The following is a 57,671-nucleotide window of genomic DNA, read 5'->3' as shown; positions in this document are numbered from 1 at the left end:
AGTTTTTGAATTGAGAGACGACAAAGCTTGGGTTATTGGTCCTGATAAGTGTTCTACCTGTGATTGTCAGCAGGCAGCTGATCTCTGTCCATCTCAGGCAATCAAACTGGAGTAGTTTTTTGAGGGTAGAGGATAGCCTCTACCCTCAATTAATTTATAAATTTTTTGGCAAGCTCTAAAAAACCAAAAATTTTTAAATCTAAATAGTTTCCCTGAGCTCTTAATTCATTAAGTTTTTCCAATGCTTGATTAAATGAAATTTTTAAAACTTCAATATTTTCACTTTCATCTGGAGGATAAATTTTTTTAAGTTCTTCAGGAGCTTCTTTTACATTTTTTGCAATAAATACTGTTAAAACCTCTGTAGAGAGTCCTGATGAAACAGGTCCTTCTGCAAGAAAGACAATTTCATCTGAAAACAAACCTGTCTCTTCAATCAATTCTCTCTTTGCAACTTCTATTAGTGACTCTTTTCTATCATTTAATCCTGCTGGAAACTCCACGACAAAGCCACCGAGAACAGGTCTGAACTGCCTGATAAAAACAATTTCATTGTTTTGTGTTACCGGTATAACAACGACAATTCCTTTACAGTTTACTCTTTCAACAGCTTCCCACTGTCTTATCTTTCCCTGATTGTCTTCATAGGAAAGCAAAACAACTCTAAGATATTTTCCCTGCCAGACTATTTCTTTTTTAAGTATTTTCATGATATTATCCAGGAGGCCAGTGCATCTGCCTTCCTGCTAAAAGATGAAAATGAATATGATAAACTGTCTGTCCTGCCTGAGAATTGCAGTTAAGAACCACTCTAAAGCCTCTTTCATCAACACCTTTTTCTTTAGCAATTTTATTTATAACCATAAAAATATGTCCGAGGAGCTCCTTTTCTTCTTCATTCATTTCAAGCAGAGTAGAGTAATGCTTCTTAGGGATTACAAGAATATGAATTGGTGCCTGTGGAGCAATGTCTTCAAAGGCTAAAACCAACTCATCTTCATAAACAATTTTTGATGGAATTTCCTTTTTTATAATTTTACAAAATACACAATTCATTTTATGTCCTTAAAATCAATTTTTCTATAAAAACAGGTTCTGTTTCCTGTATGGCAGGCGCCCTGTCCATGTTGTTTAACCATAACAAGCAATGTATCAGCATCACAATCGTAATAAATCTCTTTTACTTCCTGAACACATCCAGAGGTTTCACCTTTTTTCCAGTAAGTCTGTCTTGAACGAGACCAGAAGTGAGTAAATCCTGTTTCAATAGTTCTTCTTAAAGCTTCTTTATCCATATAAGCAACCATTAAAACTTCTTTTGTATCTACCTCCTGAATTACTGCTGGAATGAGACCGGATGCATCAAATTTTAGCTCAGGCAGTTTCATATTTCTCCTTTCTTTATTTTTTCCCTGCAAAGCTTATATTCAATGCTGTCAACTATTGCCTGCCATGAGGCTTCAATAATATTTTCAGATACGCCAACAGTACTCCAGACAGTTTCCTCATCTCCTGACTCCACAAGGACTCTAACCTTTGAAGCTGTACCTCTGCCTGAATTAACTACTCTTACTTTGTAATCTTTAAGTTTCACTTTTTTTAGTTCTGGATAAAATCTTTCAAGAGCTTTTCTTAAAGCATTATCAAGGGCATTTACAGGTCCATTTCCGGTGGCAGCAGTATGTTCAATGCTTTTTCCTACTTTTACCATTATTGTTGCTTCACTGAGTGTGGGTTCATCTCCCTTTCTTTTTTCATCTATAACCCTGAATCCGATTAAATCAAAAAATTTTCTCTTTAATCCCAGTGTTTTTCGGAATAAAAGTTCAAGTGATGCTTCAGCTCCTTCAAATTGAAATCCTGCATTTTCCAGAGTTTTTACAGCATCCACTATTGCCTGAACCTCAGGAGAATCAGGATTAAGAGCAATGCCGAATTCTTCTGCTTTTTTAAGGATATTGCTTTTTCCAGCAAGGTCTGAAACAAGTATTCTCTGACGATTTCCCACAAGCTCTGGCCTGATATGCTCATAGGTTTCAGGTCGTTTTCTTACAGCACTTACGTGAACTCCTCCTTTGTGGGCAAAGGCACTTTCTCCAACAAAGGGTTGTCGTTTAAAGGGAATGAGATTAGCTATCTCGTAAACAAATCTTGAAATTTCAGTAAGTTTTTTTAATCTATCTTCATCAAGACATCTATATCCAAGTTTTAGTTGCAGATTGGGAATAACAGAGCAGAGATTGGCATTTCCACATCTTTCACCAAATCCATTTATGGTTCCCTGAACCTGGGTAGCTCCATTTAAAACTGCTATGATGCTATTAGCAACAGCGCAGTCTGAATCATTATGTGCGTGAATTCCTATAGGAGTATCTATTGATCTTTTAACTTCTTTTACAATTTTTTCCAGATCAGATGGAAGAGTTCCACCATTAGTATCGCAGAGTATAATACAGTCTGCCTGAGCCTCCTGAGCAGTTTTTAAACACTTTATGGCATACTCAGGATTGTCCTTATATCCGTCAAAAAAGTGTTCTGCATCAAAAAACACTTTCTCGGCGTATCTTTTTAAATAGCTGATGGTATTAAAAATAAGTTCAAGGTTTTCTTCAAGATTAATTTTAAGAGCCTCTGTTACATGAAAATCCCAGGTTTTACCGAAAATTGTTAATATCCTTGCTTCAGAAGCAATAAGGGATTTCACATTTGTATCATTTTCTACTTTTATTTTTGGTCTATGAGTACTTCCAAAGGCAACTACCCGAGCGTTTTTAAGTGAAAGCTTTTTAACTTTTTTAAAATACTCTGCATCCTTTGGATTTGAGCCTGGCCATCCACCCTCTATGTAATGAATTCCAAGTTCATCAAGTTTTTCCGTGATTCTTAATTTGTCATCCACAGAGAAAGATATGTCTTCTGCTTGAGAGCCGTCTCTTAAAGTTGTATCGTAAATTTCTACAGTTTGCATAAAAGTAATATATTACATTTTTGCAGCATTAAGCAAGATATGTTATATTAAACTTTATTAATTGTGAGAGGGGAGTATATGGAAAGGATTTTAATGTTAGGATGTGATGCAATTGCCAGAGGAGCTATTGAAGCAGGAATTTCCTATGCTTCTTCATATCCGGGGACACCTGCAACACAGATTCTTGAGTACATTGCTAAAAATTCTAATGTAAAAGCTGAATGGTCTGTTAATGAAAAAGTAGCCTATGAGGTTGCCTACGGAGTCTCTTTAACCGGAAGAAGAGCATTATGTTCAATGAAGCATGTGGGCTTAAATGTGGCATCTGATCCATTTATGACATCCGCATATCTTGGAGTAAGGGGAGGTCTTGTTTTGGCAGTAGGTGATGATCCGGGAGCATACTCATCACAGAATGAGCAGGATAGTCGTTTTTACGCTTCCTTTGCAAAAATTCCATGCCTTGAGCCATCAGATGCTCAGGAAGCCAAGGAGATGACCTATTTAGCCTTTGATATATCTGAAGAGTTAGCCCTTCCAGTAATGGTAAGAAGTATTACAAGACTACTTCATTGCTATGCGCCTGTTAGTTTAGGTAATATTAAACCTGAAAAAGAAATTAAACTTGAAAAAAATCCTGATTATTTAATTGCTATACCAAAAAATGTTGTAAGACTTCATAGAGAATTAAATAAAAAGCAGGAAAAAATAAAAAAACTCATAGAAAAATACGAATTCAATAAGATCTTTCCGGGTAAAGGGGAAAAAGGTATAATTGCCTGTGGAATTACCTATCTTTATGCAAGGGAATTGGAAGAATCCCTGCCAACTCTTAAAATTTCAGCCTATCCAGTTGATGAAAACTTAATTAAAGATTTTGTTACAGGACTTGATGAAGTTATTGTAATGGAAGAAGGTTATCCCTTTGTGGAAAATATCGCAAGAAAATATAGTTCAAACATCATAGGAAAGCTTTCAGGGGATCTACCTCTTGAAGGAGAGCTTGGTCCAGAGCCTTTATTAAAAATTTTTGGCAGAATAAAGTCTTCTGATTCAGTAAACAGTCTCATTCCAAGACCACCAATGCTGTGTCCTGGATGTCCTCATAGAGAGTTTTACAAAGCTTTGAATGAGGCAAGACCATCTTTTGTTACAGGAGATATTGGCTGTTACACTCTTGGAGCAAATCCTCCTCTCTGGGCAATTGATACATGTCTTTGTATGGGAGCAAGTATAAGTAAAGCAGCAGGAATTGCTTCACAGGGCGTTAAGAGAGTGGTTGCTGTAATTGGTGACTCCACATTTATTCATTCAGGAATTCCTGCATTAATAAATGCCGTTTATAATAAATTAAATATTCTTGTTTGCATTCTTGATAACTCTTCAGTTGCCATGACAGGGCATCAACCAACTCCTGTTATTGGAATTACAGCAAAAGGAGAAGATACAAAAAAATTAGATCTTGCTGAACTATGTAGAGCCTGCGGTGCAGACTCAGTGGAAGTTGTTGATCCCTACGATAAAAAAACAACCTATGAAGCAATTAAAAGAGGACTTGACAATCCGGGCGTCAATGTCATAATAGCTCAGAGAGCATGTGTTTTACTGGCTAAAAAATTAAGGAGCTAACTCTAATAAAATACCTTACTGAATGTCCCTAATCAAGCTCCTCTTTTTCAACAACAATCTCTGATTGTCTAAAGGCTTCTTTGATTTTGTCTTCATACTCTGCCTTTGAGATCTCACCTTCCATTGCTTCAAGAGTTATTTTCACTGAGACATGTTTGAATTTGCTTTTAATATAATTTAAAGTTCTTACGAAATTGGAAAAATTCCCTGCTGGCACTCTTATTTCAAATCTCATCTGAGAGAATAAATCAAGCTGCATAGGCTTATCAGTTGGCACAGTCCCAGCAGCAGAGATTCCAATACCTTCAATAGGTTCTGTTTTCTGCACCGACAAAGTTTCATACTTCTCTTCACACTCTTCCTTTTTAATCAGAATTTCTCCATCATTAAGCTCAACTTCGCAGTCTTCTTTAAAATACAGACATACAGGTTTATCGTTTTCAAGCCTTCCAAGTCCAAAAATGCCTTCTCTTACTCCCTTTTTAACTGCGGTTTTAAATGCCTCCTGATCACATATTCTCAGCTCTCCGGGAACCTTTACAAATGCTTCATAAATCTTCTTTGTCTCAGAAAACTGAGCCTCTTTCAGATATTTCTCCAGTAAAACCATTGGTGCAATGCTCATTACAAGCTCTCCATCCTGTCTGAGTCTTTCATATACTTCCTTGTCAATTCCTCTGTCAGAGCCATATATGCCAATACCCATATCAATTTCCTTAAGACCATCCCTTGAAGGAAGATATACTTTTCTGTATAAATCTCTCAATGCAGCTTTAACCGATGCTTCTGCTTTTTTAATTCTCTCCTTTATCTCCCTTTTCTGCTGGTCAGTGAGTCTCAGTGTTTTATCATTTTCAATCATCTCCCATGCAATCCTTTTCTTTATCTCATTTTCAAATCTTGTTTTCTGAGTCGGGTCCTGCGTTAAAAATATGAGACTATTTTTATAAATTCTGGGTCTATCTCCATGGTTATGGAGTATTTCTTCCAGACCGTTTCTGTTGTTAAGAATAATAAGTTTCAATGATGGAGTATCTGAAATGTCTTTTGATTCTCGTGGAAAGATGTAGGTTTCAAAACATTTTTCAAGTCTTGACTTGAGAAGTTCCTCCTCAAAGCTTTCAATCTTATCCGGACCTATGCTATCCATTTTATCAATAAGGACCCTGTTTAGATTTGGCTGATTTGTGAAGAAAAGTCCTTCATCGGAGAGATAAAAAAGCTGTTCTTTAAGCTTTTCAATGGTCTCCACTATTATACTACTGCTTACAGCAGTTTCAGCTGATGAGAGTTTTACTTCTGCTGTGGTGGCTCCTTTCTCAGGTCCTCCAGAAAAGGAATACATAAAGATTGTAGTTGCAACAGAAGTGCCGAAATAATAGGGTCTGTAACTGTCTCCTATTAATTTGTCCACTCTCTTTGCTCCTGAATTAGGTGATGTTATATCCTGAGCAATTATGCTGTCATATTCTGAACCAATGTGTTTAATGAGTTCTCTTCTAATTTCTTCGTTTGACAGATTGAAGTCCGCCAGTCTTATGTATGGTCTCTTTAAATTGACGAGGGAGTAAACAACCATCGCAAGAAGCCTTAGCACACCTCTTGTTCTCTGAAAAGTAGGAAAACTGCCCCATCTCTTATAAAGAACATCTATAACATCTGGCTGAAAAGGATAGCTTCTGAGGAATCTATCTCTGTAAAATGACTTTTCCATTCCCTCAGGTAAAAGGGTTTCCCTTTCAGCATAATCAAGAAATTCCTTCACTATCTTCTTAACTTTATCCTCATCAATTCTTGAAAAAAGCCTTCTACGAATAACATCTGCCACCTCTTCATCACTTACAGGAGTATAGACCCTTTCAACCCTTCCAACAATCTGCTTTAGATTATTTAAAAGCCTTTCTGATGATTCATCGCCATAGGGACTGCTTGCTGGAAGACTCATAAATACTGCGGTTTTTTCCATTGTTTTTACCACATTTGTTAAGCTCTGGATAAAAACAAGGCTCTGGGCTGAAAGTGTGCTATCTCCAATCATTTCAGTTAATGCTGATACAAGATAGTGATGCACCTCGTCCATTAAAATCAAAAGAGGTTCATGTTTCTTTAAGAAAGCCTTTAAGGCTTCACCACCCGGTGGAACTTTTCCTTTGAATCTCTCAATTTTTCCACTTAACTGTTTTTCCATCTCTTCCCATATGGTGTTATCCTTTGCTCCAACTTTGTCCCCGCAGAAAACCACCACATTTGCTCCCCATTGCTTTGCTTTGTGATAAAGATAAATAAGTGTATGAGTTTTGCCACCACCAAAGGGTGTCTGTAGCTGAATTACAGAATCTGCATTCTCTCCTCTAAGTCTCTTTTCTGCTTCAGTTATAATCTGTTTTAACCCTTGTGTCTCATAGGTTCTTTCAAGGAATATTTCACGGTCTCTGTATTCCTCAGGAGCAGTTCCCTTTGCCACCTCCCATAGGTCAGCAGCATAGGTCTCCATCCTGAGTCTACCTTCCAGTATGTCTCTGTGTGGTATAGCAATTTCAGTAAAAGCCTTCATAAGTTTTTCTCCTTTAAATTAATCTCTGCTGTTGGGGTTTTTTCTTTTTAAGCTCATCTATCAATCTTTCCTTACCTGTTAAAAATCCGTCAAGAAGCTTTTTTTCCTTGCTTTCGTTTTTCAGACACTCTGAAACCGCCTGTGCCACCCTGAAAAAAACTTCTCTGTCTCCGTATCCGGTTGCATTAAGGAGATTTATAATATCATCCCGTTTACCCTTTTCCCATAAAATCAGACACTGGTGAAGCACATCAATAAGTTCAGCGTCAAAATTTTTAACTTTCACTGAGAGATTTTTAGTTCTGAATGCATCTACAGAGATATCATCTCTTTCATGGGGTCCTAAAACTCTTATAAACTCCTTTTCTTTCTTTATAAAACCTCTATTCCAGACCTTTTCAAGGTCAACTCCTGAGGACTGAGCGAGCTTTCTTGCCTCGTCAAAATGCACCTTTACATCTCCATATGTCCAACGATAGAGGATATAAAACCTCGTAAGAGATGATAGCTCGTCTGCTATACCATTATGGAGGATTTGGTGAACAGTATAATCAGTAACAATCTTACGGACATACTCAAGAAGCTTATCAGCCCTTACGATATTTCCTTCATAATCCATGACTTTTTCATATTTACCAAATATTTCAATGGCAGAGCCTATGCCTGCAATAAAGAAGTCAGCACCTGATACCCCTTCATTCCACAAACGCTCAAGTTTTTGATAAATGTATTTTTTTATCTCCTCCTTCGCTTCATTTAGCCACCCAACTTCCTTTCTCTCCGATTTCCTGCATACAAAGTAGATGGAAGAGGCAAGAGCAGCGGATTCTTTGGCCCTTAGTCTTGCCTTCATTTCCGTATCAATAGGCCAGGAGGCAGTTGGAACAAGTCCCGAGTCAAGAAGTGAATTAATTAGAGTTTCCCAGCCAGAAGTGGATTTGTGGGTATAGACAATGGTTGCTATGCCGTTTGGCTTTAAAACCCTTGCAATCTCTTGAAAAGCTTTTTTGAGCATTTCTTCAAAGTATTTTTTGCCTGCTTCAAATCCGCCATCCTGATGGGAATAAGCTACGATTTCTTTTGATTTTGGTGTAAGCGGGGTCATGAAAAGTTCAGGATATAAGTCGCCAATGCTCCTTTTCAACCAGACATAGAAAAAATCAGAAAGGTAAGAATAGGGCACATTGTCATAATAAGGTGGGTCAGTAAAAACAGCATCAAAGTAGTTATCTGGGTAGGGAAGCTCTGTAGCAGAGGCTTGAAGGACAATGGGAATTTTGACTGTCTTCATAGTCCCTCCTCCATCAAACTATTATAAATTTTCTGGAGCAAAGGCTTTAACGGTGGAAGTTCTTCTTTTACTATCTTCCAGACTATCTCGTAATCAACTCCATGATAAAAGTGTATTATTTTGTCCCTTGTTTTTGCCATAGCGGACCAAGGTATCTGCGTAAATCTATCTTTAACCTCTTTGGGCATTTGCTTGACCGCTTCTCCTATTATTTCAAGCTTTCTTACAACTGCACTTGCAGTTTTATCATCTTGGACAAACTCGTCAAAGTCCATACCTTTGATGAACTCCTGAGTTTTTTCAATAGCATCAATTATATCCTTTACATAAAGGGATGCCTTTCTTTTCATATTTCCACCACCTCCTTAAGCACATCTTCTTTTATCTCTTCTCTTAATAAACTTCGCCTTACTAAATCAACCTTACAACCAAGCAACTCTTCCAATTCATCCCACAGCTCAAAAAATGCAAGACCTATGGGTCTTTCAATTTCAACCAGTATATCTACATCGCTTGTTTCCTTTTGCTCATCCCTTGCCCAGGAACCAAATATTCCAATTATAATTACTCCGTATTTTTTTCTTATCTCGTCTTTATGCTTTTCAAGTATTGCTTTTACTTCATCTTTCGTTTTCATCGCCATCACCTCCATCTTCTACCTCCACTGGCGGAATTTGGGAAAGGTGGGAGAGGACATTGAGGATCCAGTCATGATGTGCTTGCCAATCCCCATTACCACCACTAAACACATTAAGCTCTATGTAATCCCAAGTCATAGGTAAAGCTTGTCTTCCAAATACATGCTCAATTTTTTCTCCAACCACATTATAAACAACTAAATTAGCATTTTTATCTGCAAGACGATTTAAGACAAGCCCCAAATAACTCACCACCGCCTTTGCATAATCCTTATCATAACCTTCCTCAATCATCTTTTGATATGCCATTCTTACCTTTTCCGTAAAGGTTATAAGGGCTAACTTCTGGCGGGAGTTGAAAAGGTCACCCCATGTATTCATACCGTAAACCCATACATTGATAACTCCAAAAGTTACAGGCACTCTTTTTAAAGGCTCATCAGGCACAGGGTCAATTCCCCACTCTTCCATAAGTTTTGCCCTTTTTTCCTCAAGGTATTTCTCTGCCTCTTTGAAAACTTCCATATCTTTTTCCGTTGCAATGCGATATCTTTTCCCTGTTGTCTTTGGATTGTGTAAAACAACTGCTATCAAGCGCTCTCCTGCCTTTTCTTGCTGGAAAAGTTTTCTTGTAGTATCATCATCTACCACCCCTCCGCAAACAGGACACACTGCCACAGCCCTTGAAACTGTGCCTTTTTCTGGATTAAAGTTAGCAGGTATTTTCTCATAGCCCGTTCCTACAATTTTAAACTTGACCTTTTTTCCTTCCACATAAGGATAAAGGGAAACTTTTTTATTATCTTTCTTTGCAAGCCACCAGTTTGCGGTTAAAGGAATATCTGCACCACAAACAGGATTTTGGCATGGGATTGTTCTCATCCAATAATACCCAACAGGAATTGAGCCATCTTCATCTGCAGGGTAAAACTTACCGATCTCTTTTTTTGCGGATTCTAAAACCCATTCCCCCCACCTCTTTACATCTTCAAGGAGGTGATTTATCTCAACTTCCTTTTCAAGGAAGTCATCCTTTATCTCTTTCTTTATCGTTCTTCCATACTTTTGGGGATACTCAAGAGTGCATTTTAAAATAAGCACTGCCACAGGATTATACTCAACCGCATGAACTTCGCAACCAAGCCGTAAAGCCTCAAGTGGAATGGAGCCACCGCCTGAAAATGGGTCAAGCACTCTTAAGGGTTTTCCGCTGTTTGCATTTAGAATATATTTTCTTGCTTTTTCAATAGTGTTATGATCTAAGGAGTTTTCCCACTTTGAGAGCTCTATAATGAACTGCCTTATTTTATCCCATTCTACTACATCTTTTGGTGCAGGTATTAAGGCTGCATAGCTTGTTGCCCTTGAACTTCCAAGAGGTTTTCTTGTCCACCATATATGAATGGTGCTTATATGTCCGTGCCTTATATTCTTTTCCTTTGCAGAAATCTCACTAACTTCCCTTACAGGAAAACTTTCCTCAATAAAGCTTTTATCTTTCATCTCCTCCACTCCTCAATTTTCTTTCTCTTCCATTCTTCATCAGGCACCAAAAACCTTACAATCTCTACTTTTTCCTGAATCTTAAGGGTTTCTGCAGGGTTTCTTATGATGTAAAGGGTCGGATTAGTAAGGGCGTTTGCCACAACATAGAGATAATACTGATCTTTAAATCTCTTTGCCTTAAACCACTCATTAGGTGTAAGGGCTATTTCTCCTTCTTCTGCCCTTGCCTTCACCTCAATGTATCTTACTTCATCTTTTCCCTTGGAGCGAATATCAAAACCAAGATTTTCCTTTGAGACATCCTCAGGCTTTCTTCCCTGAGATATTTCGTACTGCATCGCTATCTGCATTCCAACTTTTTCAATCTCTTCATCAGATACCATCTCTGAGGTTACAGGTTTTACATATATTGCACCTATCAACTTTGGCATGGATATTACGAGACTGACTTCCTGCTCAATTGTTCTACGAAGCTCTTTCAATACATTCTCATAATGCTTTTTGCTCTCCTCTTTGTTTCTTATAACAACCTCAACTTTTTCCCCTCTATCCTGCCTTTCTAAGAGCTGAATGAGTTCAAAATCAAGCTCATTTATAAGATGTTGAAGGGATGAAACTCCGTATTTTTTCTTTATCTCCGCCTGTCTCTGCCTTTCTTTGAGAATTTCTTCCATGTACAGTCTTAGCTTTTCAAATGCAACATCCTCAAGTTTTTCTCTTGCGATACTAATCAGTTCTATTGGAGTTTTTGATTTTGCAGGAACAAGATCCCATATAATTGAAGGATTAAGCTCCCTTATCTGATCTCCATCCTCATACAGGGCTATAAGCTTTTTGGCTGCTATATCACCCTTACCATCTTTTATCTCTCCTTCATAGAAATATAAGAACCCTTTGAGCCTTCCTTCAGGGTCTTCAAAGACAGCTCCTTTACGAAGAATACTTAAATACTCTTTTTTGACCCACTCAAGTAATGCCTCAAAAAGAGGATGTCCAAATGAGACAAACTCTAATTCAGGATTTTTAAAAGCCATGTCTTTATCAAAGGTTATCTTTGGATAGGAAGAAAGCATTAAACCAAATCTGTTTTTAAAATTAACATCACTGGCAATCTGTTTTAGCTCATAGGGAATTGATTCTATGCTTAAAAATCCATCTCTTCTTACTTTATATCTACCGCCAGCTTTTTCAAAAGCTTTTTTGAAGTATTCTTCAACATACTCAGGAATGAGCCTCAGTTCTTTTGCCTTTTCTGCCATTTCTTTGATTCTTGTATAGTCAATATTTCTGGTTGCGAGGCTTTCACCAAGCACTGTTTTTATTTTTTTTATGTAGTCTTCATCGATCTTTATGTCAATCTCACTTATTATCTCATCTATTGTCTTTGCCTGAGTTATTGCATCAATTATTAGCTGGTAAAGGTTTTTACCGTAAAATACATCACCAACTATATCAAATACTTTATCCGTGCCGAGAGCATTTCTTATCTCTTCAAGTTTATCAAAGAGTTTTGAAAAAACCTCTCCCTCACGGGTATCCTCAGCTACAAGATTGAACATGAAGACATCCTTTTGCTGACCGTATCTGTGAATTCTTCCCATTCTCTGCTCAAGTCTGTTCGGATTCCAGGGGATGTCATAGTTAATCATAATGTGGCAGAACTGAAGGTTAATTCCCTCACCAGCAGCCTCGGTGGCTACCATTACTTCTGTTTGATTTTTAAATATCTTTTCAGCTTCAATTCTCTGGTCAAGACTCATTCCACCATGAATGAAGTTCACTGAATAACCCCACGATTTTATCTTTCCGTAAAGATAATCCATTGTATCTCTGGATTCTGTAAAGATGAGAATTTTTTTGTTCCCTTTTAGTTCCTCTATTTTTCTAAATCCTTCCTCTATTGCCTTTTTTAACTCTTTAAGTTTCACTTCCTCCTCATCCTTTATAAGTTCCGCTGAGAGATTTATTAGTTCCTCCAATGTTTTAATCTCCCTTTTTAGTTCTTCCCTGTTTGCGGCAATGCTTAGTGTTTCCCATTTATTTTCCTCCTGCCATCTTTCCGATTCTTCATAGTCTTCGTAATCCTCGTATTTTTCCATATTTATAAAGGCTAATTCTGGTTTGGCTTCTGGTTCTCTTAGTAGCTCCTCAAGCTTTTGTTTTCTTCTCAGCAAAGAACAATGAAGAGCATAGATACTTGAAGCAAGCCTTCGCTGTAAAATAAGAAGAGCAAAGGCAACATTTCTTTTCTGATTTTTTTGTGCCACTTTGTTATACTGGGATATGACATATTCAGAGAGTTTATTATACAGGAGCTTTTCTCTGTCAGAAAGCCTGAATTTAACTGTTTTTGCATAGCGATTGGTAAATATGGGTTTGCCTTCAAAGTCTTTGAGGTCTTCTTTTAGTCTTCTTATGAAAAGAGGATTTTCACTCTTTTCTATTGATTCTTGAACCATCTGTGTAGTGGCAAAAAAACCAGGGAGCAAGAGGTCAAGCAAGAGTCTGTAGTTTTCAGGGTCTCCTTTATGAGGTGTGGCAGTAAGGAATAAAAAGTGCTTGGTGTTTTTTGAGAGCACTTTGCCAAGCCTGTATCTGTCCGTTTTTGAAACGGTTCCTGCATACCTATATGCAGCCATTTTATGAGCTTCATCAACAACTACCAAGTCCCAGTGAACACTGGTTAAAGTTTGTAAAATTTCATCTCTCTTTGCAAAATCAATAGATGTGATTATCTGATTATCCCTTTCCCATACATTTTCACCATAGTGGGCATCCATTATCTGCCTTGTTACAACTGTAAATGGCTCTTGAAATCTCTCTTTAAGCTCTCGTCTCCACTGGTCTTTAAGATGTCCTGGAACTACAATAAGTATGCGATTGACTATTCCTCTGAGTTTAAGCTCTTTGATAATCAAACCAGCCATTATGGTTTTGCCTGCTCCTGGATCATCAGCAATCATAAATCTTATCTTTGGTAGCTTAAGCACATATCCATAGACAGCATCTATCTGAAAGGGAAGGGGATCAATTTTTGAGATATTCATCGCTAAAAAAGGATCAAAAAGTGAGGCATAGTAGAATCGCAAACATTCTACAGCAAGAAACACTTCTTCAGCATTAGCTGTAAAGGTAAAGGAAGAATCTTGATGTCTTATCTTACTTAGTTCATCATGGGGAATTATGTCATCCACATGAGAATGAGAGTAAACCGTTGAACCTATTATGCGTATGCCGATACTTCTTTCTTCAACCTTTTTTACTTCAACAGGCTCATGCCAAAAGGGCGCTTCAATTATTGAACCTTCCTTTAACACTATGAAAATATTATCAAATCATATGGATTTTTTCAATCTCTTTCCCACTATGTAAGCCTGTCCAAGGGAGATGCAGGCATCATTGCTTGGAACATTTATGTGATAAATGGGCTCTATGCCTGTTTTTTTCAGAGCTTTTATGGTTTCCCTTATTAAATAGGCATTCTGAAAGACCCCTCCACTTAAGCCAGCTCTGTCAAAGCCTATCTCTTTTCTGAAATATTGTGTAAGTTCAATGATTATTTTGATTATTGTGTTGTGAAACTTCCACGAGATTTCTGAAACTGGTCTTCCTACAAAAAAGTCATCAATGAGCTGTTTTATCATGTAAGTGTAATCAATAACTAAAGCCTCAGTTTCTTTTTCAGATATATCAAAGCTGTAGCAGGCTTTTTGAGAATACTCCATACCTTGCTCAATTAAGCTTTCAAGGGCTATTGCTGCCTCTGCTTCAAATGTGTTGTAATGGCAAACTCCAATCAGGGAGGAAACTCCGTCAAAAAGCCTTCCCATTCCAGAGGAAGAAGGGCTAAACTGAGGTAGTTTCTTAAGTTTCAGTATCTGCCTGATTTTGTTTTCTTCCATGGCAGTTGCCAAAGGAAGCTTTTTAATTAAATCCATATCTTCTCCAAAGGCATCATCAATCAGACAAAGAGCTATTCTTGAACACTCCTTTATAGCATTCTCCCCTCCGGGCAAAATGATTGGCTTTAGATGGGCAAGTCTTTTGAAGTCATTCACAGTGCAGTATAAGAACTCACTTCCCCAGATGCTGCCATCTGTGCCATAGCCTGTTCCATCAAAGGCGATTCCAAAAAGTTCATTCAATCCGTATTCTGCCATGAGGGATGCTATATGACAGTAATGATGCTGAAGAGCAAAGGCTGGAACTCCCTTTTTTTCTGCATATTCCTTCGCCCATTGAGTTGAAAAATACATGGGATGAAGGTCATGCCCTACAGCTAAAGGCTCTATGCGATATACTGATTTTAGATTGTTTAAAACCTCTTCATAAAACTCAAGAGTTTCAAGATTTTCCATGTCTCCTATGTGCTGGCTCATTATCGCATAGTTTGACTTTATAAGCGTAAAAGTATTCTTCAGGTCAGCACCTGCACCAAGCACCTCTGGCAGTTCTTCCTTCAGTGATACTGCCTTAGGAACAAATCCCCTTGCTCTTCTTATAAAGTAGATGTTGCCTTCAAGCTCTCTTACGACTGAGTCATCAACGCGCATAAAGATTTCTCTGTTGTGCAGTAAAAAAGCATCTGCCACACTGTCAAGCTTTTCCAATGCCTCTTCGTTTTTTGTTATGATTGGTTCTTCAGAGATGTTTCCGCTTGTCATTACAAGGGCTTCAAAGTGAGGCTGAGGGCTTAAGGCTAAAGGCTGAAGGAGAGAGGGTGACGAGGAATCTTTCTCTGGATAGTAAAACAACAGATAATGAAGTGGAGTATAGGGAAGCATAAATCCAAGGCATGAATTTTTTGGAGCAAGGGCTTCGGGAAGCTCACACTCAGGTTTTTTCCTTAAGACAACAATGGGTCGCATGGGTGATGTCAAAATTCTTTTTTCAGCTTCTGAAAGAAAGCAAAACTTTTCCACTGACTCAACATGAGGACTCATTAAAGCAAAGGGCTTGTTGCTTCTTTTTTTTCTCCTTCGTAATTCCTCTATAGCTTTTTCATTCTTAGCATCACAGCACAGATGAAAGCCTCCAAGCCCTCTTATTGCAAGGATTTTACCCTGTTTTATAAGCTTTATAGCCTCTAAAACAGGATTTTCAAGCTCCTTTAGTCCTGTATCAGTCTTTAAAAAAAGCCTGATCTCAGGACCACACACTGGACATGCATTAGGCTGAGCGTGAAATCTTCTATTGGATGGATCTTTGTATTCTTTAAGACAATCAGGGCACATCTTAAAAACAGACATTGTTGTATTTGGTCTGTCATAGGGAACTTTTAGTGTAATCGTATAACGGGGACCACAGTTTGTGCAGTTAATGAAGGGATAAAGATATCTTCTGTCAGAAGGGCTAAAGAGCTCTCTCAGACAGTCATCACATATGGATACATCCTCTGATATATGAGTAAATCCTGCATCATCTATGCTTTCAATTATCTCAAAGCTTTGATAGTTATTAGGCGGAAGCTCTTCAGTATCAATTGAGTAAATCTTTGCAAGAGGAGGAGGCTCGTTCTGTAACCTGTTGAGGAACTCATTAACCTTTTCACCTTCTATCTCAATTGTTACTCCCTTTGATGTATTTGTAACATATCCGTTTAAATTAAGGCTTTTTGCAAGATTATAGACAAAGGGTCTGAATCCTACTCCCTGAACAACTCCTTTGACTCTTATGTGGAGGCGCTTCATGTATTAGAATAACATTAATTCTCTTACTGGAGAAAAGCTTTTTCTGTGAATGGGACAGGGTCCGAATTTTTTTAAAGCTTTGAGATGTTCCTTTGTGGCATATCCTTTGTGTCTGTCAAAACCATACTGACAGTATTTTTTATGATATTCTTTCATTATTCTGTCTCTTGTTACTTTGGCTACAATGCTTGCAGAGGCAATTGAGGCACTCTTCTTGTCTCCCTTTATGATTGCTTTCTGCGGGATTTTTAAATCTGGCAGAGAAACAGCATCTATCAGTAAGAGTTCTACTTTTCTGCCGAGATTTTTATAAGCAAGGGTCATTGCAAGACGGGTGGCTTCAACTATATTTAATCTATCAATAAGCTCTACATCAATAACTCCCACTCCCACAAAGGCATTGCTGATTATTTTCTCAAAAAGACTTTCTCTTTGCTCAGGGGTTAATTCTTTTGAATCCTTTATTCCTTCAATAAAAACATTATCTCTGAAACTCACACAGGCTGCAACCACAGGACCTGCGAGGCATCCTCTTCCAGCTTCGTCTATACCTGCAATGCTGCTATATCCCTGAGCAAGAACTGCCTCATCAAAGGCAAAGAGGTTCATGCCTTTTGATAGTCTGTCTTTTCTTTAACCTTTGCCTCTTTACCTTTCTTTGTTCTCAGGTAATAAAGTTTAGCCCTTCTAACGTCACCTTTTCTTACAATCTCAATTTTGTCAATTATTGGGCTATGAAGTGGAAACACACGCTCAACGCCAACTCCAAAGGAGATTTTTCTTACTGTAAAGCTCTCTCTTAATCCTCCGCCTCTACGGGCAATAACAACGCCTTCAAAAACCTGAATTCTTTCTTTGTCTCCCTCTTTTACCTTTACATGAACCTTCACAGTATCTCCTGGTTTAAAATCAGGGATATCGGTCTTCTTAAATCTCTCCTCTATGGCTCTAATTATTAACTGATTCATGGACTCCCTCCAGAATTTTTTTATTTATTTCAGAGCAAAGCTCTTTGAGAATTCTCATGTCCTCTGGGGATAAGTTTTTCAATAAATCAGGTCTGTTTTTAAGTGTGTTTTTCAAAGCTTGCCTTTTTCTCCACAGGGCTATTTTTTTATGGTCACCACTTAATAAAACCTCAGGAACTTTCATTCCTTTAAAATCCTCTGGTCTTGTGTAATGGGGATAGTCTAAAAATCCTTTCATAAAAGAATCCTCCACTGCTGAAAGCTCATCGCCCAGTGCACCTGGTATAAGTCTTACAACACTATCTATTATAACCAATGCTGCCAGTTCTCCACCACTTAAAACATAATCTCCAATAGAGACTTCCTCATCCACAAAAGCTTTAACCCTTTCATCAATACCTTCATATCTGCCGCATATTAAGACCATTGCCTTACTTTCCTCCATAAACTTCTGTGCAAGCTTCTGCGTAAATTTTCTTCCCTGAGGAGAAAGCAGTACCAGCTTTCTTGGCTTTTCATCAGCCTTTAAATGCATTATTGCATTGTAAAATGGCTCAATCTGCATAACCATTCCTGCCCCACCACCATAGGGATAGTCATCCACTTTTTTATGCTTATCAGATGTAAAGTCTCGTAAATTATATACCTTTACCTCTACAATCCCTTTATTCAGTGCCTTTCCTAAAACTCCATGCTTTATGTAACATTCAATTATTTCAGGAAATATGGTTAAAACTTCAAATTTCATAAACTTTAATTCAAACTCAAAAGAAAAGGGCGTGAAGTTCACGCCCTTTATTTAACTCTTTTTAATGGACTATTCTAAAATTTCAAGGACGCATCTTTTGCCAACTTTTGTTCCAGCAGCACCAAGGATGGTCCTCATAGCCCTTGCGGTTTTACCCTGCTTTCCGATAACCTTTCCAAGATCACTTGGAGCAACTCTGAGCTCATAAACAGTGGTTTTCTCACCCTCAATCTCAGTAACCTTAACCTCCTCTGGTTTGTCCACCAATGACTTTGCCATTGTCTCAATGAGTGTCTTCATGCTCATGTTCTAACCTCCGTCAAAAGAGTAGTAAAATACCCCACTGGGTATGTTAAGCAGAAACCCTTTCAATTAACTTTTTAACAGTATCCGAAGGCTGTGCGCCCTTCTGTAGCCAGTATTTGACCCTGTCCATATTAAGATTGATTTCTGCAGGGTCTGTCTTAGGATTATAGGTACCTAAAATTTCAATAAAAGGTCCATTCCTTCTTGCTCTTGCATCAGCTACAACCACTCTGTAAAATGGTTTTTTCTTTGCTCCCAACCTCATAAGTCTTATTCTAACCAATTGCATACCTCCGAGTAATTAATTTATAACTATAAATATATTACATTATCGCCATTAAATTCAACTATGTTTTAAAATTCAAAATTTCCAATAGGATTTAAGCTATATTGAGCGACTTCGGAGAATTTGATATGTTTCCAAAGTCTCGTAGGTATTAAAGAGCTAAAACATCATCCCAGCTTAAAAGAGTCACTCCTTTTTCCTGAAGAATTGATATTGTTTTATCAAGATTTTCAGTCCTCAGAACAACAACAGCCTTCTGTCCTGATTTTTCCACAAAGGCGTAAATATATTCAATATTTATGTTTGAATCGTAAAGATGTTTCAGAGCCTCTGCCAGTCCTCCTGGTTTGTCCTTAACTGCCATAGCTATTACATTGGTAAGTTTTACTGTAAATTCATTTTTTTCAAGAATTTCTTTAGCCTTTTCAGGATCTGTAACAATCATTCTTAAAATACCAAACTCAGAAGTATCAGCAATTGAAAGTGCTCTGATGTTTATTTCTTGCTCTGCCAGTGCTTTCAGAGCTTCATAAAGTCTTCCTCTTTTATTTTCCAGAAAAACCGAGATCTGCTTTATTTTCATTTTTTCCTCCTAATCTATTAATGTTCTTTTATCAACAACTCTTTTTGCTTTTCCTTCGCTTCTTGGCAGACTCTTTGGCTCTACGAGCGTAACTTTTACTCTTATTCCTATTGTTTCTTCAATTCTTTTTTCAAGCTTTTTCCTGAGATTCTCAATGTGTTTTACTTCATCAGAAAAAGTTTCCTTTGACATTTCAACCATTACTTCTATCTCGTCAAGATGCTGAGGTCTTGTAACAACAATCTGATAATGAGGTTCAATTCCCTGAACTTCCAGAATAGCTCTCTCAATCTGATATGGGAATATCATAACTCCTCTTACTTTTATCATGTCATCAGTTCTTCCACGAATTCTTTCAATTTTTGCAAAGGTTCTTCCACAGGCGCATTTTTCTCTGATGATTGAAGTTATATCCCTTGTTCTAAATCTTAACATGGGCATTCCTTCCCGTGTAAGGGTTGTAAGAACAAGTTCTCCTCTTTTTCCATCGGGCAAATTATCACCTGTGTCAGGATCAATTATTTCCACATAAAAATGGTCTTCAAAAACATGCAATCCTTTTTTCTCAATACATTCATGGGCAACGCCTGGTCCGATTATTTCAGTTAATCCATAGATATTAAGCGCGTTTATGTTAAATCTCTTCTCAATCTCTTTTCTCATCTGCTCGGTCCACATTTCAGCACCAAAACATCCTGCCTTAAGCTTAAGAGTTTTTGGTTCAACTCCCATCTCCTGTGCTACTTCAGCCATATAAAGAGCATAAGATGGAGTACATGTAAGGATTGTTGAACCAAAATCTCTCATTATTTCAATCTGCCTTCTTGTATTTCCAGCACTTGCTGGCACAACCATTGCTCCAATTTTTTGAGCTCCATAGTGAACTCCAAATCCACCAGTAAAAAGTCCATATCCATAACAGTTTTGAACAATATCTTCTTTTGTGGCTCCAGCCATTGTAAGGCATCTTGCCATTACTTCAGCCCATACTTCAATGTCATTGCGCGTATATCCTGCCACAACAGGTTTCCCGGTTGTCCCACTTGACATGTGAATCTCAACGATTTCACTCAATGAAGCAGCAAACATTCCAAAGGGATAAACCTCTCTTAAGTCTGCCTTGGATGTAAATGGAATGTTTTTAATGTCATCAAGGGTTTTTATGTCTTCTGGTTTAAGTCCCACTTCATCAAACTTTTTTCTGTAGTAAGGAACTTTTTCATATGCTCTTTTAACTGTTTGTTTTAACCGCTCAAGCTGTAATGCTCTGAGTTGTTCTTCTGCCATGCATTCCACTTCTTTATTCCACATCATAATATCACCTCATTCAATTGGTTTTAAAAAAATAAGATTTTCACCTTTAAGAGCTTCCATAGCCTTTTGAGTGTCTTCAACTTCAACAATTAAGTAGGCTTTTTTTCTTGTTTCAGCAACATAAACAGCAGCACTTTCAATATTTATGCCCTTTGAAGATAAAATTTTAACAACTTCGTAAAGTCCACCAGGTTGATCCTTCATCTCAATTCCAATCGTTTCATTGAGTGATACCGTAAATCCTTTTTCTTTCAACAGTTGGAATGCTTCCTTACATCTGTCAACCATAAACTTTATTATTCCAAATCCATTGGTGCTTGTAATGGAAAAAGCAAGAATATTTATGTTTGCTTCTGCAAGGACTTTTGTAATTCTTTCAAGTCTTCCAGGTTTGTTCTCAGCAAATACTGAGATTATATAAACTTTATCCATATAAGCCTCCTAAATTGTTCTTTTATCAATAACTCTTTTTGCTTTTCCTTCACTTACAGGTAGTGTTCCTGGCTCAAGAAGTTCTACTTTTGGCTTTACCAGTGTGGCAGACCTGATTTTCTCTATGATTTCCTCTTTTAATTTAATTAGTTTTTCAATTTTTCCGTCAAAAAGCTCTCTGTCAATCTCAACCCTTACAACCATTTCATCATAAGACTCAAGTACGATTTGATAATTCTGGGCAACACCCTTTATTCCCATAAGCACCTGCTCAATCTGCTGAGGAAAGATATTTACTCCTTTAACTATGAACATGTCATCGGATCTGCCAAGAATTCTTGAAATTCTTCTGTGAGTTCTCCCACATCTGCATGGTTCTGAAATAATTCTTGTTAAATCCCTTGTTCTGTATCTTATAAGAGGCATTGCTTCCCTGTTAAGGGTTGTTAAAACGAGCTCACCAATCTCACCATCAGGTAAAGGTTCACCTGTTTCAGGATTGATGATCTCCATAAGAAAATTGTCTTCCCATATGTGAAGTCCGTCTTTGTATGGACATTCAAACCCAACTCCAGGTCCATTCATCTCTGTAAGTCCATAACAGTTATAAATATCTATGCCAAGCATATTTTCAATTTTTCTTCTTGTTTCTTCAGAGTAAGGTTCTGCACCAAGATAGGCTCTTTTGAGTTTCAGTTCCTTTTTTGGATCAATTCCCTTATCATAAAGCACAGAGGCAACATAAAGAGCATAACTGGGAGTTATGTGAAGCATGGTTGTTCCAAAGTCTTTCATTAAATTAATCTGCCTTTCTGTATTTCCAGGTCCAGCAGGAATTACAAGAATTCCCACTTTTTCAGCTCCATAATGCATTACAAAAGCTCCAGTAAAAAGTCCATAGGTCATGCTGTTTTGTAAAATGTCTCCCTTTGTAGCACCTGTCATTACAAGACAGCGAGCAATAAGCTCTGCTGAGTTGTTTATGTCTTTTTTTGAAAAAAATATTGCCTTAGGTTTTCCGGTTGTTCCACTTGATGTATGAAGTCTTATCACCTTTTCAGGTGATACAGTGAGAAGTCCATAAGGATAGTCAACAAAAAGATCCTCTTTCGTTGTAAATGGAAAATATTTGATATCATCAAGAGATTTAAGTTTTGTTGGGGTGATTCCTGTATCCTGAAATTTTTTTCTGTAGTGAGGAACTTTTTGATAAACTCTTGTGAGAACCTTTTTTAATCTTGAAAACTGTAACTCCTCAAGTTTTTGCCTCGGTAATGTTTCTAATTCTTTGTTCCAGAATGGCATTTTCTTTTATTAACCTCCTGCCTTCATTGAATGCTTTTATGTTAAGCTCAACTGTTTTTGGTGGAACCGCTTTTGAAATCACGTCATACCATGTTTCTTCATTAAAAGACAAAAGGGCTGAAAGAATTCCCAAGATTACAGAGTTTTCTATTCTCGGGTTTTCCATTTGTTTTGCAATTTTTTCTGCTTCTACTGCGATAACGAGAAATCCTCTTTGCTGAAGCAGATTTTCTACATCCTGGGGATATTCTTTTTCTTCAGCCATTGCTGGAAGAATTTTTTTCTTATTTAAGATTACGATACCATCTTTTTTAAGAAATCTTAAATATCTTAGTGCTTCAAGTTCTTCTAATGCTATCATTATATGAGCATCACCTGAGGGAATCTGTGGACAGAAAACTTTATCTCCAAATCTTATATGACTTACGACACTTCCACCTCTTTGAGCCATTCCATGAATCTCACTTTCTTTCACATCATATCCACTCTGAAAAGCAACTTGGGCAATAATTCTGCTTGCAAGAACAATTCCCTGCCCGCCGGTTCCAGATAAAATTATGTTGGTTACAGACATGGAAAAAATTCTAACATATGATAAAAATAGTTTGCAACAGTATGCCTGAATTTTTTAAATCATACCGCAAGGTCAGCAAAGAATAACTGAGTTATGGTATCATAAATTACATGAAGATTAAAGAAAAACGAAAGATTTTAACCATTTTTATTTACCTATTAATTTTTAGCCTCTTTTTACAGAGCTGTGGATACAGTATTTACACAAAAGCTGATTTACCTTTTCAGGAAATTTACTTTAGAAATGTTGAAAATTCTACTCTTGAACCAGGACTTCAGGATAAAATGAGAAAAATTGCCTATCAAACACTTATTAACAATGGCTTTACCCTTACTTCATCTGCCAGTAGAGTGCTTGACATTCATATAAAAAATTATCGCCTTGTTACTCTTTCAGAAATTGGACTTAATACTGTGGAGTATCAGATCGTTATGGAAGTTAAAGCAGTTCTTTATGATGAAAAAGGTAATAAAATAAAAGAATTCACACCATCTTCCCCTTTTACAACATTTTTCAGAACCACAAGAGACTTACCAAGTGTTCTTGCCGACAGAGACCTTGCTATTGATTCACTAATGAGGGACATATGCGATGACATGGTAAGAAAACTTATTTTTGACAAAGAAGAAAAACAGCAAGAATGAGAGATTCCTTACTTGAAATACAGAAATTTGAACAGGAAATTAAAAAAGGACTTCTGAAATACCTTTATTTTTGCTATGCTCAGGAACAGTTTTTTCTTTTTGAAGCAGGAAGACTTATTCGTAGAAGCTTTGATCCGATTTCCATTGAAATATATGATTCACCAGAAGAAGTTGATACAAACTCATTTGAGTCTGTTTCTTTATTCACTCCAAAAAGAATACTGCTTGTATATAATTTTGAAAAATTAAAAAAAACTGAAAAAAAAATAGAATGGTTGAAAAAGATTAAAGCCAGGAGTAATACATATGTTAATCTCATCATTCTGTGCAATGCTTCATACAAGGATATTTCTGAGGAGATCAACTTTATAAAAAAAGCTGCTGATGGTAGTAGTGACAAAGAGAGATTTAGTGCTACTGTTTATAATTTTGATATTCATGAAAGACAGCTTCATGCATGGATAACTTATAAGGCATCACAGTTTGGTATATCTCTCAAACCAGATGCTGTTTGTTATTTAATTGATATTACCGGTGGGCAGCCTGGTTTGATTTCTTCTGAGATTGAAAAAATATCACTTCTTACAGAGAAGTCTCATATAGGAGTTTTTGACATCAAGGACATTCTCACAGAGCTTGGTGAGTTTACAGCCTTTGACCTCGTTGATGCTATAAAGAAAAAGGATAGACAAAGGGCATTCAAACTTCTCGATAAGCTTCAAAACATTGAACCAGACATGATTCTTGGAGCATTGAACTGGTATTATAACAATAAAACCGATACAGATGAAAAAGTCTACTACCTGCTTTATAGAGCAAATCTTTCATTAAGACAGGCTCGTAGCTTAAGCCTTGATATGCTTGTCTATGAGTTGATGAAAGAGTGAAGTTTGAGCTTTCTATGTATGTTTTTTTAACAAGGCAGCTCAAAAATGACAGAAATTTCTGATTCTTTCAGCCCACCACAATGCTTTATCAATTATCTCATCTTCGTCAACAAATTGATGCCTGCCATTGAGTATCACAGGAATGCCATTGACAAAGACATCTTCAATGTCAGACGCTTTTGCAGAATAGATTATTGTGGAGTATATATCGTAAACAGGCTGTAAATGTGGCTTTCTTAGATTCATTAAAATCATGTCAGCTTTTTTACCTATTTCTATACTTCCTGTTTCACTATCAATTCCAAGGGCTTCTGCTGCCCATACTGTAAGCATTTTCATGCAGGTTTTTACATCAAGCACTGTTGGGTCTGCTGTAACTCCTTTCTGAACCTTTGCTGCAATTGAAATCTCTTCAAGAAGGTCAAGGTTGTTGTTGCTTGCTGCACCATCTGTTCCCATGCTTACTTTTACACCTTTTTTGATCATTCTTGCCACAGGTGCAACTCCGCTTGAAAGCTTAAGATTGCTTTCAATGCAGTGGGATACTCCAATGCCTCTTTCAGCCATAATCTCAATTTCTTCATCATCAAGCCATACTGAATGAGCAGCAGTTATTTTACCCTCAAGAAATCCTATATCATCAAGATATTTAACAGGTCTTTTACCATGCTTTTTAATGCATTCCTCAACTTCATTAAAGGTTTCACTGAGATGGATATGAATGGGAACACTGTTTTTCAATGCAAGCTCTTTTGATTTAAGAAGTGTTTCCTTGCTACATGTATAAATGGCATGAGGTGCTACAGCAGGAATAATGAGTTCGTCACTTCTATATTTTTCAATGAATTCTTCAGCTTTTTTAAGATAGTCATCAGCTCCATTTCCTGATGCAGTGGGAAAATCAAGAACTCCCTGACCGATAACTGCCCTTATTCCGAGCTTTTTTACTGCTTCTGCAATTGATTCAGTGAAAAAATACATGTCATTAAATGTTGTTGTTCCGCTTTTAAGCATCTCCAATGAGGCAAGCAGTGTTCCATCATAAACAAACTCAGGGCTAAGAAACTTTGTCTCTCTGGGCCATATATGCTCAGTAAGCCACTTTTTGAGAGGTAGATCATCGGCAATGCCTCTGAATAGAACCATTGCAGCGTGTGTATGGGTGTTTATAAATCCTGGCATCAGGGCTGAATGAGAGTTGCCATATACAGGAATTGAAGGGTCCTTGTATTTTTTTAAGATTTCTGTAAACTCTGCAATATCCTTAATTCTTCCGTCTTCAACAACAACTGCACCATTTTCAACTACTTCATCTTTTTTATTCATTGTGATCAGATACTGTGCACGAACTATAAAAATCTGCTTCATGACTCCTCCTAAATCCTTATCAATACAGCCATTGCTGTAAATACGAATACTGTTACACTTATATAGCCATTCATATTAAAGAAAGCAATGTCAAGCTTTGAAAGGTCATGGGGTTTTACAAGCCTGTGTTCATGTATGAATAAATAGGCAACTACTGCCATTCCAAGCCAGTAAAATATATTTAGCTTGAATACTAAACCTGTTAAAACAAGAAAGCTCCATGCAATAAAATGAAAAAGCCTTGCAAGCTGTATTGCCTTTTTTACTCCAAAGGCTTTGGGAATGGAATAGATGCCGTATTTTTTATCAAAATCCACATCCCACAGAGCATAAAGGGTATCAAAGCCAGCAAGCCAGAATACAACTGTCAAAACCATAGGGATTATCTCCCAGTTAAAACTTCCCCGCACAGCAATCCATGCGCCAAGTGGTGCAAGGGCAAGTGCTAATCCAAGCACAAAATGGCATGCCCATGTGAATCTCTTTGTGTATGAATATATGAACAGTATAAAAATAGCCAAAGGAGAAAGTTTAAAACAAAGGGGATTTAGCATCCATGCTGAATAAACAAATATTATGAGGCAGAGCACAGTGAATAAAACTGCCTCCCATAGCTTTATCTTTCCTGTGGGAATCTCTCTCTGAGCAGTTCTTGGATTAAGGGCGTCTATTTTTCTGTCAATTATTCTGTTAAATCCAAAAGCACCGGCTCTTGCAGTAACCATTGCAACAGTAATCCAGAGTAACTTTTCAAGCTGTGGAATCCCTCCTGCTGAAAGCAATGCTCCTGCAAAAGCAAAGGGAAGGGCAAAAACACTGTGTTCAATTTTAATCATTCTGAGATAAAGAACAGCTTTGTTCAATATGGACATAGTAGAATATTATAACATTAATTTTACCAGCTCAGGTGAGAATTCATTTATGGAGAGGGATGGTGGGAATTGAACCCACTGGAGTAAATCGTCCTCCATCACTGGTTTTGCAGACCAGGAGGGACACCAGTCCCACATCCCTCCTGATAAATTTAAAATAAGTATTTCCGAAAAGTAAAATAGATTTTTCCTATTAAAGCCACATTAACCTATCAAAGTCTGGTGGGGGAACATGAATGTTTATAAAGCCAAAAACTGGAGCACGATCAATTAAATAGCAATTTTTAAAAATCTCCACAAAAAGTGAGATTTCTTCATCTTTTATTTCTATGACATTAAAGGGTATTTCTATTTCAAATATTTCATCAAAAGCAACAGTTTCTATCTCATCCTTTTTTAACCATCTTTCATTTTCCTGAATAAATACCTGAGCTAATTTATTTTTCGTGTTATCAAAAACTATCTTTACTCTTGAAGGCTCAATAATCTGTATTTGTATTTTTAAGTCTTCATAGTCTTTTACTGGCATCTGAGGATCAAGTCTGATAAAAAGACTCTGCCTGTTAAATCCATAATAAAGATAGGAAAACAGGCTTTCTGATTTATGCATGCTTCCACCCATTCTCTGAAGATTGAATCTTCCTGCCTCAAGCCATTCAAAATATCCTGTTACTTTTCCGTCAATTTTCGGATAAATAAAACCTTTTGGCTCAATTTCTGATTTAATCTCTCTCATCTTTTTACTGATAGGAACATAAAGAAATGCAGGAGGCTCTTTCCCGATCTTTAAATACACGCTCATTAAATGATGTCTATAAATCTCATCAAAAGCATCCTTTGTTTCTGTATAGTGTTCATCACCATACCACCAGTTCCAATCACTTCCTTCTGAAATAAATATCTCCTCCCAGCATTCTGATAAATCTTTATCTGGATTTTCTTTGCTGTATAAAAGCAACTCCTGTCTGACTTTATAAAGATAATCCCATGAGAGATTGTCTTCTTCATGCCCGATCCATATTGAAAAGTTTGCTCCAATCCATGATCCAGGGAAAATCTTTTTTAAAGGTATTGCCCGAGGATTTTCCTGTAGATACTCAGAAAAAGTTACAGTTTTTATATCCTTAATTTTTTGTAAAGTTTCATACAGCTTTTCAAGAAATTCTATGCCATCATTTTTATAATACTCCCATGCATTTTCTCCATCAAGGATTACAGAAACTATGCCAGAATCTGTTGAATCAATAATCCTTTTTAAAAAATCATCTACTGCTTTTTGAGGTTGCCAGTTTGAATAGACAAATCCTATCAAATCTGAAAGAATTCTATCTCTAAAAAAAATCTTTACCCCTTCAAACTCATAGGTCTGATATAAAATTGAAGGATTAATCAACTTCTCACCGTTTCTTAAATTTTCATTTATTGATTTACTTAAAATTTCTTCATCTGTTGCTATCCATTTAATTCCTGCCTTTGCAGTCAATCCTATGACTTCTTCACTTACAGAGCCTTCAGATGGCCACATTCCTTGAGGTTTAAAACCAAAGATTTCTTCAAAAAAGTTAACTGCTTTATTTATTTGAGCTTCTGCATCTTCTGGTGCTTTAAAGTTAAATTGAGGTAGTTGCACACCTGGCATGCATTCCTTTGCTTTATAATTGTCGCAAATAAGAGGAAGAATGGGATGGTAAAAGGGCGAAACAGTGAGTTCAATCTGTCCTGAGGAAGCCATTTCTTTATAGGCAGGAATGATTTGTCTTATAATTTCAAGGTGTTTTTCAAGAAGCAGTCTCTTTTCTTCTTCTGTGAAATTCTCTCCTTTGCGGTCCAGTTCCTTTAAAAAAGGGTCTCTTTGCCTGTGTAACGGATCTATCCATACAAGATTAAAGAGAACCTGAAGATCTCTTAGTTCCTGCGCGTTAAATTTTTTTGAGAGTTTTAAAGGATCTCCATATATTTTACCTCTTTTTTCAAGTAATTCTTTGTATCTTGGAAAAGCTTCAACCATGGTTTTCCAGTTTGCAAGGAAAAAGTTTTCAAGAATAAAAGCTCTCTGTTCTTCATTGAGCTCTTCTGCAGGAACAAGGGAGTATTCAAAAAAAATATCAGTTGTGCCTGCCTCATATTCCTTAAGTTGTTTTAAAAGAGAGGGGACGAGATTAAAGCTTACCCTGATCTCAGGAAATTTCTTCAAAATAAGAAGCATATCAAGATAGTCCTTTGTGGCATGAAGCCTTACCCATGGTAATATAAATTTATTTTTTAAGGGATCATAATAGTAAGGCTGATGCATATGCCAGAGAATTGCTAAATTAATGCTCATCTTTCTTCTTTTTGAAATTGAAAAATCATTTCTCCTGGTTTAACAACTCCAAATTTTTCTCTGGCGTATTTTTCCATGTAAGAAGGATCGTTTTTTAAGAGTTCTATCTCATTTTTTAGGGTGTTATTTTCCATTGAAATCTGGTCAATTTCTTTAATAAGCTTTTGTTCGTTTTTTTTCAACTCAAGGTACTTTAGATAGCCCATATCTCCAAATAAAAAACTATAAGCAAGAAACAGGATAATCAGAAACACCAGAAAGAAAAACACTCTTTCATTTCTTTTTTTTTCCTTTAATAGTTGCTCCTTGAGAGAATGCCTCTTCATTTAAAGACCCAGATTATAAAAAGCTGAAAGACCATTAAATTGAGCTACATCACCAAGTTCCTCCTCTATCTGTAAGAGTCTGTTGTATTTTACAATTCTTTCTCCCCTTGAAAGAGAGCCGGTTTTTATAAAACCTGTATTGCAGGCGACTGAAAGGTCTGCTATTGTCGTATCTTCTGTTTCACCAGAACGATGAGATATAACCGCAGTGTATTTACTGGTTTTTGTAAGTTCAATTGCTTCAAGAGTTTCAGAAACTGTGCCAATCTGATTAAGTTTAATCAGAATTGAGTTGGCAATTCCTCTTTTCATTGCTTCTCTAATAATTTTTGGGTTTGTAACAACAAGGTCATCTGCCACAAGTTGAATTCTATTTTTTAGTCTTTGACTTAGCATTTCCCATCCTTCCCAGTCAGCCTCACTCATTCCATCTTCTATTGAAATTACAGGATATTTATCAATCAAGGCTTCATAATAATCTATCATCTCTTTTGAACTCAGTTTTTTACCTTCCACTGTGTAAAAGCCTTCAGAGAAAAATTCTGATGCTGCTGCGTCCAGTGCAATGTATATATCTTTTCCAGGTTCATATCCTGCCTCTTTTATTGCTTCCATAATCAATCTAATTGCTTCTTCGTTACTGTTAAGCATTGGAGCAAATCCGCCTTCATCACCAACTGCTGTGCTCAATCCCTTATTTTTTAGTAACGACTTCAAAGTGTGGAAAACTTCAACACCAGCTCTCAGAGCTTGAGAAAACTTTGTAAAACCAGCAGGAACAATCATAAACTCCTGAATATCCAGATTGTTGTCTGCATGAACTCCTCCATTTATTATATTCATCATTGGAACTGGCAAAACCTTTGCGTTTGTTCCACCCAGATATCTGTAAAGGGATAATCCGAGTTCTTCTGCAGAAGCCTTACAAACAGCCATTGATACTGCTAAAATTGCATTAGCACCAAGTCTACTTTTATTTTCTGTTCCATCAAGCTCTATCAGAAACTTATCAATTCCTTCCTGATCAAGAGACTCCATACCAACAATGTTTGGTGCTATTTCATTTGTTATATTTTCAACGGCTTTTTGAACTCCCTTGCCATGATATCTTCTTTTATCACCATCTCTGAGCTCAAGAGCCTCTTTTGTTCCAGTAGATGCTCCGGAGGGAACTGTTGCTGTTGCTTTGACTCCACTGTCAAGGTAAACATCAACCTGAACTGTGGGATTACCTCTTGAATCAAGAACTTCTCTTGCAATTATGTCAATAATTTCTCCCATTATAAAGCCTCCTTTTCAGTAAAGTTTAACTATAATATCTCAAAATAACAAATTCAATCAATGCAGTAAAAAATATCATAATGCAACCAGGAATGATTTTCCTGTAAATTCCTGTCATATCTGCTTTAAAGTATTCCCTTGTAAGAATCAAACAAAGATGAAGAGGAGAAAGAAGTACTCCCACATATCCTGAGACAAAGGCAATGGAGATTTCGTAGGGTAAAGTTTCTTTTAAATGGATAAGCAGTGGGAAAGTACTTCCTACAAACCCTACACTCAGTCCTGTGATAAGTCCGATAAAAAGCGGTAGTGTTATGAAAACAACAAGATATGGAATCCCTGACTGTGTTATTGTAGTTGCAATTCCATCTACAGCACCTGATGCTTGAAGCATTTCCTTAAAAATAATTACTCCCGCTACGAGAATGAAAACATCTGCAGTAAAACCATACTTTATGATTGATAGAGTTTCTTTAATGGTTTTCTGGTGATAAATACACACTATTAAGAGGTTAGAAATGAGGGCTATGTAAAGCTCAATTTTAAAAAATATTACAGGTAAAAGAACCAAAACTATTGGAACAAAGCTCATTAAGCCTTTAAAAGAAGCGGGTTTATTTACTTTTTTCTCATTCTTTACACCGTGCATGCTTAATAAAAAACCAGCAATAAAGAGTATTACTGCAACTGGAAGATTTAAAATTATCAGTTTCCTTAATGAAACACCTGAAACCGCAGAAGCAAGAACTACTCCCGGATAAAGAGGTAAAATGAGTTCCCAAGGGTGTCTGTACCAGTAATTTATAAATGCCTTTTCTTCTTTTGGCATATTAATATTTTTCGTGGCTGAATCAACCATTGGTGCTGAAAGATAAGCTCCTCCAAGAGATGGTAACATTCCAATTATAAGAGGCATTGACAGAATTGAGAGTTTTTTGCTATTAAGCAGGGTCTGTGAGGTTTCTGTCATTTTTTGCATTAATCCTGTCTGTCTTAAAGCATACTCAAATGATTTAATTAAGGTGAGTGACAGAAAAAGATTTATAGAACTTGAGGAAGTAAGACCTTTGAAAATTATATATAGTAAACTTTTAAAATCAAAAGAATAAAAAACTAAAAATATCAAAGAACCAACTAAGAGAGCATATCCAACGCTTAGTTTTTTCCTGAGCAAGAAGAGAATAAAGAGAAAAATAAAAGAAACTTTGATGATATCAATCATCTTATTTTGTGAATTGCCTCACCAAAAAGGTCCTTAATTGCTTCACCAACGCACTCAGAAAGGGTAGGATGAGAATGAATTAAATCCTTTAAATCTCTTGCTTTTGCTTTGAGTTTTACAGCCATTGCAAGTTCATGGATAAGTTCAGAGGCATCTGCACCAGCTATATGAGCTCCAATGATAGCGTCAGATTCTTTATCTGCAATTACCTTAACAAATCCATCAATTTCTCCGATAATGTGAGCTTTGCCTGATGCTCTGAATGGGAAGATTCCTTTTTTAATATCAATTCCTTTTTTCACTGCCTCAGCTTCCTTTAATCCAACAGAGGCAACTTCTGTAACTGTATAAATTGTTGATGGTATTACGCTGTAGTCCATTTTTTCGCTGTATCCCATGGCATTTTTTGCAGCCACTTCTGCTTCTCTATATGCAACATGGGCGAGTAGCCACTGTCCGGTAACATCACCAGCTGCGAAAATATTTTCAATATTTGTTTGCATTTTCTCATCTACAATAATCTCTTTTTTACTGCCAAGCTTTACCTCTGAAGTCTGAATACACTCAGTATTAAAAGCTCTTCCTACAGAAACAAGAACAACTTGTGAGGATATACTTTTTGCATTAGAGAGGCTTATCTGAACTGAATTATCAATTTTTTTTAAATCCTCAATTTTTACTCCCGTATGAAACTCTATCTTTTTCTTTTTAAAAAGCTTTTCCACTTCTCTGGACACATCTTCATCTTCCATAGGTAACACTCTTGGCATCAGTTCCACCAGAGAAACTTTACTTCCGAGAAGATGAAATATCCATGCAAACTCACATCCTATAGCACCTGCACCGATGATTGTGATAGATTCAGGTATTTTTTTAAGTTTCCATAGGTCATCACTTGAAAGTATTTTTTCTCCATCAAAATTAAGCATTGGAAGCTCTCTGGGTCTTGAGCCTGTAGCAATAATTATCCTGTCTGCCTGAAGTTTTTCTCCTGTGCTTTTTAAAAAAACTGTTTTTGGATTAACTAACTCTGCTTCGGATTTGATAATTTTTACTCCTGCCTGTTTTAGCAGCATCATAAGTCCTTTTTTTTGTGTATCAACTACTTTATCCTTTTTTTCCATTAAAATCTGTAAATTCATAGAGGAAGAAGCATGTTTAAGATTGTGAATTACTGTTTTTGTGGGAATGCAGCCTTTGTTGAGGCATGTTCCACCAATTTCTTCTTTTTCAATAAGAAATACCTCTGCCCCCAGTCTTCTCATAACAAGGGCAGAGACATAACCGGCAGGTCCTCCTCCAACTATAATGGCTTTCATTATCTTTCTTCTTCAAGATAACTCTCATACTCTTCATAATCCATTAAATCTTCCAGTTCCTCAGTATTATCCATTTCAATTACAGCAATCCAGCCCTTTCCATAAGGGTCTTCATTAATAATTTCTGGATGATCAATTAATTCTTCATTTACTTCAACGATTGTGCCACTTACTGGAGCTATTACAGGAGAAGATGTTTTTGTTGACTCAATCTCTGCCATTTCAGTACCTGCTTCTACATGAGTATCAACCTCTGGAAGCTCAATATAAATAATGTCTCCAAGAGATTCCTGTGCATAATCTGTAATCCCAACTTTTACTTTTTTGCTTCTACCTGATAGTTTCACCCAGGTATGCTCTTTGTGAAATTTGTAGTTTTCTAAAGTCATTTTCCCTCCATTCAAAAAGTTTTTATTCTGATTATTTAATTTGACAGGAAATAATTTGTCAAGTTTATTTTATTCTCTTTATTTTTGCACCGAGTTGAATGAGCTTTTTATCAAGCTCTTCATAACCCCGGTCAAGGTGGTAGATTCTGTCAATAATGGTTTCTCCTTCAGCAATTAATCCTGCAATTACAAGTGAGGCTGAGGCTCTTAAATCAGTTGCCATTACAGGAGCGCCTTTAAGTTTTCTTACTCCTCTTACAGTGGCAGTATTGCCTTCTACTGTTATATCTGCTCCCATTCTTCTGAGTTCTGCCACATGCATGAACCTATTTTCAAAAATCGTTTCTTTTATGACACTGGTTCCATTTGCTACTGTCATCATTGCCATAAACTGTGCCTGCATATCAGTGGGAAATCCTGGATAAGGCATTGTTTTTATATCAACAGCTTCAGGTCTTTTTGGTCCGATTACTCTCAGACCATCCTTTGTTTGTTTGAAGCTTACTCCTGCATCCTTCATTTTAACCATTATAGCATCAATATGCTCAATTTTGCATCCTTTAAGTGTTATATCTCCTCCTGAGGCTCCAGCAATTGCAATAAATGTTCCTGTTTCTATTCTGTCAGGTATAATTTCGTATTCATGGGGAGGTTTAAGTTCGTTTACGCCTTCTATTAGTATAATGCTTGTTCCAGCACCTTCTATTTTAGCTCCCATGAGTATTAAATAATTGGCAAGGTCAACAATTTCTGGCTCTTTTGCAGCATTTTCAATAACTGTAGTGCCCTTTGCAAGTGTTGCAGCCATCATGAGATTTTCTGTTCCAGTTACTGTTGGAATATCAAAATATATTTTGGCTCCTTTAAGTCTTGATGCTTTAGCAATTATATAACCTTCTTCAAGGGATATCTTAGCTCCCATTTTTTCCAGCCCTGCTAAATGAAGATTTACAGGTCTTGCTCCAATTGCACATCCACCTGGCAAAGAAACCTTTGCCCTGCCAAATCTTGCTACAAGAGGTCCAAGCACCAGGATTGATGCTCGCATTGTTTTGACAAGCTCATATGAAGCTTCAAATTTATTTATTTTTGTCGTATTGATGCTACAGACATCGTTAAATTCAACTGCTCCTCCCATTCTTTTTATAAGTTCTGTCATAGTTAACACATCCTTTAGTCTTGGAATTTTTTTAAGTGTATGCACTCCTTGAGCAAGGAGAGAAGATGCCATGATTGGTAGAGCAGCATTTTTTGCTCCACTTATCGTTACTGTGCCTTTTAGTGGCATTCCACCAGAAATAAGTAACTTATCCATGTTAAATATATTAAACTAAAATAAGGGGGTAAGAAAATATGCTTACAATAGATGATGTAATTAAAAAAGTTTTACAGTATAGGCCCAAAGCCAATGTTGAGCTTATAAAAAAGGCTTATATTTTCTCAAGAGAAGCCCATTGTGCTCAGAAAAGAAAAGAGGGAATTCCTTACATATACCATCCTCTGGCTGTAGCAGATATACTTGCTCAGATGAAACTTGACTCTACCACAATTGCAGCGGGACTTCTTCATGATACAGTGGAAGATGCTGAAATGACAATTGATGATATAAGTGAAATTTTTAATCCTGATGTTGCTTTTTTGGTTGATGCTGTTACAAAGTTAAGTAAACTTCAGTTTTCCACTGTAGAGGAGGCTCAAGCAGAGAGTTTCAGAAAGATGTTCCTTGCTATGTCAAAGGATATAAGAGTGATTCTCATAAAGTTTGCTGATAGACTTCATAATATGAGAACCATTGAATTTCTTCCTGTAGAGAAACAAAAAAGAATAGCAAAAGAAACTCTTGAGATATATGCTCCCCTTGCAAACAGGCTGGGAATTGGCTGGATGCGAACGGAATTTGAAGATCTTTCATTTAAGGTCCTTTATCCTGAGGAATATGAAGAGCTTGTCAGAAAAGTGGCAAAAAGAAAAGAAGATCAGCAGGCATATATTGACAATGTTATAAAAATTCTTTCAGAGAAAATTAAAGCAATGAATATTCCCTTTAAGATATATGGAAGAGTAAAACACTACTTTGGAATATATCAGAAGATGATTAAACAAAAAATCTCTTTTGAGCAGGTCTATGATGTTATAGGAATAAGGATTATTACTGATACAGTCCCTCATTGTTATGATATTTTAGGCATTATTCATTCCCTGTGGACACTGATACCTGGAAGATTTAAAGATTTTATCAGTCTTCCAAAGTCTAATTATTATCAGTCCCTTCATACTACTGTGATTGGACCAGGAGGAGAAAGAGTGGAATTTCAGATTAGGACAGAGGAGATGGATATAATTGCTGAAGAAGGTATTGCTGCTCACTGGAGGTATAAAGAAAGAAAGGATTTAACTGAAAGAGAAGCAAAGCTGGTATCCTGGCTCAGGGATTTAATTAAAGAGATATCTGATCCAAAGGAGCTTCTTGATGCAGTAAAAGCCGAAGTTGTGCCTGATACAATCTATGTTTTTACGCCAAAAGGAGATGTGAAAGAACTTCCGGTTGGCTCAACACCAGTAGATTTTGCCTATGCAATACATTCCGAAGTAGGAGCTAAATGTGCAGGAGCAAAAGTCAACGGTAGAATAGTTCCACTTAACTATCAACTTCAAAGTGGAGATGTGGTTGAGATAATAACAAGCCCACATCAAAAACCAAGAAAAGATTGGTTACAATTTGTTGTTACTCAGAGAGCAAAAAACAGAATAAAGCATTTTCTCAGACAGGAAGAAAGACAACAGGGAATTGACATAGGTAAGCAGTTACTGGAAGCAGAGTTGCGTAAACAGGGAATTCAAACAGCGATCCTTAAAAATGAAAAAATTGAAGAAGTTTTAGAAGTTTTACAGGCTTTTTCTGTTCAGAGTCTTGAAGACTTGTATCTTCTTATAGGACACGGAAAAATATCTGTTCATCAGGTTGTAAATAGATTGTCTCCCGAGATTCCTCAAGAAGAATTTGTTATTGCAAAAAAAACCAGTAATAGAAAAGACCATAAACAGTTTATTTCTCTTAAAGGAGTAGATGAGGTGCTGTATCACATAGCAAAGTGTTGTATGCCTGTGCCTGGAGATGAGATAATAGGCTTTATTACAAGAGGAAAGGGTATTTCAGTGCACAGAAAAGATTGCATAAATGTTAAGCACATGCAGCCTGAAAGACTAATAGAGGTATTCTGGACAGCTGATGATACTTCAAAAGTTCAAACAAAAATTAGCATAGAATGCGTGGATAAGCCTGGTATTCTTGCCACACTTACAGGACTTTTGTCAGCAAATCAGGTTAATATAACTCAGGTAAAAGCCAACTCTACATCTGACAAAAGAGCTTTAATTGACTTTACTATTGAAGTAAAAGACAGAGCTCATCTGTCAGATATTATCAATAAAATATCACAGATCAGCGAAGTTTTATCAGTCAAAAGATAGCTCTATGGCACCTTTTCTTATTACTTTAGGGGGTTCAACTGTTGTATCCACAATTGTTGATGGTATTCCTAAAAGTTTCCCTCCATCAATGATAAGATCAATGGGTGCTTCTTTGAAATACTCAATTATAGTTTCAATGCGGTCTGCTGCAGGAAAACCTGATATATTTGCCGATGTTGCTGTAATAGGGAATGCAGATTCTTGAATTAATTTTAAAGCAAAAGACTCACCAGGCATCCTGACTGCCACTTTTCCATCTTTTGTTATCTCTTCCGGTAGATTTTTTTTAGCTGGTAAAAGCAAGGTCAGAGGACCGGGCCAGAACTTTTCAATTAGCTTTTGTGCTACTGAAGGTATAAATTCAGCAACCATCTCAAGATGATCTAAATTGACAATCAGAGGGAAACTTTTTTCTTCAGGTCTTTTCTTAATTTCAAAAATTTTTTTTAGACTTCTTTTGCTGTTATATTTTGCTCCTATTCCATAAAGAGTTTCGGTGGGATAGATTATTATCCCATTATTTTCAAGAATTTTAAGAACTTCTTTAATGTTTATTTCTTCAGTTGTCGTGAGTTTCATTTAATTGTTCAAGTAATGCTTTAAGTTTTTTGTGTTCTTCCTTTGAAATTTCTCTATCTTTAAAATATATCTTTTCGTATTCCTTAACAAATTTTTCCGCTTTAAGTTTCACTTCAGAATTCTCTATTTTAGAAACGAATTCTTCCAATCCCTCATACTTTTTTCTTTCAAATCCCTGTTTTTTCATTATAATAAAAAATCTGTTTAGCAGGTCTCTTTTTTTATTGAAATATTGATAGATTTTAAGAAAGCCATAAAGAATGCCTAAGCTCATTAGAATTAAAAAAATTTCTCTGGTAAATTTAATCTCTGGAGTTTTTAAGGATTTTGCTAATTTGAACTGAGCCTTTATATCATAATCAAGAACAATACTGTTCCAGAGATAATCAATTAGATTAAAAATAACAGACTCATGAGTTCTATAGATTTTCCCTGATGGATCAAATCTATGCCACTGTCCATCAATCCATGCCTCAACCCATAAATGAGCATCAGAGGCTCTTACTATGTAGTATCCTCCAAATTCATTATAAGTTCCTCCTTTAAATCCTCCCACGACTCTTGATGGAATATTCTTAATTCTCAACATTAAAGCCATAGCAGTTGCAAAGTATTCGCAGTTTCCTTTTTTCTTGTTGAATAAAAAATCTTCAACAGGATTGTCACCTGTTGGAAGGTCTTTCAAAGCGTATTGATAATTAGTTAAATATTTTAATATGCTTTCTGCTATTTCTCTTTTGTTTGATGCATGTGATGTAATTTTCTGTGTGAGATTTATAATTTTTTCTGAGACAATCTTAGGAATTTCAAGATAGGCAGATGAAACAGAGGCTTCTTTTAAATGATAATTCACAAAAGATGTGGCAGAGTATTTTATTGTTTTCTCAGGTGAAAATTTCATTCTGTAAACTCCTGGATACTCCTGTGAAATATCCTGTATATAAATTTTTAATGGATAATCCAGGACTGGAAGATACTGTTCTGTAAGTGGTTCTAAAGTCACAGTATAGTTTATTTTTTCTCCATAAATGTTAGCGCTATCTTTATCAGAAACTCTTTTGCGCCATCTTTTACCATCAAAGCTGTCAAAGGTAATTACTCTCCAGTAAAGTTCCTGAGATAATTTTTCCATTGTTACTCTCATTATTATTGTTTTGTCTTCTTCTATATCTCTTACAGAGCCAAGATTTACAGTGGAAGAAAATCCTGTTTTCGTTTTGCTGAAACCTATATCCATAAGAGGAACAGGCGTTCTTGGTAGAATTACAAAAAATAATGCACTTAAAGGAATTGAGATAACACAGATAAATATGGCAACTTTGAAAAGATTTATAATTTTCTCAAAATTTATAAAATCTTCCTTAACTTCTTTCATGTATGTAAGAAGCAAAATAGCAAAAATTGTGAAAACAAGCATCCCTAACACTCTTATGAGAAATATCCATGAAATATTAAAAAGTGAAGAACTTCCAAGTAAAAGTAGGGAAAGAAGGTAAATTTGAAAATACTCTCTTGAGCTTTTTTTGCTGAGAAATCTTATTGAAAGAATGAGTATGAGAGCCTCTATTGATGGCAAAAGAATATCCTCTAATGAAAAACTTAAAAAGGGCATGATAATTAAGCCAATTGATATGAAATTAAGTAGCCATATGGGTAAAAAAATTTTTTTGATATGTAAAAATACAGAAGCTAAAATTATCAAGAGAAATATGAAATTCACATAATTGGAAATGTATGAAAAGATAGCTGTAAAAGGTATCAGGGCAATCAGGATGCTAAGCACAAAGATAATGTTTTCAGTTTTACTTTGAGTTATAAACCGCAAGAGCATAAAGCATTCTCCTTAAGTGAGAATGTCCAGTTTCTGGAGGATAAAATTCATTGTTAAGTTTTAATCCTGCAGGATTTCCCATCTTTGTAAGTTCAATTAAAGCATAAGCTGTTTTACTGATTTTTTCTTCAATGTTACCTGAAAAATCGCTCAAATTCACAACTACAGGGTTTCCTGAAGGAGGAGAAAACTCTTTTGTTTTGAGAGAAGATGTCTTAGCTGTTGCTTTCCAGTGTATGTATTTTATAGGGTCACCATGAGTATAAGCTCTTACTCCGGTGACTTCACCCTCATATGACTTTCCTTTTGAAATAATTGAATCTACTTTTGCTTTACCCTCTGAAATTAAAAAGGATATATCACATTTTAATGGATATGGAAATACTGTAAATTCAAATTTTAATGGAAGAGTTCTTGTTCTTTTAAAGAAATAAAAGGGAAAGTATGATGAAACTATTATTTCTTTGATAGTGTGAATGCCCCTTTTAGAAAATGTTAAATTTACAATCAAATTTTTTTCTCCTTTAAGGTAAGAAATAATTTTTTCTTCATTAAAAACTTTAATTCTTAAAAGAAAAACTCCGAAAAAATACTTATTTTTTGCTCTTATTCTGAAACTTGCAGGTTTTAAGGCAAAGATATCCTCTGGAGGCAGTATTGAAATTTCAATATTTTTTAGATTAAAAAAAGAAACAATGCCACTCAAAGCCATAATACTCAGGAGAAAAGAGACTATCAAAAACAATAGATTGTTTCCTGTATTGACTGCTCCAAAACCTATCAAAAGTGTGATTGTAATGTATATCCAGCCAGTATTTGTAATTTTTACGGTGGAGTTGAAATACCTTGAAGGATTGATGATATCACCTCTTGTTTTAATGTTTCCTCTTCTTTAAGTATAATGCGATGGGGCACCACAAAAGGAATCATCTCTTTTACATCTTCAGGAATTACATAATCTCTTCCTTTAAAGTATGCATAGGCTTTTGCCGTAGTAGTAATTGCCAGAGCAGCTCTTGTAGAGATGCCTAAAAGAATTCGGCTATCTTGTCTTGTGGCATTGACAAAATCAATAATCCAGTTAATGATTTTTTCAGAAATGTAAATCTGTTTTATTTCATTTTGAATTTTTATTATTTCTTCTTTTTCAATAGCAGCAGTTAATCTGTACAAATTTTCTCTTGAACTTCCTTCTTTAAGAATCTGCTTTTCTGCCTCTCTGTCTGGATAACCTATGCTTATTTTCATCATAAATCTGTCAAGCTGGCTTTCAGGTAATGGAAATGTTCCATAAATCTCAACTGGATTCTGAGTGGCAATTACAAAAAAAGGTTTTGGAAGCTTGTATGTTTTTCCATCAACTGTGACCTGTTCCTCTGCCATTGCTTCTAAGAGAGCAGATTGGGTTTTTGGTGTTGCCCTGTTAATTTCATCTACAAGAACTATGTTATTAAATATAGGACCTGGTTTAAACTCAAACTCACCTGTATTTTTACTGTAAATTGAAAGTCCTGTAATGTCTGTTGGAAGAAGATCGTTGGTACATTGAATTCTACCAAAACTTAAATTTAAAACTTTTGAAAGAGCAATTGCTAAAGAGGTTTTACCAAGACCTGGAAAGTCTTCAATAAGAAGATGTCCTTTTGAAAATATGGCGATTAAAGAAAGAATAATCGCTTTTTCTTTACCCTGAAGGCAACTTTGAAGGCTTTCAAGAATCTGAAGAATTTTTTTATTCTTTATAATCATAAAGAGGGGGATTTAACCCCCTCTTTTATTTTAACCTTCCAGATAAACCTTTTCAACAGGTGGTGCTACCTGTTTTTTACGGGACATTACACCAGGAAGCCATACAGAAGGACCTGAAACTTTTACATTGAAGGCTTTTTCAATTTTTGCAGAATCTCCAACATAGTAAAGCTCTGTTCCTTCCTTTATGATGTCAGTTGCCATGAAAATAACCATGTCATAGCCTTTGCTGCTTTTGAGTTCATTAAGATACTTCACAAACTCATCCTTACGCTCATAAACTTCTTCAATGTCAACAACTTCTGTCTGTCCAATTCCCACTTTTTTGCCTTTGAAGTCATAGTCTTTAAAATCAACATGAACGACATCAGCTATTGGTTTCCCTTTTATGCTTGCCTTTGCTTTTTTGAGGTCAACTCCAAACTTTGTAATGTCAGAAATTCCTGCTACCTGGGCAAGTTCCTGAGCAATTTTTTTGTCTTCTTCAGTGGTTGTTGGAGATTTGAAGATAACTGTGTCAGAGAGAATTGCACTTAGAAGCAAACCAGCATATGTTTTGTTTGCTTTTACTTCATTAGGAAACATTTTTGCAATGACTGTTGCTGTGCTTCCCACAGGCTCAACATGAATAAATATTGGATCAGGATAATTAAAATTCATCTTGTGATGATCAATGATTGCAAGTATTTTTTCTGCACCATCAACTCTCTGACCAGGTTCATTGTGATCTACCAGTACCAGTGTTTTACCAGAAGCATTTTCAAGAACTTCAGGGGCTGATACTCCAAACTGCTTGAGAGCAAACTCTGTTTCTTCATTAATAGGTCCTGCTGTTGCTGCCTTGTAGCCTTTAATGCCTGCATAAACAATTGCTGAACACACTGTGTCTGTGTCAGGTGCCTTATGGCCAATTACATAAATATCACTCATACTTTTCCCTCCTGATAAAATTTTTTAAAATTGTAAAATTTTGACAATTTCATGGTTAAAATGTCAAGAATACAGTCATTAAATTTTAAAATAGAGTTATTAAAGCTTTTCAAGTAACTTTTTAACAGACAATTTAAGTTCCGGATGAACAAAATCAGGTGCTATTTCACTCAATGGTTTTAATACAAAATACCTTTCATGCATGAGAGGATGGGGAATGATGAGCTCCTCGCTTTTTAAAATAAGGTCATCATAGAAAATGATGTCAATGTCAATAATTCTTGGACCGTATTTTATTGAAGGTCTTCGCCCCATGTTACTTTCAATTTTTTTTAATAATTGAAGAAGTTCAAGAGGTTTGAGCTCAGTAAATGCTTCAACAGCCATATTTGCAAAATCTGGCTGATTTTTAAATCCCCATGGTTTTGTAATATAAATGGAAGATTTTTTATCAATAATCAATCCTGACTGCTCAAGCATAGTAATAGCCTGAAAACAGTTCTTTTCCTTTTCACCAATATTTGAGCCTATAGAAAGAAAAACCCTATGCATTAAAATTATTTTAATGGTAAAATAAAAAAAAACTCTATGGGAGGGCTTTATGCTAAAGGCAAAGGTAAAATGGGCAGGAGGGCTACAGTTTATAGGACAATCAGGCACAGGTCATGCAATTGTTATAGATGGAAGCCCGGACTATGGTGGTGAAAATACAGGAATGCGTCCTATGGAGCTTTTGCTTGTAGGGCTGGGAGGATGCAGTGGTATGGATATTGCTTCAATTCTTGCAAAGAAAAAGCAGGATGTAAGAGGTATAGAGATAAATGTTAAGGGCAAACAGCCTGATGAATACCCGAAGAGATTCACAGAAATAGAGATTGAGTTTATAGTGAAGGGTAAAAATCTATCAGAGGAAGCTGTAAAAAGAGCTGTCCAGCTTTCAATGGAAAAATACTGCTCTGTAAAGGCAACGCTTGAGCACTCAGCAAAGATAATTCATTCATATAAAATAGAAGAGGTTGATTAGCCTCTTGCATATTTGTAATAGGCTGCGCAGCTTCCTTCAGAGCTTACCATGCATGCTCCAACAGGATTCTGAGGTGTGCAGATTTTTCCAAATAAAGGACACTCAGGTGGAAGTTTCACTCCTCTAAGAACAAGACCACATTGACATCCTTTTGGTTCTTTTGACTGCAGTGGAGGAATATCAAAAACTTTTTCGGCATCTCTATGTGAGTATTCTTTCTTAAGTTTAAGACCACTCTTGGGAATTACTCCAATACCTCGCCAGTTACTATCAGCTTGTTCAAAATACATATTTATAAATTCAACTGCCTTTGGATTCCCTTCCGGTTTCACAGCATCTTTATACTGTATCTGTATTCTTGGCTCATCCTCTAAAATTTGTTTCAGCAACATGGCTATTGCCTGAAGAATATCATCAGCATCAAATCCTGTGATTACGCACGCTTTTTTGTATTTTGATACAATAAATTCATAGGGTTTACTCCCAATTATTGTGCTTACATGACCTGGAAGAATAAATCCATCAAGTTTGAGTTCCTCTGTATTAACCAGAACTTCAAGTGCTGGCGGAACTAATTTATGAACTGAATAAATGTAAAAGTTTTCAATTTTTTTGTCTTCTGCAACAGCAACTGTGGCTGCTATCAGAGGTGAGGTTGTTTCAAATCCTACTGCAAAAAATACTACTTTTTTATCTCTGTTTTGCTCTGCCACTTTTAATGCATCCAGTGGTGAATAAACCATTCTTACATCCACTCCTTCAGCTTTTGCTCTGTAAAGAGAACCATCACTTCCAGGAACTCTCATCATATCACCAAAGGTTGTAACAATTACATTGGGCTGTTTTGCAATATAGAGCATTCTGTCAATGTCTTGTATTGGAGTTACGCAAACAGGGCATCCAGGACCGCTCAGCAGTTTTATGTTAGAGGGTATAAGGCTTCTTATGCCGTGTCTAAAAATGGAGACAGTATGAGTTCCACAGACTTCCATTAGATTTATCTGTCTTTGGATTTTTTTTGATAGTTTTTCAATGGTTTCAACGAATTCTTTCAATTTATTCCTCCTTCCACGAATATCTTATCTGTTAAATTTTTAACAGCTTCAAAGCCTTGCAATTTAAAAATTTCCAGTATTTGTTTATGATTGTTCTTCCATCTGTTAAACTCTAAATTTCTTATTTCTTCAATTTTCTGCCAGTCATCTGATATCAGTGCTTTTTGTATCTGCAAAAAAACAGGCTTCAGTATCTTCTTTTGATAAGCACCTTGTGTAAGTATGTATAAACTGAGAAGCTCTTTATTCCTTTCAAGAACAGCTTTATAAACAGGACCTTTTTCTGAAAAGTCAGCAATAAAGTCTATAATTCCTCTTAAAATATGCTCTGTTTTTGAGTTATCACATTTTTTTATCATTTCATTCCAGCAAGATGAGTTCAACTGCTGTTCTGCTATTTCATGATAGAGCACTATTTTTGAATATGTATTAACAATTTTTTTAAACTCTTCAGAAGAGATTTGAGAGTCATGGAGAATTCCATATTTTAAAAAAAATTCATGACTGTTTTTCCCTCTCCAGCTCTGTAAATCTTCCCATAGCCTGTATTTTATGTCTGTTAATCTTATGAAAATAGTATCACCCACACTCATCCCGGGCGAAGAAAAGATATCTCTTACAATTTCTTTATCTATAAAATAAACATTGTATCCATCAATTTTTTCAAACCTGTAAATTGAGCCGACAAAAAAGCTCGGTTTCATAAATAAAGCAAAACCAGCTCCGTAAACAAAGCCATTATTCACAATAATGCTGTTTATTTCGTCAATATCAAAGGGTGAATAGGAGTTACCATTAATTTGAATTGGAACTAAGGTGGCATTTTCAAGCTTTTTCCAGACTGCTTCTTTTTTTTCAATCCACGGAAGTATCTCTTCATTGCTTATGCTATCCCAGGGTTCAAGTCCTCTTTCAATTTTGAAAAGCTCTCTAAGACGAAGTAGCAGTGTGCAGATTGAAAAATAACCCCAGTAATTGGCATCTGACACATCGCAATTATAACTTACTGTTTTAAAAAAATCTGGATTTAACATATTTTTATCATACCATATTTGGGAGGTTTTTCTTGAATTAATAAGTTACGGTGTTTTAAGATACAACTATGGTTAAGATTCTGGAGAAGATTTTTGGAACGAAGAATGAAAGAGAGCTTAAGAGATATTTTAAAATTGTTGAGACCATCAATGCACTGGAATCATTAATTTCCAACCTTTCTGATGAAGCTCTGAAAGCAAAAACAGAAGAATTTAAAGAAAGACTTGCCAAAGGACAAAGTCTCGATGACATTTTAGTTGAAGCCTTTGCAGTAGTGAGAGAGGTTGCAAAAAGGACTCTTGGAATGCGACATTTTGATGTTCAGCTCGTTGGTGGACTGGTGTTACATGAAGGAAAGATTGCAGAAATGAAAACAGGAGAAGGTAAAACCCTCGTTGCAACTCTTGCTGCATACTTAAATGCTCTTGAAGGCAAAGGTGTTCATGTGGTAACAGTTAATGATTATCTTGCCAGAAGAGATGTTCAATGGATGGGACCAATATATAATTTTCTGGGGCTAAGTGTTGGTGTAATTCAACCTGATGCTTCTTTCGTTTATGATCCCGCTTACAGAGTTCCTGATAAACGCTTTGATAGGCTTCGTCCATGCAGTAAAAAAGAAGCTTATCTTGCAGACATTACCTATGGAACAAACAATGAGTTTGGATTTGATTATTTAAGAGATAATATGTGCTATAGAATTGAAGAACAGTGTCAGAGAGAACTTAACTATGCAATTGTTGATGAAGTTGACAGTATTCTCATAGACGAAGCAAGAACTCCCCTTATTATTTCAGGTCCTTCAGAGGAGTCAACAGATATTTACTATGCTGTAAACAGAATTATTAAATATTTAAAACCTGAGGAAGACTTTAAGCTTGATGAAAAACTTAAAACAGTTGTTCTCACTGAACAGGGTTCTCGTAAAGCTGAAAGACTTTTAGGAATAGACAATCTCTATGATCCTGCAAATATTCAGACAGTGCATCACATAAATCAGGCAATAAGAGCTCATTACTTCTTTAAGAAAGATGTGGATTATGTCGTAAAAGATGGAAAAGTTATCATTGTTGATGAGTTTACAGGAAGACTTCTTCCAGGAAGGCGCTGGTCCGATGGACTTCATCAGGCAATTGAGGCAAAGGAAGGATTAAAAATAGAGGCGGAAAATCAAACACTTGCAACGATAACCTTCCAAAATTACTTTAGAATGTACAAAAAACTTGCTGGAATGACGGGAACAGCAGATACAGAGGCTGCTGAGTTTGCAGAGATTTATAATCTTGATGTGGTCGTTATTCCAACTCATAAGCCAATGATTAGACAGGATTATCCAGACGCAGTATATAAGACTGAAAAGGCAAAGTATGAAGCAGTTGTTAGAGAAATAGAGGAATGCTACCAAGCAGGAAGACCTGTGCTGGTTGGAACAACATCAATAGAAAAGTCTGAACTTTTAAGCAGAATGCTTAAGAAAAAGGGAATTCCCCACAATGTTTTAAATGCCAAGTATCATGATAAAGAAGCTGAAATTGTTGCCCAGGCTGGAAGAATTGGTGCTGTGACAATTGCAACAAACATGGCTGGAAGAGGAACGGATATACTTCTTGGTGGAAATCCAGAATTTTTAGCAAGGGAAATGCTTGATGGAAAAGATTACACTGAAGAGGAATTTCAGCAGACTTTAAAAAAAGCCAGGGAAGTTTGCGAAAAAGAGCATGAAAAAGTTGTCTCACTTGGTGGTCTCCATATAATTGGAACAGAAAGACATGAATCACGAAGAATTGACAATCAGCTGAGGGGTAGGGCAGGAAGACAGGGTGATCCTGGTTCATCCCGTTTTTACCTTTCTCTTGAAGATGAGCTTCTGAGGCTTTTTGGTGGTGAAAGACTTCAGAGTCTCATGCATTTTTTGAAAATTGAAGATGACATGCCAATTGAAAACAAAATGGTTTCAAAGGCAATTGAAAATGCCCAGAAAAGAGTTGAAGCCCATAATTTTGATATAAGAAAACATTTGCTTAAATACGATGATGTTATGAATACTCAGCGAAAGGAGATTTACTCCTTCCGTAAAGAAGTGCTTGAGAGCAGTTCTTTAAAAGAGAAAGTTTTTGAGTTTCTTGAGACAGAAGTTGATGAACTGGTTGATTTTTATCTATCCGATGAAGACGGAGGTATTGAAAAATTAAAGGAACAGATAAATGTGAGATTTGATGTTGATGTTGATTTGAACAATAAATCAAAGGATGAAATAAAACAGCATCTAATTGAAAAACTTAAGGAAGCCTATGAACAAAAGGAAGCAAAAATTGGCTCTCAACTGATGCGTGATGTGGAAAAGATGATTTTTCTTCATGTAATTGATACGAAATGGAAAGACCATCTTCTTGCAATAGACCATATTAAAGAAGGGATTGGATTGAGAGGTTATGCTCAGAAAGACCCTCTCGTAGAATACAAAAAAGAAGCCTTTGAGCTTTTTGAAGAGATGTCAAGAAATATCATATCAGACATACTTACAAGGTTGTTTAAAATTCAGGTAAGGGAAGAATCTCAGGTTAAACTCCAAAAGACACAAAAGATTCAAAGAAGCGGTGGAGATGGTGCAAATAGGCCTGCCCAAAAACCTAAAAAAATAGGACGGAATGATCCCTGTCCATGCGGTAGTGGGAAAAAATATAAAAAATGCTGCGGTAAAAATGCTTGATGAAATCTTTAAAAAACATGGAGTTTTAATCTGTTACCTCTTTGGTTCTCAAAAGGACAAAGCATTTTGAGACAATAGAAAATGGTTATTTCCAGTTTGAACATTAAAGCTGATTGAGGATAGAGTTGGCTTTATCCTTAAGGCACTGGCAAAGCTAAGAGAACTCTCTATCTACTCATTAATCTCAACAGGTTTGTCTCTCTCAGAATCAACAATACATAGAAATCCGAAAGGCTCATTAAAAGGATTAATTAGCTGATGTATCTCATTGGGTGCTATGTAGACTATATCAAGATATTTTAAAATGTGGCTTTTCTTTCCAAGACATACCTTTCCTTTTCCTTTTAAACATATAACAACATGGGAATGCTGATGATACTCAAGAGAGGAACTACCACCAGGTGCAATTTCAAAGTATCTTACTTCAAATTTAATTGAATCAGACTTTACAAGAGGAAATCTTTCAATATAAAACCAGCTTCCTTTTTCATCTTTATAGGGAATGCTTTTTATTCCCTGCCATAATCCATCTTTAAATCTGATTATCCTACTTTTTGTTATTTTCTGCCTTGAAGGTAGTTCACAGAAAAAATTTTTTTGTTGATTTTTTTCTTTTGACATGATATATAATTATAATCCAAAATTTTGAGAACTGTGAAAAAGTAAGACAGGTCTTTGTAAATTTATTGGAAAATTTAAAAGGGGGATGGGGTATGTTTGGTAAGATTCAGAATTTATTTAATTCCTTTTCATTAAGTAAGAAGGTATTTATTCTTTCTATTGTGTCAATACTTATCGTCTATTCAGCAGTGGCTTTGATTATTTATCTTCAGACAAAGTCAAAGATTGAGCATTACAATGTTGAATTCCTTAAAAAGGAAGTAAATTTTATTAAAGAAACAGATTGCATGTTTTGATGAGGCTGCAAAAGATTCTGCAGAAAAATTCATGAAGATTTTTCAAACTATGCTTCCACAAGGGGCAGCTTCAATAAAACCGGACAACTCAATTCCAGATAAGTTTACAGCCCTTACAGGTGGCTCAGTGGCAACAATATTTAAAAGAGAGGGTAATGATTTTCTTAGAATTGCCACGTCTCTTAAAAAGGAAGATGGCACAAGAGCGGTTGGAACAACTCTTGATAGAAATCATCCAGCGTATCAGTTGCTTTTAAAAGGTGAAACCTATATTGGTAAAGCAACTCTTTTTGGAAAAGACTATATGACTAAGTATGTTCCTGTTAAGGATAACACAGGAAATGTTGTAGGAGTTTTGTTTATAGGCTTTGACATAACAAAGACAATGAAACATCTTAAAGATTTTATTCGTTCCGTTAAAGTTGGAAAGACTGGTTACATGTATGTTATTGATGGAAAAGGAACTCTGATAGTGCATCCTGCCTTAGAAGGTAAAAACATTATAGATTCAAAGGATGCGAAAGGAAGAGAATTTATAAAAGAGATTGTCAATAAAAAAGAAGGATTAATATATTATCCATGGAAAAATCCAGGAGAGACTTCTGCTCGGGAAAAGGTTGTTGCCTACACTTATTATCCAGCATGGGACTGGATAATTGCATCAGGAAGTTATGTTGAAGATATCACTTCTGAAGTAGTAAGAATAAGAAACATAATGTGGGCTGTAAACATAATAGGTGCTATAGTTGTTTCATTACTTATTCTTTTCGTAACGCAAAGGTCATTAAAGCCAATACCTGATATGGCACAAAAACTTGAAGAAGTAGCAAAAGGTGATTTCAGCCGTGTTGGTTTTGGTAAAGGTTATAGAAACAGAAAAGACGAAATAGGACTTATTGCAAGGAGCGTTATAAAAGTAGAAGAGTTTGTACAGCAACTTGTAAAAGGCATTAAAAACTCTTCATCAATGGTTCAGTCAGTAATCGGTGCATTAGAGGCAAATGTAGAGAATGTAAAGACAAAAGTAAATGAACAAACCTCTCAAGCTCATCAAATTGCGACTGCAGCAGAAGAGATGAGTCAGACAATAACAGACATTGCTAAGAACGCTGCTCAGGCATCTGAGCTTGCAACAGAAAGCATGAATGTAGCAAAAGAAGGGCAGAGCCTTGCTGAAGGCTCAATGAAGACAGTTCAGTCAGCAAATCGTTCCACAGTTGAATTAAAGAAAACAATAGACGCATTAAACAACAGAGTTGAAGAAATTGGAGACATTGTTACTGTAATTAAAGACATTGCAGACCAGACAAATTTACTTGCATTGAATGCAGCAATAGAGGCAGCAAGGGCAGGTGAGCAGGGCAGAGGATTTGCAGTTGTTGCCGATGAAGTAAGAAAACTTGCAGAGAGAACAATAAAAGCAACTGAGGAGATAGCACAGAAGATAACTGCTGTCCAGACTGAATCAAAAGAGAGCATTAAAAACATGGATGCTACTGCCCGTGAAGTAGCTGAAGCATTGAAAGCACTTAATGAAGTAAAGAAATCTCTAAATAAGATTGCTGAGCATTCTTTAAAAGTAAAGGACCAGATAACACAGATTGCAACTGCTACAGAGGAACAGTCTTCAGCCTCAGATGAAGTTGCTCGTTCTGCAGAGCGTTCAAGCATGCTTGCTCAGGAAGTAAAAAATACAACTGATGCAGTTAAACAGGAAGTGGAAAATTTAAATGACGTAATAAAAAAGCTTACAGAGGCAGTTAAAGGCGTAAAAGTTTAATGAAAGTAGCAAAACTTTACAAATTTGGTGACATAAGAATAGAAGAAATACCAGTTCCTGAGATAGGCTTAAGAGATGCTCTGGTTAAAGTTAAAACCTGTGGAATATGCTCCGGTGATGTAATGCCATGGTATATTGAGAAAAAAGCACCTCTAATTTTAGGACACGAGATTTCAGGAGAAATTGTAAAAATTGGAGATGAGATTAAATCAGAAATATCTTTAAAAGAGGGAGACAGGGTGGTAGTTCATCATCATGCACCCTGCATGAGCTGTTTTTACTGTAGAAGAGGAGATTATGTTCAATGCGAAACATGGAAAAAATCAAAAATTGTTCCAGGAGGTCTTTCAGAATACATAGTTGTTCCAGAGGTTAATTTAAAAAACGATACTTTAAAACTTCCAGACTCTGTATCTTTTGAACAGGGAGCACTGGTTGAGCCAGTTGCATGCGTTGTTAAATCTTTAAAAAGAGCAAACATAAAACAAGCTGATACACTGCTTGTAATTGGACTTGGCGTGATGGGACAGATTCACATAATGCTTGCAAGGCAATTCGGTGCCCAGAAAGTTATAGGTGCAGACATGGTTTCTTTCAGGCTTGAAAAAGCTATTCAAGCTGGTGCAGATTATGTAATTGATGTTTCCAGGGAAGATATTTATGAAAAACTGAAGGATTTGACAGATGGATTAATGGCTCAGGCAGTCATAGTTGGACCTGGAAGTACTGATGTGATAATAAATTCTCTGAAACTTGTCTCACGAGGAGGAACTATTTTAATATTTACTCCAGCACCACCGGAGCAAAAGATACATTTTTCAGTGAATGAGATTTATTTTAATGATATTACCATTACACCGAGTTATTCCTGTGGACCTGATGATATGAAAGAGGCTTTACAGTTTATAGAAAATGGAATAGTAAATTCTGACTTGCTCATTACCCACAGATTTCCCCTTGAAAAGGTTAAAGAGGCTTATGAAATTACAGCAATGGCAAAAGATTCGCTAAAATGCATGATATTATTAGATAGCTAAGCTGTATTGCTCAATATTGTTTGTGGTGAAAGAATGGATTATAGTTTTATTTCCATAGTATTTTCCATCAATTGTTATAAAATGTTTTGCTCTTTTTACGACAACTCCGAGATTTTTTAATCCTTCAAGAGTTAAGGAAGAGGTTTTCCTTAATCTCAGAATTCTTCTTGCAGAAGTAGGTCCTACTCCAGGCACCCGAAGAAGTGTCTCAAGTGGAGCATTTTTAATCTCAACAGGAAATAGATAAATATTTCTTAATGCCCAATCAAGTTTTGGATCTATTTTTTCATTTAAGAAAGGTTTTTCCTCTGAAAGAATTTCTTTAACCTGAAATCCGTAATATCTTATGAGCCAGTCTGCCTGATAAAGTCTGTGCTCTTTAAGAATGGGCGGTTTAGAAATCTGCGGAAGTCTTGGATCATCATTTACCGGAATATATGCAGAGTAATAAACCCTTTTAAGCCTCTGATTGTTTTTATAAAGATCTTCACAGAGTTTAAGAATCTGGTAATCTGTATCTGGAGTCGCTCCGACAATCAACTGAGTTGTATGGCTTTTCGCTCCTTTTTCAGTATTTTCAATTATTTTGTTTATTTTTTCAATTGCACAAAGAATGGAAATCAATTTTTTATCAGGAGCAATCACTGAAAGAGACTGCTCTGTTGGTAGCTCCAGATTTATACTTACTCTGTCTGCCAGTTTAACTGCTTCAGCAATAGCAGTTTCTTCTGAATCAGGAATGATTTTTAAATGAATGTATCCATTGAATTTATATTTAATTCTTAAAATTTTTACTGCATCAATCATCATCTGCATTGTTTTGTCAGGACCGCCAATTATCCCAGAACTTAAAAAAACTCCTTCAATTTGTCTGTTCCTGTAAAACTCATAGGCAACTCTTGCTAATTCTTCAGGCATTATAACTGTTCTTGGAATATCATTTCGTTTTCTATTTATGCAATAAGCACAATCATTTATACAAAAATTTGTAAGTAATACTTTAAGAAGGCGAATGCATCTTCCCTGAGAAGTCCATGTATTGTATATTCCAAATTTTGAAAAACTTTCTTTTTTTGAAAAATTTTTTCTATCAAATGAAGGAGAGCAGGATACATCAAATTTTGCGCCATTGGCAAGAATGGATAATTTTTCGTAAATATCAGGTGATTTCTTGATAAGCATAAAATATTTTAACACTTTTTGTTGACTAAAATAATGCTTTGCTGGTAAAGTATTTATAAAATTCTAAAAAGAGAGGAGGGGAGTAACTGAATGCCCTCTGTAAATGTCAGGGAAATGGATTCATTTGAGGCAGCATTGAAGATGTTTAAAAAACAGTGTGAAAGAGAGGGAATACTTTCTGAAATCAAGAAAAGAGAGCATTACGAAAAACCAAGTGTTAAAAGAAAGAAGAAGATTCTTGCTGCCAAGAAAAAGTTAGCAAAAAAAATGAAAATGTTAGCAAAATAATTTATCTATGGTTAATATTTCGGGAGATTCTGTAAAAACAGAATCTCCTTCATTTTATTTAGCTTAGGAGGAGTTATGAAACTTCGGGAATTATATAAAAAAGCTATTCAGGTTGGAATTGAAAATGATCCAAGAGGAAAAGATGAAGTTTTAAAAGAACTTGAAAAAAGAAAAAAAGAGTATGAAGCCCTTTCTGATAAAAAGAAGGAATTTTTTGATATAGAGTCTCTTGAAAATCCTTACAGTGACTCAAGAATTCTTTTTGGGACAGGAGATGAAGAGATCAAAACAATTATTGCTGGTATAGACATGGAAGTAGGTGAGGTTGTTTTAGCTCATTGTCTAAGAGAAAATGGTAATTCAGTAGACCTGATTCTTGCCCATCATCCTGAAGGTGGAGCCTACGCAAGGCTTTTTGCAGTAATGCACATGCAGGCTGACATACTTGGAAGATTTGGTGTTCCTATAAATATTGCTGAAAGTCTTCTGGAAGGCCGAATAAAAGAAGTGGAAAGAAAATTAATGCCTGTAAATCATACAAGGGCAGTGGATGCTGCAAGACTTCTTAATATACCATTTATCTGCCTTCATACGCCAGCAGACAATATGGTTGCCACATATCTACAAAAACTTTTTGATGAAAAAAAACCATATACTCTGGAGGATGTTATAGATTTACTCCTGGAGATTCCTGAATACAGAGAGGCTGAAAAAAATAATGCAGGTCCTAAGATTCTAATTGGAAGCAAAGAAAGAAAAGCAGGAAAAATCTTTGTTGATATGACAGGAGGCACTGAAGGTTCAAAAGATATCTTTCAGAGCATGGCTTTAAGCGGGATAAATACAGTTGTAGCAATGCATTTAAGTGAAGAGCATCGCAAGGAAGCAGAAAAAAATCATATAAATGTAGTAATTGCCGGGCACATAGCAAGTGATACTCTTGGACTAAACTTGCTTCTTGATAGAATAACAGAGGGAGAGGAAATTAAAATTTTGGAGTCTTCAGGATTCAGGCGTTTTAGTAGGCAATAAGCCTCTGGAATGAATTATCAAAAAATTTTAGAGGAAATAAAAAACAGATTAGACATTGTTGATGTTATCTCTGAATACATTGATTTAAAAAAAACTGGACAGAATTACAAATCTCTTTGTCCCTTTCATTCAGAAAAGACTCCTTCATTTTTTGTTAATCCTTCCAAACAGATTTTTCACTGCTTTGGATGCGGAAAAGGTGGAGACATTGTTACATTTATAATGGAATATGAAAAAATCAGCTTCATTGAAGCTCTTTCAATCCTTGCAAAAAAAGCAGGAGTTGAATTTGAACCTTTAAAAAGAGGTATTTCCTACGCTTATAAAGAAAAACTTTATGAGATATACGAGCAGGCAACACATTACTACATGGAACAGTTAAAAAGTTCTGAAAAAGCAAAACTTTATCTTAAAAGTAGAGGTATTAATGAAGAAACCGTGAAAATATTCAAAATTGGTTATGCACCTCAAGAGAGAAATTCTTTATGTAATTTTTTAAAAGAAAAAGGCTTTGATGAAAATTTGATTAATTCTTCAGGTCTGGTTAACAATTCTTACGATTTTTTTAGAAACAGGATTGTTATTCCTATTCATGATCTGACAGGTAAAGTTATAGGATTTGGTGGAAGACTGATTGATTCTGAGACTGAACTTCCTAAGTATATTAATTCGCCAGATACTCCCATATTTAAAAAAGGAGAAAATCTTTTTGGATTCTGGCATGCAAAGCAGTATATCAGAGAAAAGGGATATGTAATGGTTGTGGAAGGTTATATGGATGTAATTCTATGTCATCAACACGGGTTTAAAAATGCAGTTGCGCCTTTAGGAACTGCTCTTACGCAAGAACAGTTAGAAAAAACGAAAAGAATTCTCAATAATCTAAAAAAATTTACAAATAGGATATTGTTAATATTTGACGGAGATGAAGCGGGTGTCGTAGCTGCTCAGAGGTCATTGTTGACTTTGTTTAATGGAGGATTTATAGTAAAAATAGTTTTATTACCTGAGAAAGAAGATCCTGCCAGTTTTTTGCAAAAATACGGAGAAAAGGCATTTAAAAACTATCTCATTAAGGCTTTATCTCCTGTTGATTTAATTATGAAGACTTATCCCCCAAAAAAATTAAATGAAGGAATTCGTAATTTTCTGAATATGCTCAGCTATCTTAAAGATCTGATATATCGGGATGAGCTTTTAAGAGAACTCTCAGAAAAAACAGGAATTAATGAAGTAACCTTAAGAGAGGAACTTAAACAAATTATTTCCAATAAAACTTCTAAAAAAGAAAGAATTGATTTCAAAGCATATTCAGGCTCTAAAGAAGAAGAAATTCTTCTTCGTATAGTGCTTTCCTATCCTGAAAAAATCAATTACATACTGGAAAAAATTAAAATTGAAGATTTTGAAATCCATTCAATAAAAAACATTTTTTTAAAAATACAGGAGTTACAAAGAAATAGCGAGTTCTCATTAGATAAACTATTAAATCTGCTTGATGAAGAGGAAAAAGCTTTTATTTCTAAATTGATAATGACCTCTGAGATTGATGAAGACTCAGTTATACAGAATATGAAAGACTGCATCAAAAACCTTGCACTTAAATCTATTGATAAAAAAATTAAAGAAGTTGCAAAATTAGGTGATGAAAAAAACCTTAATGAATTAATTAAAATAAGGAAAAGTATTATACGAAACTACAATGGATGAACAAAAAGATTTTTTAAATGAATTTATTGAAAAAGATGAAGATGCTGACAGATCAGCACAAGTTTATGATTCTCTGAGACTTTACTTTAAGTGTATTAGTGCCTTTCCTGTTTTATCCAAACAAGAAGAAAAAAATCTTGCAAAGACCATAAACGATAAAAAGATGGAGTTAATAAAAGAATTGCTTCACATTCCATTTGTCCAGAAAAAAATCTACGAATTGAGTAATATTTTTTTAAAAGAACCTGAAAGAGCCAAAGAAATATTGGATGACGAAGAAAACTTTGATCTTGAGCAAATTAAAGAGATATTTCTCAAAGCTTCTGAAAACATAAAGAAAATCATGAGAAGAAAAAAAACTACAAAGGAATTTTTGAAAAAAATATTTAATATTCCATTAAGAGATGAATTAACAAATATGTTTGTTGAAGAACTTGATAATTTTAGAAAAGAAATCATAAAAGGGAGGGATTTAAAGTCTATTACAGGAATGTCAAACGACGAATTTATAAATCATTTCAAAGTCATAAAACAGATATTTAATGAATTCACGGAAGCCAAAAATAAAATGATAGAGTCAAATCTAAAACTTGTTGTTAGTATTGCTAAAAAATACATTGGTAGAGGACTGACTCTTGAGGATTTAATTCAGGAAGGTAACATAGGACTTATGAAAGCCATTGATAAATTTGAATATAAAAAGGGATTCAAATTCAGTACATATGCCACATGGTGGATAAGACAATCAATTAATAGAGCTCTTGCAGATCACTCAAAAACAATTCGTATTCCCGTTCATATTATTGATAGTATATGTAAAATAAATAAGCTTTATCGTGAATTATATCAAAATTCAGAGGATGAACCTGATTTTGATGAAATTTCTTCAAATTTAAATATTCCTGGTGATAAAATTGCTGATTTTCTTGCAATGACTAAAGAACCTATATCAATAGATATCTCATTTAGAGATGATGATTCTCAATTAAAAGATTTCATAGAAGATATAAACTCTCCAAATCCCTACGAAGAAGCATTACATGATGATTTAAAATACTTGATTGAAAAGGTTTTTTCTATTTTGACAGAAAGAGAAAAAGAGATATTAATTAAACGATATGGAATAAATGAAGAAAAGCCAAGAAGTCTTGAGGAAGTTGGTAAAGAATTTTCTGTTTCAAGAGAAAGAGTAAGACAGATTGAATTGAGAGCTATGAGAAAATTAAAAAAACTTTGCAGGCTTAAATGGCTTAGAGAGTTTATCAGAGACAGTTGACTAATCTACCTCAGTAAAGTTATAGTAAATTTTGTAGCGTATTTATTCAGGGCCCATAGCTCAGCGGCCAGAGCTACCGGCTCATAACCGGTTGGTCCCAGGTTCGAATCCTGGTGGGCCCATTTCTTGTAAGGAGACAGGAAAAGTGAATGAGGAATTGGATACTCTTATAAAACTCCAGGAAATTGACTCCTCAATTCTTTCTTTGAAACAAAAACTTGAAATAATTCCTGTGGAAATAAAAAATTTTGAGAAAAAAATGCAGGAAATTGACAGACAGTTTGAAAACGAAAACAAAAAAGTTATAAATCTGGAAAAAAAGCGAAAAGAAAAAGAAATTGAGATTGAAGACATTAATGAAAAAATAAAAAAACTCAAAGAGAAAACATCTCAAGTAAAAACGAATAAAGAGTATCAGGCATTGTTAAAAGAGATTGAATCAGTTCAGGAAAATTTAAAAAAAGAAGAAGAAAATCTTTTATTGATTTTATATGATCTTGATGAAGCAAAAAAGGTTCTTAAAGAAATAAAGGCAGACATTGACACAAGAAAAAAAGAGATTGAAGCGAATAAAAAGGAACTGGAAAAAGAAATTGATATCACAACTCAGAAGATTGATGAACTCAAAAAAGAAAGGAAACA

General features: G+C 35.7%; 55 protein-coding genes and 2 tRNA genes (2 of these 57 only partly in view). 16 read left to right on the top strand and 41 right to left on the bottom strand.

The genetic code is table 11. The features are described 5' to 3' along the window. Nucleotides 1-115, top strand: the 3' portion of a protein-coding gene (locus V4D30_RS03490) for a ferredoxin (protein ID WP_353684861.1). Its footprint begins 68 nt before the window's first position; the window shows 115 of its 183 coding nt (coding positions 69-183); its start codon lies beyond the left edge, outside the window; it ends in the stop codon at nucleotides 113-115. 34 nt (nucleotides 116-149) lie between these two features. On the opposite strand, the gene V4D30_RS03485 is transcribed toward V4D30_RS03490, so the two are convergent. The 4 genes from V4D30_RS03485 to cimA are packed head-to-tail and all read right to left on the bottom strand — an operon-like array spanning nucleotide 150 to nucleotide 2,968. Further along, on the bottom strand, nucleotides 150-710 hold the full coding sequence (locus V4D30_RS03485; protein WP_353684860.1) for an NUDIX hydrolase: 561 nt from the start codon (nucleotides 708-710) through the stop codon (nucleotides 150-152). 4 nt (nucleotides 711-714) lie between these two features. Continuing rightward, entirely contained in the window at nucleotides 715-1,056 is a 342-nt protein-coding gene (locus tag V4D30_RS03480; RefSeq protein WP_353684859.1) for a histidine triad nucleotide-binding protein, read from the bottom strand. Then, entirely contained in the window at nucleotides 1,053-1,388 is a 336-nt protein-coding gene (hisI, locus tag V4D30_RS03475) for a phosphoribosyl-AMP cyclohydrolase (RefSeq protein WP_353684858.1), read from the bottom strand. The genes V4D30_RS03480 and hisI overlap by 4 nt, the downstream gene beginning before the upstream one ends. Next, entirely contained in the window at nucleotides 1,385-2,968 is a 1,584-nt protein-coding gene (gene cimA / locus V4D30_RS03470) for a citramalate synthase (RefSeq protein WP_353684857.1), read from the bottom strand. Before cimA ends, hisI begins: the two co-directional genes overlap by 4 nt. A 78-nt stretch (nucleotides 2,969-3,046) precedes the next feature. Between cimA and V4D30_RS03465 the strand changes: the two genes are divergently transcribed. Next, complete coding sequence (locus V4D30_RS03465; RefSeq protein ID WP_353684856.1) at nucleotides 3,047-4,597, top strand: thiamine pyrophosphate-dependent enzyme; 1,551 nt, start codon at nucleotides 3,047-3,049, stop codon at nucleotides 4,595-4,597. Nucleotides 4,598-4,625: 28 nt separating this feature from the next. On the opposite strand, the gene V4D30_RS03460 is transcribed toward V4D30_RS03465, so the two are convergent. The 17 genes from V4D30_RS03460 to V4D30_RS03380 form a co-directional block, all read right to left on the bottom strand. Continuing rightward, the gene (locus V4D30_RS03460) at nucleotides 4,626-7,151 is read right to left on the bottom strand and encodes a DUF499 domain-containing protein (protein ID WP_353684855.1); all 2,526 of its coding nucleotides are present in this window, start codon (nucleotides 7,149-7,151) and stop codon (nucleotides 4,626-4,628) included. Nucleotides 7,152-7,164: 13 nt separating this feature from the next. Continuing rightward, nucleotides 7,165-8,442, bottom strand: coding sequence for a hypothetical protein (locus V4D30_RS03455; RefSeq protein ID WP_353684854.1), 1,278 nt, complete (start codon nucleotides 8,440-8,442; stop codon nucleotides 7,165-7,167). Beyond that, nucleotides 8,439-8,792 (bottom strand): DUF86 domain-containing protein, encoded by a 354-nt coding sequence (locus tag V4D30_RS03450; RefSeq protein WP_353684853.1) that lies wholly within the window; start codon nucleotides 8,790-8,792, stop codon nucleotides 8,439-8,441. Before V4D30_RS03450 ends, V4D30_RS03455 begins: the two co-directional genes overlap by 4 nt. Continuing rightward, nucleotides 8,789-9,079: a nucleotidyltransferase family protein gene (locus V4D30_RS03445; protein ID WP_353684852.1), complete on the bottom strand. Its 291-nt coding sequence runs from the start codon at nucleotides 9,077-9,079 to the stop codon at nucleotides 8,789-8,791. The genes V4D30_RS03450 and V4D30_RS03445 overlap by 4 nt, the downstream gene beginning before the upstream one ends. Continuing rightward, nucleotides 9,063-10,583, bottom strand: a complete 1,521-nt coding sequence (locus tag V4D30_RS03440) for a DUF1156 domain-containing protein (RefSeq protein WP_353684851.1) — start codon at nucleotides 10,581-10,583, stop codon at nucleotides 9,063-9,065. The genes V4D30_RS03445 and V4D30_RS03440 overlap by 17 nt, the downstream gene beginning before the upstream one ends. Continuing rightward, nucleotides 10,580-13,903: a helicase-related protein gene (locus V4D30_RS03435; RefSeq protein ID WP_353684850.1), complete on the bottom strand. Its 3,324-nt coding sequence runs from the start codon at nucleotides 13,901-13,903 to the stop codon at nucleotides 10,580-10,582. Before V4D30_RS03435 ends, V4D30_RS03440 begins: the two co-directional genes overlap by 4 nt. Nucleotides 13,904-13,921: 18 nt before the next feature. Beyond that, nucleotides 13,922-16,276: a carbamoyltransferase HypF gene (gene hypF / locus V4D30_RS03430; RefSeq protein ID WP_353684849.1), complete on the bottom strand. Its 2,355-nt coding sequence runs from the start codon at nucleotides 16,274-16,276 to the stop codon at nucleotides 13,922-13,924. Nucleotides 16,277-16,279: 3 nt separating this feature from the next. After that, the gene (locus V4D30_RS03425; protein ID WP_353684848.1) at nucleotides 16,280-16,885 is read right to left on the bottom strand and encodes a ribonuclease HII; all 606 of its coding nucleotides are present in this window, start codon (nucleotides 16,883-16,885) and stop codon (nucleotides 16,280-16,282) included. Then, a complete protein-coding gene (rplS, locus tag V4D30_RS03420) occupies nucleotides 16,882-17,244 on the bottom strand; it encodes a 50S ribosomal protein L19 (protein ID WP_353684847.1) in 363 nt (120 codons plus the stop codon). The genes V4D30_RS03425 and rplS overlap by 4 nt, the downstream gene beginning before the upstream one ends. Next, nucleotides 17,225-17,992 carry a tRNA (guanosine(37)-N1)-methyltransferase TrmD gene (gene trmD, locus V4D30_RS03415; protein ID WP_353684846.1) on the bottom strand — a complete coding sequence of 256 codons (768 nt, stop codon included), beginning with the start codon at nucleotides 17,990-17,992 and terminating at the stop codon, nucleotides 17,225-17,227. The genes rplS and trmD overlap by 20 nt, the downstream gene beginning before the upstream one ends. Before the next feature lie 69 nt (nucleotides 17,993-18,061). After that, nucleotides 18,062-18,292, bottom strand: coding sequence for a KH domain-containing protein (locus V4D30_RS03410; protein ID WP_028841925.1), 231 nt, complete (start codon nucleotides 18,290-18,292; stop codon nucleotides 18,062-18,064). 52 nt (nucleotides 18,293-18,344) lie between these two features. Beyond that, complete coding sequence (gene rpsP / locus V4D30_RS03405) at nucleotides 18,345-18,587, bottom strand: 30S ribosomal protein S16 (protein WP_353684845.1); 243 nt, start codon at nucleotides 18,585-18,587, stop codon at nucleotides 18,345-18,347. 148 nt (nucleotides 18,588-18,735) lie between these two features. Continuing rightward, the gene (locus V4D30_RS03400; RefSeq protein WP_353684844.1) at nucleotides 18,736-19,167 is read right to left on the bottom strand and encodes an ACT domain-containing protein; all 432 of its coding nucleotides are present in this window, start codon (nucleotides 19,165-19,167) and stop codon (nucleotides 18,736-18,738) included. 9 nt (nucleotides 19,168-19,176) lie between these two features. Further along, nucleotides 19,177-20,481, bottom strand: coding sequence for a phenylacetate--CoA ligase (locus tag V4D30_RS03395; RefSeq protein ID WP_353684843.1), 1,305 nt, complete (start codon nucleotides 20,479-20,481; stop codon nucleotides 19,177-19,179). Between the two features lie 9 nt (nucleotides 20,482-20,490). Next, complete coding sequence (locus tag V4D30_RS03390) at nucleotides 20,491-20,913, bottom strand: ACT domain-containing protein (RefSeq protein ID WP_353684842.1); 423 nt, start codon at nucleotides 20,911-20,913, stop codon at nucleotides 20,491-20,493. 9 nt (nucleotides 20,914-20,922) lie between these two features. After that, nucleotides 20,923-22,218, bottom strand: a complete 1,296-nt coding sequence (locus tag V4D30_RS03385; protein WP_353684841.1) for a phenylacetate--CoA ligase — start codon at nucleotides 22,216-22,218, stop codon at nucleotides 20,923-20,925. Next, nucleotides 22,169-22,792, bottom strand: coding sequence for an indolepyruvate oxidoreductase subunit beta (locus tag V4D30_RS03380; protein ID WP_353684840.1), 624 nt, complete (start codon nucleotides 22,790-22,792; stop codon nucleotides 22,169-22,171). The genes V4D30_RS03385 and V4D30_RS03380 overlap by 50 nt, the downstream gene beginning before the upstream one ends. A gap of 110 nt (nucleotides 22,793-22,902) precedes the next feature. Here V4D30_RS03380 and lptE point away from each other — a divergent pair, with 110 nt between their 5' ends. Both lptE and holA read left to right on the top strand, forming a co-directional pair. After that, nucleotides 22,903-23,436 (top strand): LPS assembly lipoprotein LptE, encoded by a 534-nt coding sequence (gene lptE, locus V4D30_RS03375; protein ID WP_353684839.1) that lies wholly within the window; start codon nucleotides 22,903-22,905, stop codon nucleotides 23,434-23,436. Further along, complete coding sequence (gene holA / locus V4D30_RS03370) at nucleotides 23,433-24,323, top strand: DNA polymerase III subunit delta (RefSeq protein WP_353684838.1); 891 nt, start codon at nucleotides 23,433-23,435, stop codon at nucleotides 24,321-24,323. Before lptE ends, holA begins: the two co-directional genes overlap by 4 nt. 39 nt (nucleotides 24,324-24,362) lie before the next feature. Here the strand turns inward: holA and V4D30_RS03365 are convergent, their stop codons facing one another. The 10 genes from V4D30_RS03365 to murA form a co-directional block, all read right to left on the bottom strand. Beyond that, a complete protein-coding gene (locus V4D30_RS03365) occupies nucleotides 24,363-25,691 on the bottom strand; it encodes an amidohydrolase family protein (RefSeq protein WP_353684837.1) in 1,329 nt (442 codons plus the stop codon). A gap of 8 nt (nucleotides 25,692-25,699) precedes the next feature. Then, complete coding sequence (locus tag V4D30_RS03360; RefSeq protein WP_353684836.1) at nucleotides 25,700-26,563, bottom strand: UbiA-like polyprenyltransferase; 864 nt, start codon at nucleotides 26,561-26,563, stop codon at nucleotides 25,700-25,702. 50 nt (nucleotides 26,564-26,613) lie between these two features. Further along, nucleotides 26,614-26,706: transfer RNA gene (locus V4D30_RS03355), tRNA-OTHER, on the bottom strand. 50 nt (nucleotides 26,707-26,756) lie between these two features. Further along, nucleotides 26,757-28,886 (bottom strand): glycoside hydrolase family 57 protein, encoded by a 2,130-nt coding sequence (locus tag V4D30_RS03350; RefSeq protein WP_353684835.1) that lies wholly within the window; start codon nucleotides 28,884-28,886, stop codon nucleotides 26,757-26,759. After that, nucleotides 28,883-29,212 carry a septum formation initiator family protein gene (locus tag V4D30_RS03345; protein ID WP_353684834.1) on the bottom strand — a complete coding sequence of 110 codons (330 nt, stop codon included), beginning with the start codon at nucleotides 29,210-29,212 and terminating at the stop codon, nucleotides 28,883-28,885. Before V4D30_RS03345 ends, V4D30_RS03350 begins: the two co-directional genes overlap by 4 nt. Beyond that, nucleotides 29,213-30,493 (bottom strand): phosphopyruvate hydratase, encoded by a 1,281-nt coding sequence (gene eno, locus V4D30_RS03340; protein WP_353684833.1) that lies wholly within the window; start codon nucleotides 30,491-30,493, stop codon nucleotides 29,213-29,215. Between the two features lie 25 nt (nucleotides 30,494-30,518). After that, complete coding sequence (locus V4D30_RS03335; RefSeq protein ID WP_353684832.1) at nucleotides 30,519-31,715, bottom strand: DUF401 family protein; 1,197 nt, start codon at nucleotides 31,713-31,715, stop codon at nucleotides 30,519-30,521. After that, nucleotides 31,712-33,034, bottom strand: coding sequence for a dihydrolipoyl dehydrogenase (gene lpdA / locus V4D30_RS03330; RefSeq protein ID WP_353684831.1), 1,323 nt, complete (start codon nucleotides 33,032-33,034; stop codon nucleotides 31,712-31,714). The genes V4D30_RS03335 and lpdA overlap by 4 nt, the downstream gene beginning before the upstream one ends. Further along, nucleotides 33,034-33,423, bottom strand: a complete 390-nt coding sequence (gene gcvH, locus V4D30_RS03325) for a glycine cleavage system protein GcvH (RefSeq protein WP_353684830.1) — start codon at nucleotides 33,421-33,423, stop codon at nucleotides 33,034-33,036. The genes lpdA and gcvH overlap by 1 nt, the downstream gene beginning before the upstream one ends. Before the next feature lie 64 nt (nucleotides 33,424-33,487). Further along, entirely contained in the window at nucleotides 33,488-34,738 is a 1,251-nt protein-coding gene (gene murA, locus V4D30_RS03320) for a UDP-N-acetylglucosamine 1-carboxyvinyltransferase (protein WP_353684829.1), read from the bottom strand. A 38-nt stretch (nucleotides 34,739-34,776) separates the two neighbouring features. Here murA and V4D30_RS03315 point away from each other — a divergent pair, with 38 nt between their 5' ends. Then, on the top strand, nucleotides 34,777-36,894 hold the full coding sequence (locus V4D30_RS03315; RefSeq protein ID WP_353684828.1) for a bifunctional (p)ppGpp synthetase/guanosine-3',5'-bis(diphosphate) 3'-pyrophosphohydrolase: 2,118 nt from the start codon (nucleotides 34,777-34,779) through the stop codon (nucleotides 36,892-36,894). On the opposite strand, the gene V4D30_RS03310 is transcribed toward V4D30_RS03315, so the two are convergent. From V4D30_RS03310 to folK, 6 genes are all read right to left on the bottom strand, one after another. Next, nucleotides 36,880-37,473, bottom strand: a complete 594-nt coding sequence (locus V4D30_RS03310; RefSeq protein WP_353684827.1) for an L-threonylcarbamoyladenylate synthase — start codon at nucleotides 37,471-37,473, stop codon at nucleotides 36,880-36,882. The two genes, V4D30_RS03315 and V4D30_RS03310, sit on opposite strands and share 15 nt — an antisense overlap. Then, nucleotides 37,454-39,304 (bottom strand): transglutaminaseTgpA domain-containing protein, encoded by a 1,851-nt coding sequence (locus V4D30_RS03305; RefSeq protein WP_353684826.1) that lies wholly within the window; start codon nucleotides 39,302-39,304, stop codon nucleotides 37,454-37,456. Before V4D30_RS03305 ends, V4D30_RS03310 begins: the two co-directional genes overlap by 20 nt. Continuing rightward, nucleotides 39,276-40,016, bottom strand: coding sequence for a DUF58 domain-containing protein (locus tag V4D30_RS03300; RefSeq protein ID WP_353684825.1), 741 nt, complete (start codon nucleotides 40,014-40,016; stop codon nucleotides 39,276-39,278). Before V4D30_RS03300 ends, V4D30_RS03305 begins: the two co-directional genes overlap by 29 nt. Nucleotides 40,017-40,129: 113 nt before the next feature. Then, nucleotides 40,130-41,053 (bottom strand): MoxR family ATPase, encoded by a 924-nt coding sequence (locus V4D30_RS03295; protein ID WP_353684824.1) that lies wholly within the window; start codon nucleotides 41,051-41,053, stop codon nucleotides 40,130-40,132. 30 nt (nucleotides 41,054-41,083) lie between these two features. Next, nucleotides 41,084-41,983, bottom strand: coding sequence for a manganese-dependent inorganic pyrophosphatase (locus tag V4D30_RS03290; RefSeq protein ID WP_353684823.1), 900 nt, complete (start codon nucleotides 41,981-41,983; stop codon nucleotides 41,084-41,086). 99 nt (nucleotides 41,984-42,082) lie between these two features. Beyond that, nucleotides 42,083-42,535: a 2-amino-4-hydroxy-6-hydroxymethyldihydropteridine diphosphokinase gene (folK, locus tag V4D30_RS03285; RefSeq protein WP_353684822.1), complete on the bottom strand. Its 453-nt coding sequence runs from the start codon at nucleotides 42,533-42,535 to the stop codon at nucleotides 42,083-42,085. Nucleotides 42,536-42,584: 49 nt separating this feature from the next. Here folK and V4D30_RS03280 point away from each other — a divergent pair, with 49 nt between their 5' ends. Next, nucleotides 42,585-43,007 (top strand): OsmC family protein, encoded by a 423-nt coding sequence (locus V4D30_RS03280; RefSeq protein WP_353684821.1) that lies wholly within the window; start codon nucleotides 42,585-42,587, stop codon nucleotides 43,005-43,007. Here V4D30_RS03280 and hypD read toward each other — a convergent pair. Together hypD and V4D30_RS03270 are read right to left on the bottom strand one after the other, a co-directional pair. Continuing rightward, nucleotides 43,004-44,062, bottom strand: a complete 1,059-nt coding sequence (gene hypD, locus V4D30_RS03275) for a hydrogenase formation protein HypD (RefSeq protein ID WP_353684820.1) — start codon at nucleotides 44,060-44,062, stop codon at nucleotides 43,004-43,006. The two genes, V4D30_RS03280 and hypD, sit on opposite strands and share 4 nt — an antisense overlap. After that, nucleotides 44,059-45,096, bottom strand: coding sequence for an Sfum_1244 family protein (locus tag V4D30_RS03270; RefSeq protein WP_353684819.1), 1,038 nt, complete (start codon nucleotides 45,094-45,096; stop codon nucleotides 44,059-44,061). The genes hypD and V4D30_RS03270 overlap by 4 nt, the downstream gene beginning before the upstream one ends. A 68-nt stretch (nucleotides 45,097-45,164) precedes the next feature. Here V4D30_RS03270 and secA point away from each other — a divergent pair, with 68 nt between their 5' ends. After that, on the top strand, nucleotides 45,165-47,807 hold the full coding sequence (secA, locus tag V4D30_RS03265) for a preprotein translocase subunit SecA (protein ID WP_353684818.1): 2,643 nt from the start codon (nucleotides 45,165-45,167) through the stop codon (nucleotides 47,805-47,807). A gap of 171 nt (nucleotides 47,808-47,978) precedes the next feature. Here the strand turns inward: secA and V4D30_RS03260 are convergent, their stop codons facing one another. Continuing rightward, nucleotides 47,979-48,428, bottom strand: coding sequence for a cupin domain-containing protein (locus V4D30_RS03260; RefSeq protein WP_353684817.1), 450 nt, complete (start codon nucleotides 48,426-48,428; stop codon nucleotides 47,979-47,981). Between the two features lie 92 nt (nucleotides 48,429-48,520). On the opposite strand from V4D30_RS03260, the gene V4D30_RS03255 reads away from it, so the two are divergent. From V4D30_RS03255 to V4D30_RS03245, 3 genes are read left to right on the top strand one after another with little or no spacing between them, the layout of a single operon-like run. Further along, complete coding sequence (locus tag V4D30_RS03255; RefSeq protein ID WP_353684816.1) at nucleotides 48,521-48,724, top strand: hypothetical protein; 204 nt, start codon at nucleotides 48,521-48,523, stop codon at nucleotides 48,722-48,724. Between the two features lie 31 nt (nucleotides 48,725-48,755). Then, nucleotides 48,756-50,504: a methyl-accepting chemotaxis protein gene (locus V4D30_RS03250; RefSeq protein WP_353684815.1), complete on the top strand. Its 1,749-nt coding sequence runs from the start codon at nucleotides 48,756-48,758 to the stop codon at nucleotides 50,502-50,504. Next, complete coding sequence (locus V4D30_RS03245; RefSeq protein WP_353684814.1) at nucleotides 50,504-51,541, top strand: zinc-dependent dehydrogenase; 1,038 nt, start codon at nucleotides 50,504-50,506, stop codon at nucleotides 51,539-51,541. Before V4D30_RS03250 ends, V4D30_RS03245 begins: the two co-directional genes overlap by 1 nt. Here the strand turns inward: V4D30_RS03245 and V4D30_RS03240 are convergent. Next, the gene (locus V4D30_RS03240; RefSeq protein ID WP_353684813.1) at nucleotides 51,530-52,723 is read right to left on the bottom strand and encodes a putative DNA modification/repair radical SAM protein; all 1,194 of its coding nucleotides are present in this window, start codon (nucleotides 52,721-52,723) and stop codon (nucleotides 51,530-51,532) included. The two genes, V4D30_RS03245 and V4D30_RS03240, sit on opposite strands and share 12 nt — an antisense overlap. A 90-nt stretch (nucleotides 52,724-52,813) precedes the next feature. Between V4D30_RS03240 and rpsU the strand changes: the two genes are divergently transcribed. The 6 genes from rpsU to V4D30_RS03210 form a co-directional block, all read left to right on the top strand. Further along, entirely contained in the window at nucleotides 52,814-53,011 is a 198-nt protein-coding gene (gene rpsU / locus V4D30_RS03235; protein WP_353684812.1) for a 30S ribosomal protein S21, read from the top strand. A 75-nt stretch (nucleotides 53,012-53,086) separates the two neighbouring features. After that, entirely contained in the window at nucleotides 53,087-54,043 is a 957-nt protein-coding gene (locus V4D30_RS03230) for an NGG1p interacting factor NIF3 (RefSeq protein WP_353684811.1), read from the top strand. A 9-nt stretch (nucleotides 54,044-54,052) separates the two neighbouring features. Further along, nucleotides 54,053-55,753 (top strand): DNA primase, encoded by a 1,701-nt coding sequence (dnaG, locus tag V4D30_RS03225; protein ID WP_353684810.1) that lies wholly within the window; start codon nucleotides 54,053-54,055, stop codon nucleotides 55,751-55,753. Next, entirely contained in the window at nucleotides 55,746-57,029 is a 1,284-nt protein-coding gene (locus tag V4D30_RS03220; protein ID WP_353684809.1) for a sigma-70 family RNA polymerase sigma factor, read from the top strand. The genes dnaG and V4D30_RS03220 overlap by 8 nt, the downstream gene beginning before the upstream one ends. Before the next feature lie 49 nt (nucleotides 57,030-57,078). Further along, nucleotides 57,079-57,151, top strand: a tRNA-Ile gene (locus tag V4D30_RS03215). A gap of 23 nt (nucleotides 57,152-57,174) precedes the next feature. After that, nucleotides 57,175-57,671: the 5' portion of a C4-type zinc ribbon domain-containing protein gene (locus V4D30_RS03210; RefSeq protein WP_353684808.1), read on the top strand. The gene runs 244 nt beyond the window's last position; the window shows 497 of its 741 coding nt (coding positions 1-497); the start codon lies at nucleotides 57,175-57,177; its stop codon lies off the right edge, out of view.

Origin of the sequence: Thermodesulfovibrio sp. 3907-1M (assembly GCF_040450955.1) — a bacterium.
GTDB lineage: Bacteria > Nitrospirota > Thermodesulfovibrionia > Thermodesulfovibrionales > Thermodesulfovibrionaceae > Thermodesulfovibrio > Thermodesulfovibrio autotrophicus.
Note: the sequence above shows the minus strand (reverse complement) of the source record. Positions and strands in the feature narration are given on the sequence as shown.

Excerpts from the sequence above, each read along its gene's own strand:
- V4D30_RS03485 (WP_353684860.1), bottom strand. The coding sequence starts at position 710 with ATGAAAATACTTAAAAAAGAAATAGTCTGGCAGGGAAAATATCTTAGA.
- V4D30_RS03480 (WP_353684859.1), bottom strand. The coding sequence starts at position 1,056 with ATGAATTGTGTATTTTGTAAAATTATAAAAAAGGAAATTCCATCAAAA.
- hisI (WP_353684858.1), bottom strand. The coding sequence starts at position 1,388 with ATGAAACTGCCTGAGCTAAAATTTGATGCATCCGGTCTCATTCCAGCA.
- cimA (WP_353684857.1), bottom strand. The coding sequence starts at position 2,968 with ATGCAAACTGTAGAAATTTACGATACAACTTTAAGAGACGGCTCTCAA.
- V4D30_RS03465 (WP_353684856.1), top strand. The coding sequence starts at position 3,047 with ATGGAAAGGATTTTAATGTTAGGATGTGATGCAATTGCCAGAGGAGCT.
- V4D30_RS03460 (WP_353684855.1), bottom strand. The coding sequence starts at position 7,151 with ATGAAGGCTTTTACTGAAATTGCTATACCACACAGAGACATACTGGAA.
- V4D30_RS03455 (WP_353684854.1), bottom strand. The coding sequence starts at position 8,442 with ATGAAGACAGTCAAAATTCCCATTGTCCTTCAAGCCTCTGCTACAGAG.
- V4D30_RS03450 (WP_353684853.1), bottom strand. The coding sequence starts at position 8,792 with ATGAAAAGAAAGGCATCCCTTTATGTAAAGGATATAATTGATGCTATT.
- V4D30_RS03445 (WP_353684852.1), bottom strand. The coding sequence starts at position 9,079 with ATGAAAACGAAAGATGAAGTAAAAGCAATACTTGAAAAGCATAAAGAC.
- V4D30_RS03440 (WP_353684851.1), bottom strand. The coding sequence starts at position 10,583 with ATGAAAGATAAAAGCTTTATTGAGGAAAGTTTTCCTGTAAGGGAAGTT.
- hypF (WP_353684849.1), bottom strand. The coding sequence starts at position 16,276 with ATGAAGCGCCTCCACATAAGAGTCAAAGGAGTTGTTCAGGGAGTAGGA.
- V4D30_RS03425 (WP_353684848.1), bottom strand. The coding sequence starts at position 16,885 with ATGAACCTCTTTGCCTTTGATGAGGCAGTTCTTGCTCAGGGATATAGC.
- rplS (WP_353684847.1), bottom strand. The coding sequence starts at position 17,244 with ATGAATCAGTTAATAATTAGAGCCATAGAGGAGAGATTTAAGAAGACC.
- trmD (WP_353684846.1), bottom strand. The coding sequence starts at position 17,992 with ATGAAATTTGAAGTTTTAACCATATTTCCTGAAATAATTGAATGTTAC.
- V4D30_RS03410 (WP_028841925.1), bottom strand. The coding sequence starts at position 18,292 with ATGAAGACACTCATTGAGACAATGGCAAAGTCATTGGTGGACAAACCA.
- rpsP (WP_353684845.1), bottom strand. The coding sequence starts at position 18,587 with ATGCAATTGGTTAGAATAAGACTTATGAGGTTGGGAGCAAAGAAAAAA.
- V4D30_RS03400 (WP_353684844.1), bottom strand. The coding sequence starts at position 19,167 with ATGAAAATAAAGCAGATCTCGGTTTTTCTGGAAAATAAAAGAGGAAGA.
- V4D30_RS03395 (WP_353684843.1), bottom strand. The coding sequence starts at position 20,481 with ATGATGTGGAATAAAGAAGTGGAATGCATGGCAGAAGAACAACTCAGA.
- V4D30_RS03390 (WP_353684842.1), bottom strand. The coding sequence starts at position 20,913 with ATGGATAAAGTTTATATAATCTCAGTATTTGCTGAGAACAAACCTGGA.
- V4D30_RS03385 (WP_353684841.1), bottom strand. The coding sequence starts at position 22,218 with ATGCCATTCTGGAACAAAGAATTAGAAACATTACCGAGGCAAAAACTT.
- V4D30_RS03380 (WP_353684840.1), bottom strand. The coding sequence starts at position 22,792 with ATGTCTGTAACCAACATAATTTTATCTGGAACCGGCGGGCAGGGAATT.
- lptE (WP_353684839.1), top strand. The coding sequence starts at position 22,903 with ATGAAGATTAAAGAAAAACGAAAGATTTTAACCATTTTTATTTACCTA.
- holA (WP_353684838.1), top strand. The coding sequence starts at position 23,433 with ATGAGAGATTCCTTACTTGAAATACAGAAATTTGAACAGGAAATTAAA.
- V4D30_RS03365 (WP_353684837.1), bottom strand. The coding sequence starts at position 25,691 with ATGAAGCAGATTTTTATAGTTCGTGCACAGTATCTGATCACAATGAAT.
- V4D30_RS03360 (WP_353684836.1), bottom strand. The coding sequence starts at position 26,563 with ATGTCCATATTGAACAAAGCTGTTCTTTATCTCAGAATGATTAAAATT.
- V4D30_RS03350 (WP_353684835.1), bottom strand. The coding sequence starts at position 28,886 with ATGAGCATTAATTTAGCAATTCTCTGGCATATGCATCAGCCTTACTAT.
- V4D30_RS03345 (WP_353684834.1), bottom strand. The coding sequence starts at position 29,212 with ATGAAGAGGCATTCTCTCAAGGAGCAACTATTAAAGGAAAAAAAAAGA.
- eno (WP_353684833.1), bottom strand. The coding sequence starts at position 30,493 with ATGGGAGAAATTATTGACATAATTGCAAGAGAAGTTCTTGATTCAAGA.
- V4D30_RS03335 (WP_353684832.1), bottom strand. The coding sequence starts at position 31,715 with ATGATTGATATCATCAAAGTTTCTTTTATTTTTCTCTTTATTCTCTTC.
- lpdA (WP_353684831.1), bottom strand. The coding sequence starts at position 33,034 with ATGAAAGCCATTATAGTTGGAGGAGGACCTGCCGGTTATGTCTCTGCC.
- gcvH (WP_353684830.1), bottom strand. The coding sequence starts at position 33,423 with ATGACTTTAGAAAACTACAAATTTCACAAAGAGCATACCTGGGTGAAA.
- murA (WP_353684829.1), bottom strand. The coding sequence starts at position 34,738 with ATGGATAAGTTACTTATTTCTGGTGGAATGCCACTAAAAGGCACAGTA.
- V4D30_RS03315 (WP_353684828.1), top strand. The coding sequence starts at position 34,777 with ATGCTTACAATAGATGATGTAATTAAAAAAGTTTTACAGTATAGGCCC.
- V4D30_RS03310 (WP_353684827.1), bottom strand. The coding sequence starts at position 37,473 with ATGAAACTCACGACAACTGAAGAAATAAACATTAAAGAAGTTCTTAAA.
- V4D30_RS03305 (WP_353684826.1), bottom strand. The coding sequence starts at position 39,304 with ATGCTCTTGCGGTTTATAACTCAAAGTAAAACTGAAAACATTATCTTT.
- V4D30_RS03300 (WP_353684825.1), bottom strand. The coding sequence starts at position 40,016 with ATGGCTTTGAGTGGCATTGTTTCTTTTTTTAATCTAAAAAATATTGAA.
- V4D30_RS03295 (WP_353684824.1), bottom strand. The coding sequence starts at position 41,053 with ATGATTATAAAGAATAAAAAAATTCTTCAGATTCTTGAAAGCCTTCAA.
- V4D30_RS03290 (WP_353684823.1), bottom strand. The coding sequence starts at position 41,983 with ATGAGTGATATTTATGTAATTGGCCATAAGGCACCTGACACAGACACA.
- folK (WP_353684822.1), bottom strand. The coding sequence starts at position 42,535 with ATGCATAGGGTTTTTCTTTCTATAGGCTCAAATATTGGTGAAAAGGAA.
- V4D30_RS03280 (WP_353684821.1), top strand. The coding sequence starts at position 42,585 with ATGCTAAAGGCAAAGGTAAAATGGGCAGGAGGGCTACAGTTTATAGGA.
- V4D30_RS03270 (WP_353684819.1), bottom strand. The coding sequence starts at position 45,096 with ATGTTAAATCCAGATTTTTTTAAAACAGTAAGTTATAATTGCGATGTG.
- secA (WP_353684818.1), top strand. The coding sequence starts at position 45,165 with ATGGTTAAGATTCTGGAGAAGATTTTTGGAACGAAGAATGAAAGAGAG.
- V4D30_RS03260 (WP_353684817.1), bottom strand. The coding sequence starts at position 48,428 with ATGTCAAAAGAAAAAAATCAACAAAAAAATTTTTTCTGTGAACTACCT.
- V4D30_RS03255 (WP_353684816.1), top strand. The coding sequence starts at position 48,521 with ATGTTTGGTAAGATTCAGAATTTATTTAATTCCTTTTCATTAAGTAAG.
- V4D30_RS03250 (WP_353684815.1), top strand. The coding sequence starts at position 48,756 with ATGAAGATTTTTCAAACTATGCTTCCACAAGGGGCAGCTTCAATAAAA.
- V4D30_RS03245 (WP_353684814.1), top strand. The coding sequence starts at position 50,504 with ATGAAAGTAGCAAAACTTTACAAATTTGGTGACATAAGAATAGAAGAA.
- V4D30_RS03240 (WP_353684813.1), bottom strand. The coding sequence starts at position 52,723 with ATGCTTATCAAGAAATCACCTGATATTTACGAAAAATTATCCATTCTT.
- rpsU (WP_353684812.1), top strand. The coding sequence starts at position 52,814 with ATGCCCTCTGTAAATGTCAGGGAAATGGATTCATTTGAGGCAGCATTG.
- V4D30_RS03230 (WP_353684811.1), top strand. The coding sequence starts at position 53,087 with ATGAAACTTCGGGAATTATATAAAAAAGCTATTCAGGTTGGAATTGAA.
- dnaG (WP_353684810.1), top strand. The coding sequence starts at position 54,053 with ATGAATTATCAAAAAATTTTAGAGGAAATAAAAAACAGATTAGACATT.
- V4D30_RS03220 (WP_353684809.1), top strand. The coding sequence starts at position 55,746 with ATGGATGAACAAAAAGATTTTTTAAATGAATTTATTGAAAAAGATGAA.